Genomic DNA, 57671 nt, shown 5'->3' with positions numbered 1-57671 from the left:
GCTGGAATCCTCGATGTAACCGGCCGGCAGGGCCTTGCCGATACGCGAGGCAATGCGCAGGCCTTCGCCTTCGCCATGGCTGCCGACCAGCGCTTCGCGCAGATCGTCCTGCCAGTTGCGCAGCACGTGGGCCAGGCGCTTCTCCATGCCTTCCACGTCCAGCTCCAGGCTCTGCCCGGCCTTGGGGCGCACGATCAGGTGCACCTGCGCCAGCGGCGAGTCACCCAGCACCACGCTGGAATCGACGTATTCGCCCTGCAGGGCGTCCTTGAGCATGCTTTCCACGCGCAGGCGCACGTCGGTGTTGAAGCGCTCGCGCGGCAGGAACACCAGCGCCGAGATGAAGCGGCTGAACTTGTCGCGGCGCAGGAACAGGCGGCTGCGCACGCGCTCCTGCAGGCCGAGCACGCCCATGGCGGTGCGGAACAACTCGTCTTCACTGGACTGGAACAGCTCTTCGCGCGGCAGCGACTCCAGGATGTGGCGCAGTGCCTTGCCGCTGTGGCTGGACAGGCTCAGGCCCGAACGCGCCATCACGTTCTCATAGCGCTGGCGCACCAGCGGGATCTCCCACGGGCGGCGGTTGTAGGCGCTGGAGGTGAACAGGCCGAGGAAGCGCTGCTCGCCGATGATCTTGCCCTTGGCGTCGAATTCCAGCACGCCGATGTAGTCCATGTAGCCGCCGCGGTGGATATGCGAGCGGGCATTGGTCTTGGTCAGGATCAGCGCGTCATGCAGGCTGCTGGTGGCGTTGAGCCCTTCGGCTGCCAGGCCCTTGACCGGGCGTGCGACCATCGTGTCCTTGCCGCGCATCAGGCCCAGGCCGGTGCCGTTCTGGGCCACCAGCACTTCTTCCTTGCCCTTCTTTTCCACCTTGTATTCGCGGTAGCCAAAGAAGGTGAAATGGTTGTCGGCGGCCCAGCGCAGGAACTCCTGCGCCTCGGCGCGCGATGCCTTGCTCACCGGCAGGGTACGCTTGCCCAGGTCGTCGGCCAGCGCCAACGCCTTGTCGGTCATCGGCTGCCAGTCATTGACGATGGCACGCACGTCATCCAATGCGGCGGTCACGCGCTTGGCAACCGCGTCCAGCGCCTCGGCCGGCTGGCGATCGATTTCCAGCAGCATCACCGATTCCAGCTTGCCCTCGCCCACGCCGCTGAGCTTGCCGGCCTTGTCGCGCGCGATGCTGATCACCGGGTGGCCCAGCACGTGTACGCCGATGCCCTGCTCGGCCAAGGCCAGCGTCACCGTGTCTACCAGGAACGGCATGTCGTCGTTGACGATCTGCAGCACGGTATGGGCCGACTCCCAGCCGTCCGCCTTCAGCGTCGGGTTGAACACCCGCACATTGGCCTTGCCCGGCTTGCGGGTGCGGGCGAATTCGAGCATGCCGGCGGCCAGCACCGCCCAATCATCGGCCGAGTGCAGGGTGAACTCATCGGCTTCCATGCGCTTGTAGAACGCCGTAGCAAAAGCCACTGCCTGCGCCTGTGCGGCCGCAGCGGGATAACGCTTCCGCAAGGCTGCAAATACCGGTTCTAGCGAGAGGCCGGCTTCTGCGTTGTTCTGCTTCACAGCCGGTTTGGATTTCGTCTTTGCGGACTTGGCAGCACTGTTTTGCGATTTCATGGCAGAGCTTTGGGTGTTGCTCGGTTGGAGAAACCGCGATTGTATCGCTGGTAACAAAAAGAACCTTGCTGCAGGGCCGCATTATCTGCATCGCAATCACGAGTCGAACGCGGGCAACCGCCGCGATTTCACTGATGGCCGATCACACGACAATGTCCGCCACCTGAATCTCATTCGCTCACCGGGCACAGTGAAAGACGAATTACGTTGCGGGGTTTCTAAACTGGACGGTATAGTCCAATGCTTATGCAAACCCCCTCTGCCCCCCCCGCGCCAATCGACGCGCGCGACGAGCGCGTGTTCGAAGCCGTGCGTGAGCTGTTGGCGAAGCAGGGAATACGCCTGAGTATGGATGCGATTGCCGCCGCTGCAGGCTGCTCCAAGCAAACGCTGTACAGCCGCTACGGCTGCAAACGCGAATTGCTGCGGCAGGCAATGCGGCTGCATGTATCCCACGCGACTGCTGCCCTGTCGGTATGCGACGAGAAACCGCTGGACCAGACCGTGCTCGATTTCGCCATCGGCTACCTCGAACATCGCAACAAGCCCAACGTCCGTCGCACCGCGCAGTTGATCGGCGCCAGTGTCCACGAGTTCCGTGATGAAGCACGCTTCATGTACCAGGGAAGCACGGAGGCCCTCCGCAACCACGTGGCTGAATGGATGCAAACCGAGATGCAGCGCGGGCGGCTGAAGCATGACGACCCGCAGTTCATGGCCGAGCTGCTGATCAGCATGATTGCAGGCCAGGATTTTGAACGACAGCGCTTTCACACCCCCTACCGCGATGATCCACAGCAGCGTCGCCGCTGGGCCGAATTTGCCACCGACGGTTTTCTACGTGCCTTTGCCTGCACCTACCACGCCGCCGCAGCTCCAAATAAAAACAACACCCGGAGTTTCTCCTGATGACCGCCCCACTCCGCCTCCTCGCTCTCACCTGTGCAGCGACACTGAGCCTTGCCGCCTGTAAGAAACCGCAGGAGCAAGCCGCCCCTCCTCCGCAGGAAGTCGGTGTGGTAGATGCCAAACCGCAGACCCTGCCCCTGCAGCGCGAGCTGGTCGGCCGCCTGTCGCCGTACCGCTCCGCCGACGTCCGCGCCCGTGTCGCCGGTGTGCTGCAGAAGCGCGTCTATGAAGAAGGCAGCACGGTCAAGGAAGGCCAGGTACTGTTCCTGATCGACCCGGCACCGTTGCAGGCCGCGCTGGCCTCCGCCGAGGGTGCACTGGCCTCGGCCCGCGCCACTTACGCCAACGCCCGCGCAACCGCCAACCGCGCCCGCTCGCTGGCACCGCAGAGTTATGTGTCCAAGTCCGACCTGGACAGTGCCGAGGCCGCCGAGCGCTCCTCCGCCGCCGCCGTACAGCAGGCCGAAGCAGCGGTCACCACCGCCCGCATCAACCTTGGCTATGCCCGCGTCACCGCTCCCATCGCCGGCCAGGCCGGCAAGCAGCAGGTCACCGAAGGCGCGCTGGTCGGCCAGGGTGATGTGACCCTGCTGACCACCGTGGACCAGATCGACCCGCTGTACGTGAACTTCTCGATGACCGCCGACGAACTGAGCCTGCTGCGTGCGGCCCAGGACAAGGGCGCGGTGGCACTGGCCGGCGACGGCAAGACCACAGTGCAGGTCAACCTGCCCGATGGCAGCGCCTATGCGCACGAAGGCACCCTGGACTTCTCCTCGACCACGGTTGATCCGGCCACCGGCACCGTGTCGCTGCGTGCGCAGTTGCCCAACCCGGACCACATCCTGTTGCCGGGCTCGTTCGTCAGCTTCAAGGCCAACCTGGGCGAGCGCAACAATGCCTTCCTGGTGCCGCAGCAGGCCGTGCAGCGCGACACCCAGGGTGGCTATGTGCTGATCGTTGGCAAGGACGGCAAGGTCGCACGCAAGAACGTCACCCTGGACAACCAGCAGGGCGGCAACTGGCTGGTCTCTTCGGGACTGGCCGCCGGCGACCAGATCATTGTTTCGGGCATACAGAAGGTCAAGGAAGGCGCACCGGCCACGACCAAACCCTGGCAGCCCGACGCCGCCAAGCCTGCCGCGGCAGCGCCGGCGGCAGCACCGGCAAAGAAGGAATAACGGGAAGCCGTCATGCCTAAATTTTTCATCGAGCATCCCGTCTTCGCCTGGGTGGTGGCGATCCTGATCTCGCTTGGCGGCGTGATCTCGATCCTCAACCTGGGTATCGAGTCCTACCCCAGCGTGGCGCCACCGCAGGTGACCGTCACCGCCAACTACCCGGGCGCCAGTGCGTCCACCGCGGAAAAATCGGTCACCCAGGTAATCGAACAGCAGCTGACCGGCATCGACAACCTGATGTATTTCAGCTCGTCGTCGTCTTCCACCGGCCGCGTCACCATCACCCTGACCTTCGACAGCGGCACCGATGCCGATATCGCCCAGGTGCAGGTGCAGAACAAGGTGTCGCTGGCGACCCCGCGCCTGCCCTCGGAAGTGACCAAGCAGGGTGTGGTGGTGGCCAAGGCCAACGCCGGCTTCCTGATGGCCATCGGCGTGCGTTCGGATGACGGTACGGTTGACCGCGATGCGCTGAACGACATCGTCGGTGCACGCGTGCTGGAACAGGTTTCGCGTGTTCCCGGCGTCGGCAGCACCCAGCAGTTCGGCTCCGAATACGCCATGCGCGTATGGCTGAACCCTGAAAAGCTGCAGGGTTACCATCTGTCGGCAACCGACGTGTACAACGCCATCGGCACCCAGAACCTGCAGTTCGCTGCCGGCTCAGTGGGCGGCGACCCGGCCCCCAACGGCCAGGCCTTCACCGCCACCGTGGCAGCCGAAGGCCGCTACAGCTCGCCGGAAGAGTTTGAGAACACCATCCTGCGGGCCAACAATGACGGCAGCGTGGTCAAGCTCAAGGACGTGGCCAAGGTCTCCTTCGGTGCGTCCAACTACGGCTTCGACACCAAGTACAACGGCAAGCCGGTGGCGGTGTTCGCCATCCAGCTGCTGCCCGGTGCCAATGCACTGGATGTGTCCGAGGCCGTGCGCGCGAAGATGGACGAACTGGCCCCGAGCTTCCCGCCTGGCGTCAGCTGGTTCACTCCCTACGACAGCACCACCTTCGTCACCATCTCGATCGAGGAAGTGGTCCACACCCTGGTCGAAGCCATCATCCTGGTGTTCCTGGTGATGCTGGTGTTCCTGCAGAACTTCCGCGCCACCATCATCCCCACCCTGGTCATCCCGGTCGCCTTGCTCGGCACCTTCATGGGCATGCTGGCCATCGGCTTCACCATCAACCAGTTGACCCTGTTCGCGATGGTGCTGGCCATCGGCATCGTGGTCGATGACGCCATCGTCGTCATCGAGAACGTCGAACGCATCATGACCGAGGAAAAGCTCGACCCGAAGCCGGCGACGCAGAAAGCCATGGGCCAGATCACCGGCGCCGTGGTGGCGATCACCGTGGTGCTGGCGGCAGTGTTCATTCCGTCCGCCCTGCAGCCGGGTGCCTCGGGTGAGATCTACAAGCAGTTCGCCTTGACCATCGCCATGGCGATGGCGTTCTCGGCCCTGCTGGCATTGACCTTCACCCCGGCGCTGTGTGCCGCCTTCCTCAAGCCCACCCACAACGACAACCCGAACTGGGTCTACCGCACCTTCAACAAGTACTACGGCAAGCTGGAAAAGAGCTATGTCGGCACCGTCGGCGGCGTCATCAAGCACTCCCCGCGCTGGCTGATGGTGTTCGCCCTGCTGCTGGTGTTGTGTGGCTTCCTGTTCACCCGTCTGCCGGGCAGCTTCCTGCCGGAAGAAGACCAGGGCTATGCACTGGCCATCGTGCAGCTGCCACCGGGCGCTACCAAGACCCGTACCAGCGCCGTGTTCGACCAGCTGCTGGGCACCTTGCAGGACGAAGAAGCCTTTGAAGGGCTGATGCAGATCACCGGTTTCAGCTTCATCGGCGCCGGCGAGAACGTGGGTATGGCCTTCGTCCGCCTCAAGGACTGGGACGAGCGCAAGGAGACCGCGCCCGAGTTCATCCAGAAGATGAACAAGAAGGCCTACGGCATCAAGGATGCACAGATCTTCTTCGTCAACCTGCCGACCGTGCAGGGCCTGGGCCAGTTCGGCGGCTTCGACATGTGGCTGCAGGACCGTGCCGGCGCCGGCCAGGACGCCTTGATGGATGCGCGCAACACCCTGCTGGGCGCAGCCAGCCAGGACAAATCGCTGGTGGGCGTACGCCCGAACACGCTGGAAAATGCACCGCAGCTGCAGTTGAAGGTTGACCGCGTGCAGGCCCAGGCCATGGGCGTGTCGGTCAATGATGTCTACACCGCCATCCAGATGATGCTGGCGCCGGTGTACGTCAACGACTTCTTCTATGGCGGCCGCATCAAGCGCGTCAACATGCAGGCCGACGCCGCTTACCGCACCGGCCCGGAATCGCTGAACAGCTATTTCGTGCCCAGCTCGCTGAGCAAGGACTCCACCGGCCAGCCGGCGATGATCCCGCTCAGCGCGGTGGTCAAGTCGGAGTGGATCTACGCCCCACCGGCATTGAACCGCTACAACGGCTATTCGGCGGTCAACATCGTCGGCGCCCCGGCCCCGGGCGGCAGCTCCGGCCAGGCCATGAACACGATGGAACGGCTGGTGCATGACGACCTGCCGGTAGGCTTCGGCTTCGACTGGTCGGGCATGTCCTACCAGGAAATCCTCGCCGGCAACGCCGCCACCCTGCTGATGGTGCTGTCGATCGTGGTGGTGTTCCTGTGCCTGGCGGCACTGTACGAGAGCTGGTCGATCCCGGTGGCGGTGCTGCTGGTGGTGCCGGTCGGCATCCTTGGTGCGGTGGTGTTCTCGCTGCTGCGCGGCCTGCCGAACGATCTGTACTTCAAGATCGGCATGGTGACGGTGATTGGTCTGGCGGCGAAGAACGCGATTCTTATCGTCGAGTTCGCGGTGGAACAGCGTGCGGCCGGCAAGACCCTGCGTGAAGCGACCATCGAAGCGGCGCATCTGCGTTTCCGTCCGATCCTGATGACCTCGTTCGCCTTCATCCTCGGCGTGCTGCCGATGGCCATCTCCACCGGTGCCGGCGCTAACGCCCGTCACTCGCTGGGTACCGGCGTGATTGGCGGCATGTTGTTCGCCACGGTGATCGGCGTGCTGTTGATTCCGTTGTTCTTCGTCACCGTACGCCGCGTGCTGGGTGACAAATTGGACGAACAGTCCAAGGAATTCATCGAACAACACAAGGTGCATGCGATCCAGAAGGACCGCTGATACGAAAAGCCCCGGCATTGCCGGGGCTTTTTTTTATGGCTTTGTGTAGTGCCGAGCCATGCTCGGCAAGGGGCATTACCGGTAAAGCTCCTGCCGAGCATGGCTCGGCACTACATCAGGGCATTGCCCGGCATTACCGGGCGATCAGCGCACGCCCGTCTCGTTGCGTGCAATCACCAGACGCTGGATCTCCGAGGTGCCTTCATAGATCTCGGTGATCTTGGCATCGCGGAAATAGCGCTCCAGCGGCATCTCCTTGGAATAGCCCATGCCGCCGTGGATCTGCACCGCCTGGTGGGCGATCCACATCGCCGCTTCCGATGCGGTCAGCTTGGCCACCGCAGCCTCGGTGGAGAACCGCTTGCCCTGGGCCTTGGTCCAAGCCGCACGCAGGGTCAACAACAGGGCGGCGTCCAGCTTGCACTTCATGTCAGCGATCTTGGCCTGGATCATCTGGAAGCTACCGATCGGCGCACCAAACGACTTGCGCTCACGCACGTATGCCAGCGATGCCTCATAGGCCGCCCGGGCAATACCCACCGCCTGCGAGGCGATGCCGATGCGGCCCGAATCCAGCAGGCTCATCGCGATCTTGAAGCCCTCGCCCTCGTTGCCGATCACGTCCTCGGCCGCCGCCACATAGTCCTGGAACTCGATCTCGCAGGTAGCCGACGCGCGCACGCCCAGCTTGGGCTCGGTCTTGCCGCGGCCGAAGCCCGGCTTCTGCGTGTCGATCATGAAGGCGGTGATGCCGCGCGAGCCCTTTTCCGGCTCGGTCATCGCGAACAGCACGATGTAGCGCGCCACCGGGCCGGAGGTGATCCAGCTCTTCTGGCCGTTGATCAGGAACGAACCATCAGCCTGCTTGACCGCGCGACAGCGCATGGCGGTGGCATCGGAGCCGGACTGCGACTCGGTCAGCGCGAACGCACCGATCTCGCGGCCTTCGGCAATCGCGCGCACATAGGTCTGCTTCTGCGCCTCGGTGCCGTAACCGAGCACCGCATTGCAGAACAGCGAGTTGTTGACCGACATGATGGTGGCGTGCGCCGCGTCGGCCGCCGATACCTCGATGATGGCCAGCACGCTGGAGACCGGGTCCATGCCCGAGCCGCCGTATTCCACCGGCACTTCGATGCCCATCAGGCCGTTTTCGCCCAGCAGCCGGATGTTCTCCAAGGGGTACTCGCCGGTGGCATCGAAATGCTCGGCGCTGGGGGCAATCTTCTCTTTGGCGATGCGACGCGCGACGTCCTGCAGCATCAGCTGCTCGTCGGAATAACTGAAATCCACAACACCCCTCCCAGGGTCTGATCAAGTTGCGATTGTAACCATCGCAGCCGCATTCAGCCTATGCATCGCCTTGACCGAAACCGGCAACAAAGCGAAAATATCTCTATATCGCGATAGGTAGATATTTATGGATCTGGAAGACTGGTCAACCCGTCTGAAAGTGTTCGCCGATGCAACGCGCGTGCGCTTGCTGACCCTGCTGGAACAGGAAGAACTGACCGTGGCCGAGCTGTCGGCCATCACCACGCTGGCACAGCCGCGTGTCTCCACCCACCTGGCAAGGCTCAAGGAAGCCGGCCTGGTTCGCGATCGTCGCGCCGGCGTCTCGGCGTATTACCGTTTCGACGAGGCGGCATTGGACGCTGCGCAACGTGCATTGTGGCATGCGCTGAGCAGCGGCAGCGACGATCCGCTGCTGCGCCAGGACGCCGAGCGCGTGCCGGCAGTGCTGGCCATGCGCGCCGCTGACCAGAACTGGGCCGACAGCGTCGCCGGTGACATGGAGCGCCATTACTCGCCGGGCCGCACCTGGGAAGCGATGGCGCGCAGCGCGCTGCCGCTGCTGGAAACCGGCGACGTGCTGGACATCGCCTCCGGCGACGGCGTGCTGGCTGAGCTGCTGGCCCCGCATGCACAGCGCTATGTCTGCATCGACACCAGCGCCCGCGTGGTGGCCGCCGCCAGCGAACGCCTGCGCAAGCTGCCCAATGTGGAAGTGCTGGAAGGCGACATGCACAAGCTGCCGTTCGCCGATGCCAGCTTCGACCTGGTGGTGCTGATGCACGCCCTCACCTACGCCAGCCAGCCGGCCAAGGCCGTGGCCGAGTGTGCACGCGTGCTGCGCCCGCAGGGCCGGCTGATGCTGTGCAGCCTGGCCCGCCATGAACACAAGGTCGCGGTCGAGGCCTATGGCCACGTCAACCTGGGTTTCACCGGCAAGGAGCTGCGCAAGTTCGTGGAGAAGGCCGGCCTGGAGGTCTCCAGCCTGGAGACCGTCACCCGCGAAAAGCGCCCGCCGCACTTCGAAGTGATCTCCCTGATCGCCCACCAACCCTGATCCACCTTTTCGGCCCGCCCTATGCAAGCCCTCCCCTGGCTACACCCCGATCGCGTCGGCAAGCTGCTCGACGCCCTGGCCCAGCGCATCCTCATCATCGATGGCGCGATGGGCACCATGATCCAGCGCCATCGCCTGGAAGAAGGCGACTACCGGGGCGAGCGCTTCGTCGACGGGTTCGACAGCCAGCACGTGCATGGGCCGTCCTGCGGGCATGACCTGAAGGGCAACAACGATCTGTTGCTGCTGACCCGGCCCGACGTCATTGCCGGCATCCACACCGCCTACCTGCAGGCCGGTGCCGACCTGGTCGAAACCAATACCTTCAACGCCACCTCGGTCAGCCAGGCCGACTATCACCTGGAACACCTGGTCTACGAGTTGAACAAGGCCGGCGCCCAGGTCGCGCGCCAGTGCTGTGACGCGGTGGAGGCGACCACGCCGGACAAGCCGCGCTTCGTGATCGGCGTGCTGGGCCCGACCAGCCGCACCGCATCGATCAGCCCGGACGTGAACGATCCCGGCTTCCGCAACACCAGCTTCGACGCGCTGCGCGCGACCTACCGCGAGGCCATTGAAGGCCTGATCGATGGCGGTGCCGACACCTTGATGGTGGAAACCATCTTCGACACGCTCAATGCCAAGGCCGCGCTGTTCGCGATCGAGGAAGTCTTCGATGCACGCGGCGGGCGCCTGCCGATCATGATCTCCGGCACCATCACCGATGCCTCCGGCCGCACCCTGTCCGGGCAGACCGCCGAAGCCTTCTATGCCTCGGTCTCGCACAGCCAGCCGCTGTCGATCGGCTTCAACTGCGCGCTGGGCGCCACCGACATGCGGCCGCATGTAGAAACCCTGTCACAGGTCTCCACCGGCTACGTCAGCGCCCACCCCAATGCTGGCCTGCCCAACGCCTTCGGCGAGTACGACGAGACGCCCGAGGAAATGGCAGCCACGCTGAAGGAGTTCGCCCAATCGGGCCTGTTGAACCTGGTGGGCGGTTGCTGCGGCACTTCGCCCGATCACATCCGTGCCATTGCCGAAGCCGTTGCGGGCTTGCCGCCGCGTGCGTTGCCAATGGCTGCAGACAAGGCCGCATGAGGATTCAGCGATGAAGAAGATCCTGCTGGTCGGTGCCAGTGGCACCCTGGGCTCGGCGGTTGCACAGCATCTGCGGCAACAACATCAGGTCATCACCGCCTCGCGCTCGGACCCGCTGCACAGCGTCGATCTGGGCAGCGACGACAGCGTGATTGCGCTGCTGCAGGCAGTCGGCCCAATCGACGCCATCGTCGCCACCACCGGCAGCGTCCACTTCGGGCCATTGCCGGAAATGAGCACGGCACAGTTCGCACAAGGGCTGCACGACAAGCTGCTGGGCCAGGTGCGTCTGGCCTTGCTCGGCCAGCACCATCTGCGTGACGGCGGCAGCATCACCTTGACCACCGGCATCCTCACCGAACAACCGATCGCCCAGGGCGCCAACGCCACCAGCGTCAATGCCGCCATCGAAGGTTTCGTCCGCGCCGCCGCCCTCGAACTGCCGCGCGGCCTGCGCATCAACGCGGTAAGCCCCAGCGTGCTGAGCGAAGCGCTGGATGCCTACGGCGACTTCTTCCCCGGCTTTGAACCGGTTTCCGCCGCCCGCGCCGCACTGGCCTACCAGCGCAGCATCGATGGCATCGCCAATGGACAGGTTTTCAAGGTCTGGTAATGAGCAACGACACCGCAACCCACTACACCCGCCTGTCCGGCCTGGAGCCGCTGGTCATCACTCCTGACCTGTTGTTCATCAACGTCGGCGAGCGCACCAACGTCACCGGTAGCGCACAGTTCCGCAAGCTGATCAAGGAAGAGCGCTACGAAGAAGCCGTGGACGTTGCCCGCCAGCAGGTGGCCAGTGGCGCGCAGATCCTCGACGTCAACATGGATGAGGGCCTGATCGATTCGGAGAAAGCGATGACCCGCTTCCTCAACCTGATCATGTCCGAGCCCGACATCGCGCGTATCCCGGTGATGGTCGACTCGTCCAAGTGGAGCGTGATCGAAGCCGGCCTGAAGTGCCTGCAGGGCAAGAGCGTGGTCAACTCGATCTCGCTGAAGGAAGGCGAAGCGGCCTTCATCGAACACGCCCGGCTGGTGCGCCGCTACGGCGCCGCCGCGGTGGTGATGGCCTTCGACGAAGTGGGCCAGGCCGATACCTGCGAACGCAAGGTGGAAATCTGCACCCGCGCCTACCGCATCCTCACCGAAGACGTGGGTTTCCCGCCGGAAGACATCATCTTCGATCCCAATATCTTTGCCGTGGCCACCGGCATCGAGGAACACGACAACTACGCGGTGGACTTCATCGAGGCCACCCGCATCATCAAGCGCACGCTGCCGCACTGCCATGTGTCCGGCGGCGTGTCGAACGTGTCGTTCTCGTTCCGTGGCAACGAGACCGTGCGCCAGGCCATCCATTCGGTGTTCCTGTACCACGCCATCAAGGCCGGCATGGACATGGGCATCGTCAACGCTGGTGCGATGCCGATCTACGACCAGCTCGACCCGGAACTGCGCGAGCGCGTAGAGGACGTGATCCTCAACCGTCGCGCCGATGGCACCGAGCGCCTGCTGGAGATCGCCGAACGCTACAAGGGCAAGAAGGGCGAGAAGAAGGTCGAGGACCTGGCTTGGCGCGAACGCCCGGTGCGCGACCGTCTGGCCCATGCACTGGTGCAGGGCCTGGATGCCTGGGTAGAGGAAGACACCGAGGAAGCCCGGCAGCAGGCGGCGCGTCCGCTGGACGTGATCGAAGGCGCGCTGATGGACGGCATGAACGTGGTCGGCGACCTGTTTGGCGCGGGCAAGATGTTCCTGCCGCAGGTGGTGAAATCCGCGCGCGTGATGAAGAAGGCCGTGGCCTACCTGCTGCCCTTCATCGAGGAAGAGAAGGCACGCACCGGCGATGTCGGCAAGTCCAACGGCAAGATCATCATGGCCACGGTCAAGGGTGACGTGCATGACATCGGCAAGAACATCGTCGGCGTGGTACTTGCCTGCAATAATTTCGAAGTGGTCGACCTTGGCGTGATGGTGCCGGCGCAGAAGATCCTGGATGCCGCCCGCGCCGAGAACGCAGACATCATCGGCCTGTCTGGGCTGATCACGCCGTCACTGGAAGAAATGAGCCACGTCGCCAGGGAAATGCAGCGGCAGGGCTTCGAGATGCCGCTGATGATCGGCGGTGCCACCACTTCGCGCGCACACACCGCCCTGAAGATCGATCCGTTCTACAGCGCACCCACGGTGTGGGTGAAGGACGCCTCGCGTGCGGTAGGTGTTGCGCAGTCGCTGATCTCGCGCGAGTTGCGCGACAGCTTCGTCGCCGCCAACGACGCCGACTACGCCGATATCCGCCAGCGCCACCGCAACCGCGGCGACGCCAAGCGCCTGGTATCGCTGGAGCACGCACGCGGCCAGCGCTTCACCTGCGACTGGAACCAGTACACCCCGCCGACGCCGAACCAGCCGGGCGTGCATGTCTTTGACAACTATCCGCTGGAAGACCTGCTGCCGGTGATCGACTGGACGCCGTTCTTCCAGGCCTGGGAACTGGCAGGCAAGTACCCGGCCATCCTCACCGATGAGATCGTGGGCCCGCAGGCCAGTGATCTGTTCAAGGATGCGCAGGCCATGCTCAAGCGCATCGTGGATGAGAAGTGGCTGACCGCGCGGGCGGTGTTTGGCATCTGGCCGGCAAACAGCAACGGAGATGATGTCGTGCTCACCCTTCTCCCGCGCGGAGAAGGCATCGCTTCGTCCCTTCTCCCGCCTGCGGGAGAAGGTGCCCGAAGGGCGGATGAGGGCAAGCTCTTGGCTCCATCGCTTGACCAACGCACCCTGCACTTCCTGCGCCAGCAGGTCGACAAGCCGGCCGAGCGCCCGGACTTCTGCCTGGCCGACTTCGTCGCGCCCGCAGACAGCGGCAAGCAGGACTGGATCGGCGCCTTCGCGGTTACCGCCGGCATCGGCATCGATGAACACGTTGCCCGCTTCGAAGCCGACCACGACGACTACAACGCCATCCTGCTCAAGGCCCTGGCCGACCGCTTGGCCGAAGCCCTGGCCGAGCGCCTGCACCAGCGCGTACGCACGGAATTCTGGGGCTATGCCAAGGACGAGCAGCTCGACAATGAGGCCTTGATCGCCGAGAAATACAGCGGCATCCGCCCGGCCCCAGGCTACCCGGCCTGCCCCGAACACAGCGAGAAGCAGACCCTGTTCCAACTGCTCGACGCCGAGGGCATTGGCATGTCGCTGACCGAAAGCTTCGCCATGCTGCCCACCGCCGCGGTATCCGGTTATTACTTCAGCCACCCGCAGAGCCAGTACTTCGTGGTCGGCCGGGTATCGCGCGAACAGGTCACCGATTACGCCAGGCGCAAGGGCGTGGAGCGGGCACAGGTGGAGCGCTGGCTGGCCTCCAACCTGGATTACGATCCGGAATGATCCGCCGCTGCCGGCGCGCACAGGCGCGCTGGCAGCCTCTATCCTGCAGCCATCCTTCCAGACGCCCTGCCCCATGCAAAGCCGCAATGCCGAGCTGATCCGCAAGCACGCCGCGCCCGGCCGCATCGGCCTGTGCGGTACCGATGACTGGGTCGGCAAGGCCATCCGCAAGGCACAGGCACCGCTCACCCAGGATGGTCATCGCAGCCTGTGGTCGCACGCCTTCCTGTTCAGCGAGCAACGCCTGGACGGCCATTGGTGGGTACTGGAATCGGACCTGGACCTGCGCAATCGCCAGCTCCGCCTCGGCGCGCAGGAGAACCGCGCCGATCGTTACTTCGACGATGAGGCCTTCCCCAACCTGGCCATCCTCGATTTCGGCCTGGATGCGGCACAAACCCACAAGGTGCAGGTAGCCGCGCTGGACCTGCTGTCCGGCCTGTCCAGCTATTCGCTCAGCGAGCTGGTCGGCACCTTGTTCGCCATGCACAGCACCCGCCTGCGTCGGCGCAGCAACCTGCTGTCCAAGGAAGGCGCGCTGTACTGCTCGGCGATGGTGCAGCACTGCTATGCCGCTGCCGGCATCGACCTGATGCCTGGCGTGCACGGCAAGAACGTCGCACCGCAGGACATCTACGACTCGGCCCTGCCGCACGGCACCCATTCACTGATCCGCGATCTGGGAATTTCCAGCCTGCGCCGCTTCACCCACAGCGCCAAGGAACTGCTGGATACGCCGGTCGAAGATCTGTTTTGAGGCGACGCACTCAGCCCGGTGCGCCGTCCTGCGCCAGCATTTCAATCAGCAAGGCCGCCAATGCCTTGGCCTCCGGATCGGCGGAGGGCCGGTGCAACAACGCAAGCTCGATGCCGTCAATCGTCGGCAAGCCGCTGTCGGCGCCCAGCACCACATGGCCACTGCTGACCGCGCGCGCAGGCAGCAGACTGATGCCCAACCCATCACAGACCGCGGACTGGATACCGCCGAGGCTGGAGCTGGTGAAGCTGATCCGCCAGCGTCGGCCCAGGCCTTCGATCGCATCGATCATGTCTTCCCGATACATGCCTCGCGGCGGGAAAGCCACCAGCGGCACTGGCTCAAGCGCATAAGCAGGGCTCGAAGCGCTGTCCACCCAGCACATAGGCTCGGGCCAGCAGGCCACCGCCTCGCGACTGCCCCGCCGCTGCTTGACCAGGATCAGGTCGAGCTCGCCGCGCTCGTAGCCTTCGGCCAACGCCCGGCTCAGGCCGCTGCTGACCTCCAGCTTGACCCGCGGATGCAGCCGGCTGAACTCGGCCAGCACCCGCGTGGTGCGGCCTGCGGCGAAGTCCTCGGGCACGCCCAGCCGGATCACCGTGGCGGCACCGCTGCCGGACAGCACTTCGCCCAGCTGTTCGTTCAAGGACAGCATGCGGCGCGCATAGCCCAGCACGGTCTCGCCGATATCGGTCGGCCGCACATCGCGTACCCCGCGGTCCAGCAGGCGGTGTCCGGCCAGTTCTTCCAGCCGCCGCACCTTCTGGCTGATGGTGGACTGGGTGGAATGCAGGCGCGCTGCTGCGGCAGTGAAACTGCCGCAATCGGCCACCATCACCAGCGCCCGCAGCAGGTCCAGATCGAAATAGGCCCTATTTGTTTTTAGAATGGAATCGACCATTACATTTAATTTTACGATAGCTCTATCCACTTGTAGCATCGCCTGCAGGCTCGGGCAAACACCGCAGCCACGCCGCAGCACATGAACTGGAACAAAGGCAGGCAATGATCGTGAACAACTGGATGGCTGCTCCGGCCTTGGCCGCAACCCTGCTCACTTCCTGCGGCGCCAGCAGTGGCGCGGCCGCAGCGGAACAGCTGCAGCAGGCAGCGGAGAAAGGAGACAGCCGCCGCGTCGAGGCCCTGCTGGGCCAGGGTGCCGACATCGACAACCGCGATGCCGCTGGACGCACCCCCTTGCTGATCGCCGTTCGTGCGAAACAGATCGAAACCGCCCGGACGCTGATCGACGCAGGCGCCGACGTCAACGCCAAGGACCGGATGCAGGACAGCCCCTACCTCCATGCCGGTGCCAGCGGGCAGAACGACATCCTGCGCATGACCCTGGCCCACGGCGCCGACCTGCGCAGCACCAACCGCTACGGCGGCACCGCCTTGATACCGGCGGCCGAGCGCGGCCACGTCGCCACGGTGCAGTTGCTGATCGAGGCCGGTGTGGACGTCGACCACATCAACAACCTCGGTTGGACCGCCTTGCTGGAGACCGTCATCCTCGGTGATGGCAGTTCGCGCTATGTCGACATCACCCGTTTGCTGATCGCCGCCGGCGCCGACGTCAACCTCGCCGACGCAGAGGGCGTCACCCCGCTGGCGCACGCCCGGCAGCGGGGCCAACACGTGATCGAGGACCTGCTGCGCAAGGCCGGCGCCCACTGAACCCCGCCCTGTCATCGCCCCACACGGCAATCGCTTACCACTGGAACCTCCTGATGAAGAACACCCTCGGCCTGCTGCTGACGACACTGGCAGCCAGCATCTCCCCCGCCATCGCCGCGCCCTCCCAGGCCGATGTCGTGATCCGCCATGCCACCGTGATCGATGTCGAGCATGGCCGCACCGTGCCCGCGCAGACGGTGGCGATCCGCGACGGCAGCATCGTTGCAGTAACCGACGACGCCGCTGCAGGCGCGCAATGGCAGGCCAGCACCACCATCGACGGACGCGGCCGCTACCTGATTCCCGGGCTGTGGGACATGCACGTGCACTTCGGTGGCGGCCCTGCGCTGATCGAGGAGAACAAGGCCCTGCTGCCGCTGTACGTGGCCCATGGCATCACCACCGTACGCGATGCCTCCGGCGATCTCGCCGAACAGGTGCTGTCCTGGCGCGGGCAGATTGCCAGCGGCCAGCTGTTCGGGCCGCAGCTGTTCACCTCCGGCGCCAAGATCGAAGGCCTGGCACCGGTCTGGAAGGGCACGCTTGAAGCCGGTGACAAGGCCGGCGTGGACGCCGCCCTGGACCGCGAGCAACGCGACCAGGTCGACTTCGTGAAGATCACCGACAGCACCCTGAAGCCGGAGCTGTTCCTGTACGCGGTCAGCCAGGCCAAGGCACGCGGCCTGCGCAGCTCGGGCCATGTGCCGATGGCGCTGACCGTGGGCCAGGCCATCGAGGCCGGCATGAGCTCGATCGAGCACCTGGACTACGCCTTCAAGGCCGGGGTCAAGGACGAGGCTGCGATCGCCGCCGATTTCGCCGCCGGCCGCATCGACCGCGCCGAAGCCAACCGCAGGCTGCATGCCGGCTTCGACCGCGACACGGCGATGGCAGCCTACCGCCGCTTTGCCGAACTCGGCGTCGCCGTGACCCCGACGCTGGATGGCGGCCGCATCATCGACTTCCTCGATGTCGAGCCGCGCGACAACGATCCCTACCTGGCCTATATCGGCCCAGGCCTGCGTGATACCTATGCCTGGCGCGTGGAGCGCGCGGCCAAGGCCACGCCCGCGCAGATCGAGGCCCGTCACGCCCATTACGCGCAGGTTGCCGCCGTGTTGCCGATGCTGCAGGAAGCCGGCGTACGCATCATGGCCGGCACCGATGCGGGCTTTTTGAACTCCTACAACTTCCCCGGCATCGGTCTGCACAACGAGCTGGCACTGTATGTGCGCGAAGGGCTGACGCCGCTGCAGGTACTGCAATCGGCTACCCGCGCCGGCCCGGCCTGGTTCGGCAAGCTGGATCGCTACGGTGCGGTTGCCGCAGGCAAGGCCGCCGACCTGGTTTTGCTGGACCGCAACCCGCTGCAGGACATCACCGCCACCCGCGCGATCAATACCGTGGTGATGCGCGGCAAGGTCTATGACCGCGCCGCACTGGACGCGATGCTGGCCCGGACCAAGGCGCAGGTCGCCGAGTGGAACGCGCAGGCCAAGCCCTGAAGGATGCGCCCTGGCCGTTCATCGGCGTGGCAGCTAGCGTAGCCCGGGTAAGCGCAGCGCACCCGGGGCTGCTATTGCCGCGACGCCAACGCCCCTTGTCGAATCCGACTCCCCGAAGGCGTTGCGCCTGCCGGTGCGGGATCAACGATGCGCAGGCCTGCAGCCCGCGAACTGCCATCGGGTGCCGGCAAAAGGCACAATAGGCGGCAGCGGCACACACCGCTTCCCCTTTGTCTGCCCAGCGCGTCCCGCGCATCTCCATGACGTCCGTTGCCCTGCCATCGCAGGCCGTGCCTACCGCACGGCTGTCGAGCTTCTACTTCTTCTATTACGCCGCGCTGGGTGCCTTCACGCCGTACTGGAGCCTGTACCTGCAATCACGTGAGATGAGCATCACCGCCATCAGCGTGATGATGAGCCTGTGGTATGCCACGCGTGTGGTTGCCCCCAGCACCTGGACCTCGCTGGCGGCGGTATCGCCCCACCCGATCCGCTGGCTGCGGATCGGCTGTGTGCTCACCATTGCCTGCTTCGCCGGCTTCCTGGTGCCCGCACCGCCGTGGACGCTGTATGCGGTGATGATCGCGTTCTGCTTCTTCTACAACGCGGTGATGCCGCAGTTCGAGTCCATCACCCTCACCCATCTGGGCGCGGACAGCCATCGCTACGGCATGATCCGGGTCTGGGGTTCACTGGGCTTCATCGCCGTGGTCACCCTGTTCGGCTGGCTGATCGAAAAGCATGGCGCCAGCCGCTTGCCCTGGATGATGTTGCCGCTGTTCGTGCTGATGACCGGCTCGGCCTTCCTCAACCGCTATGCGCGCAACATCGGTACGCACAGCCATCACGACGGCGGCTTCTGGAGCATCGTGCGGCAGAAGCCGGTGCTGGCGTTCTTCATCGCCGCGTTCCTGGAACAACTCTCGTTCGGGCCGTATTACACGTTCTTCTCGCTGTACATGGACCAGCACGGCTACAGCACCTCGCTGCTGGGGCTGATGTGGACGGTGGGCGTGGTCTTCGAGGTGGCGGTGTTCTTCCTGATCGCCGGCTTCTTCCGCCGCTGGGATGCCAGCTGGCTGCTGATCATCTCCATGGCCAGCGCCGCGCTGCGCTGGTGGGCCACCGCGCTGTGGCCGGAGAACCTGCCGGTGATGCTGGTCGCGCAGACCACCCATTGCCTGGGCTTCGCCGCGTTCTTCGCCTCGGCCATGCAGTTGCTGGCCCGCTATTTCCCGGGCAACCTCAACGGCCACGGCCAGGGCCTGTTCTACGGCTTCTCTTCCGGGCTCGGCGGTGTGCTTGGCGCGCTGATCGCCGGCCAGCTGTGGCGCTTCGGTGATGGCAAGGTCGCCTTCATTGCGGGCGGCTGCTTCGCCCTGCTCGGCACCCTGATCGCCTGGTACTGGCTGCCGCCTTCGCGGCAGGCACGGAGCATGCGCAACTGAACACAGCCGCCCTCGCAGGGTCCTGCTATAACGGCGCAGCACTCACGACACAGGGGGAGTTGTCATGAATCTGCACTACCTGCGATCCATCCCGTTGGCCACCGCCTTGCTTGCCGCACCGGTCATGGCCCACGCCGAGGCAGACCAGACGATCCCCGGGTTCGTCGCCTCCTGCTTCCAGTACCTGGACAAACCCACGGAATTGACCGCCAGGCTGGACAGCGTCGCCCAGCGCCTGGAAGGCAGGTCTGCGGAGAACTTCCTCAAGGGCCGCAAAGGCCGGGCCTGGCTGTTGACGAACGAGGACAAGCTGTACGGCTTTGCTCTTTTCGACCAAGGCATCTGCACGATGACGGCCATCAGCGGCGACCCCGCGGCCATCGCCACCGATTTCATTGATTTCGGCAAGATGGCCGAAGAGAGGTACAAGGTGGAGTGGCAGCCAGTCACCGGGGAATCCGGCTGGGACGAACACGCCTATACCCTGTTCGACCCCGACAACCCCACCGACATCTACCTGCATATGGCGCTGAACAACGCAGCCCACGCACATATCCGTGCCATCGTCAGTGTCGGCCGGATTCCAGACAACAAACCCTGATCAGGCCCCAAAAACAAAAAGACAGGCCAGAAGCCTGTCTCTTCGTTCCCGCTGGATGATCCCAGGCCCTACCAGACCAGATCGTCCGGCACCTGGTACTGCGGATCGGCGTAGGGATCAGCATCTGCAGGAGCATTCGGGTCGACCTTCAGTGCCACGGCCTGGGCAAAAATCGCCTCGGCCTGCGCCAACAGCTCGGCCGTGACCAGCAGATAGCGACCGTTCTGCTGCAGCACGCCGAGCTCGCCGGCGTTGAGCGCCTTGAGCTGTTCGGCGTTGACGTAGATACGCTTGATCTTGCCGCCGTACGGGAAGTGACGTGCGATGTCGGCGTTCGGGTCGTTCAGGCCCTTGTCCTTGATCAGCTCCTCCAGCTTGGCACGGGCCTCGCGCCGTAGGCGCGCTTCTTCCTGCTTGGCCTGTTCGGCCTGGATGCGTTCGTCCTTTTCCTTCTGCGCACGGATCGCGTAAGCCTTGGCCAGGTCGATATCTTCCTGCGAGCGCGGCTTGCGCGGCCCCTGCTGCGGCCTGCCCTGCCCGGGCTTGCCCGGATGGGCAGGCTTGCCGTGCTGGCTCGGCTTGCCCGCATGCGCAGGCTTGTTGCCCGCCTGCGGCCTGCCCTGCGCCGGTTTGCCCTGCGAGCGGCCGTCACGGCGCGCTTCCGGCTTGCGTTCCGGCTTGGGAGCTGGCTTGAAACCCAGCCCGAGCAGCTGGTCGCGAATATTGTCACTCATAGGAAATATCAGTAGTGCGGGGGCGGTGGTTCGTCGGCAGCATCGGCGTACAACGCCGTGCGCACCTTGCCCAGGTCATCAAGTAGGTGGCGCAGCAGATCGGCGTTACGGGTGCCCTGCATACGGGCATCGGCCAACGCTTCACTCATCTCCGCCAGGGCGTGCTCCTGGAAGGAGACGCGCATCTCCAGCTCAACCAGGCGTGCTTCCAGCGCTTGCTCGCGCTGTTCGGAAGTTGATTCATGCATGTACGGAACGTCCTCGACCAATACCGTAATACGCCAGGCCGGCGGCTTCTATTTCAACCGGGTCGTAGAGGTTACGGCCATCAAATACCACCGCATCACCGAGTGCTTCGCGCATACGCGCGAAGTCGGGGCTGCGGAACTGCTTCCACTCGGTGACCACCACCAGCGCATCGGCATCATGCAATGCTGCAAAGGCTGAATCACAGAACACCAGGTCGTCCCGCTCGCCGAAGATGCGGCGCGCCTCGGCCATGGCTTCCGGATCGAACACCTGCACCCTGGCGCCGGCTTCCCACAACTGCGCCAACACGCGGCGGCTCGGGGCCTCGCGCATATCGTCGGTATTGGGTTTGAAGGCCAGCCCCCAGACAGCGAAGGTCTTGCCGCGCACCCCCTCGTCCTCGCCGCGGTCATAGTGGCGCTGGATCAGCTCGAAAAGATGGCCCTTCTGCGCCGCATTCACGGCTTCCACCGCGTTGAGCAGCTGTGGTTGATGACCGTGCTGGGCGGCGGTGCGCGCCAAGGCTTGAACGTCCTTCGGGAAACAGGAGCCGCCATAGCCGGCGCCTGGATAGATGAAGTGCCAGCCGATGCGTGGATCAGAGCCTATGCCCTGCCGTACCTGTTCGATGTCGGCGCCTACGCGCTCGGCGATATTGGCAATTTCATTCATGAAACTGATCTTGGTCGCCAGCATCGCATTGGCGGCGTACTTGGTCAGCTCGGCCGAACGCACGTCCATTTCCACGACGCGGTCGCGGTTGCGGTTGAACGGCGCATACAGGCGCCGCAGTACCGTCACCGCATGCGCGCTGCTGGCACCGATGACGATGCGATCCGGGCGCATGCAGTCCGCGACCGCATCGCCTTCCTTCAGGAATTCGGGATTGGAGACCACATCGAAAGCGATCTCCCGGCCACGTGCCGCCAGCTCTTCAGCGATGGCGGCACGAACCTTGTCCGCGGTGCCAACCGGCACCGTCGACTTGTTGACCACCACCGTCGGCCGCGCCAGATGGCGGCCGATGGTGCGGGCAACCGCCAACACGTACTGCAGGTCGGCGCTACCGTCTTCATCGGGCGGTGTACCTACCGCGATGAAAACCACTTCGCCATGATCGATGGCCTGCGCCGCGTCGGTGGTGAAAGCCAAACGCCCGGAAGCGTGGTTGGCTTTCACCATCGGCTCAAGGCCAGGCTCGTAGATCGGGATGATCCCGCGCCCCAAGCCTTCGACCTTGGCCTGGTCGATATCGACGCAGACCACATCGTGTCCTACTTCCGCCAGGCAGGTCCCGGTAACGAGACCCACATAGCCGGTGCCGAAAATAGCTACACGCATGGTTGCGCCTGCTCCGTGATCAGCCTTACGGCATGATGCCCAGCAATTCGACGTCGAAGCTCAGCGTCGCGTTCGGGCCGATCGGGCCACCCTGGGTGCCGGCTTCGCCGTAGGCCAGTTCGCCCGGAATCCAGAAGCGGTACTTGGAGCCGACCGGCATCAGTGCCACGCCTTCGGTCCAGCCCTTGATGACCTGGTCCAAGCCGAAATCGACCGGCTGGCCGCGCTGGTAGCTGCTGTCGAACACTTCGCCGTTGAGCAGCTTGCCTTCGTAGTTCACACGCACGCGGCTGCTGGCCATCGGGCGCTCGCCGCTGCCGGCGCGCAGCACCTGGTACTGCAGGCCCGAAGCGGTGGTCACCACGCCCGGCTGGGTCTTGTTCTTGGCGAGGAAGGCATTGCCCTCTTCACGGTTGGTCTGCGCTGCCTTGCCGGCCTCGGCCTTCATTTCAGCTTCCTTGGTGGCGCTGAATGCCTGCAGCACGCCCTGTGCCTGCTCGTGGGTCATCAACGGCGTGCCCTTGGCGAACACGGTGGTGACGGCCTGGAACACCGAATCCAGATCGATGTCCTTCTGGATGCGTGCCAGCGACGGACCCACGGCGAAGCTGCCCAGCATCAGGCCGACCTTTTCGCGGTCCACCGACGGCGGCTGGCTGCCCGGTGCCATGCCCGGAACCTGCTGACCCGAACGCACCATCATCAAGGTACGCAGTGCCTGATCGGTCTTCTGAGCTTCTTCCTGCGACAGCAGCGGCTGGCCGCCAGCAAACGCGTTCTCCACGCCACGGCGCAGGGCAGCCACATCCACTTCCGAGGCAATCGGCTCAAACGAGCTGGCCACGTCGATACCGATGGCATAGCCAATCTTTTCACGATCCGAGGTCAAAACAGACTTCTCCTTGGTCGCCGCCGCAGCGGCAGGTTGTTGCGAAAAAACGACCCCGGGGGCCGCCATCGCCAAAATCAGAAGCGACGCAACCGCGCCACGCTTTCCCATCTTCATTCGCTGCATTCCTGGAAGTGAACAAACGCCACCGGCGGCGCGAGGGGCGACATTGTCGCATGCACGCCGCAGATGTCGAGGCGCATCAGCGCTGTGGTGCTGGTGCGGCCAGCGCGCGGTCGATCGCCGCCCGCAGTTCGGGATCATCCGGCTTCACCCGGCTCGGAAACTGTGCCAGCACCTGACCATCGCGGGATATCAGATATTTATGAAAGTTCCATGCTGGCGCCACGCCGCTGATGCGGGTCAGGTCCTGGTAGAGCGGCGTCGTCTCCGGTCCGATTACATGGACCTTCTGGAACATCGGGAATTTCACCCCGTAAGTAAGCGTGCAGAACTCTTGGATCTGCGCCTCACTGCCTGGCTCCTGGCCTTTGAAATCGTTGGACGGAAAGCCCAATACGGCAAAACCACGTGGCGACAGTTCCTGCTGCAATGCCTCCAGCCCCTCGTACTGCGGGGTAAACCCGCACTTGGAAGCGGTGTTGACCACCAGCAATACCTTGCCGCCATACGCGCGATTCAGGTTGATCTCGTCTTTTCCAGCCAACGAACGGTAATTGCGATCCAGCAACGGCCCCGCCAGCGCTTCCAACGCAGCCCCGGAACCCGCAATAAAGGCAATTGAAATCAATAAATTACGAATCTTCATCGGAGTCTCCTCGACGCCACGAGCAGGGTTGGAATGGCATAGGCCATCAGTTGGGTCAGAACCAGTTGCATGTCGGCGTGTCGGTGTTATAGTTGCATACAACACCAGCCACCCTACACAGGGCCTCCATGAACACCAAGCACGGCAGACACGCTCTCCACGCACTGATGGTCACAGGCACCTTGCTGTTGCTGGGCTGCTCCAGTTCCCTCGGCAACGGCCTGGCCGATGCCAGGGATTATGCAGCCCAGGTGGGTGGTGATGGGCAGGATGCCGACGAAAGCCCCAAAACGAAACGACCGGCCCGGCGTATGCGGACCAGCCTTTCGATGCCTTATTTTTCTTTCGCACAGCTGAATTCGCGGAGCTGACCCATGAGCGATATCCAGTGGAGCGATGGCGCTCCCATTTACCGCCAGCTGAAGGATCGCGTCATCGCGATGATGCTGGACGGAATCCTGAAGCCGGGCGACGCCCTGCCATCGGTGCGCCAGGTGGCGGCCGAGTACCAATTGAACCCGATCACCGTCTCACGCGCCTACCAGGAGTTGGCCGACGAGAACCTGGTCGAGAAGCGCCGTGGCCTCGGCATGTTCATGACCGAAGAAGCCGCCCAGAAGCTGCGCGGCAACGAGCGCGACCGTTTTCTCAATGACGAATGGCCGGCCGTGCTGGAGCGCATCCAGCGCCTGGGCCTGACCATGAAAGATTTGCTGCCACCGGGGACCACTCTATGAACGCCGCCGTCGAAGCCGTCGTTTCCGCCAAGGGCCTGCGCAAGGCCTACAAGCAGAAGCCAGCGCTGGACAACACAAGTTTCACCATCGAACCGGGCCGCATCGTCGGCCTGATCGGCCCCAACGGTGCCGGCAAGACCACCGCGCTCAAGGCCCTGCTCGGCCTGACCTCGTTCGAAGGCGACCTGCAGGTACTGGGCATGGATCCGCGCAGCCAGCGCGACGAGTTGATGAATGATGTCTGCTTCATCGCCGACGTCGCGGTGCTGCCGCGCTGGCTGCGGGTCAGGGAAGCCATCGACTTCGTCGCCGGTGTGCACCCGCGCTTTGACCGCGCCCGCTGCGAGCGTTTCCTGGCCAATACCAAGCTCAATCCCAAGCAGCGCGTGCGCGAGATGTCCAAGGGCATGGTGGTGCAGCTGCACCTGGCCCTGGTGATGGCCATCGACGCCAGGATCCTGGTGCTGGACGAGCCCACCCTCGGCCTGGACATCATGTACCGCAAGGAGTTCTACCAGCGCCTGCTGGAGGATTACTTCGACGAACAGAAGACCATCATCATCACCACCCACCAGGTGGAAGAGATCGAGCACATCCTGACCGATGTGCTGTTCATCCGTGATGGCTCGATCGTGCTGTCCTCGGACATGGAAGCCCTGGCCGAGCGTTACACCGAGCTGCTGGCCTCGGCTGACACGCTGCAGGCAGCGCGCGCCCTGGCGCCGATCGAAGAACGTTCCCTGCCATTCGGCAAGACCGTGCTGCTGTTCGACGGCACCGATCGCAACCAACTGACCGCCCTGGGCGAGATCCGCACCCCCGGCCTGGCCGACCTGTTCGTGGCCACCATGAAGGGAACCTACGCATGAACGCCGTTCACAACATCACCCCGCTCGGCAAGTTCAAGTGGCTGCTCAAGCGTGAATACTGGGAAAACCGGGGCGGTTTCGTCTGGGCCCAGGTCATCACCGGCGGCATCGCCATCCTGTTCGCCAGCATCGGCGCGCTGATCGGTGTGTTCGCCGCCCGCAGTTCCGATGGCATCAACCACACCGGCGATGCCAGCGAATACCTCAAGGTCATGGGCGCCTTCGGCGATGGCCTGCTGTTGGCCGGCATCTTCCTGGCATCACTGATCCTGGCCTTCGTGGTGTTCTTCTACGCGCTGGGCAGCCTTTACGACGACCGCCGCGACCGCAGCGTGCTGTTCTGGAAATCGCTGCCGGTGTCCGACACCCAGACCGTCCTGTCCAAAGCGGCCTGGGCCCTGGTATTGGCACCGTTGATCGCGATGGCCATTGGCCTGGCGGTCGGGCTGGTGCTGTGGGTGGTGGCAATGCTGGGCGCTGCGGGCGCCGGCGCCACCAGTCCCTGGGCCATTGCCACCCACTCGCACCCGTTCCGGATCCTTGCGCTGGTCCTGGGCACCCTGCCGATCAGCCTGCTGTGGGCACTGCCAACCGTGGGCTGGCTGATGTTCTGCTCGGCACTGGTGCGTAGCAAGCCGTTCCTGTGGGCGGTGCTGCTGCCGCTGCTGGCCTGCACCATGCTCAGCATCCTCGGCGCCATGCCAGGCGTGAAGCTGCCACTGGGCTGGATCTGGTACACCGTTGCCTATCGTGGACTGCTGAGCGTATTCCCGTCTTCGTGGCTGCCGCGCGGCCTGACCGACACCAACCTCGGTGACAACGACATGCAGACGCCAGCCGATCTGGTGCAATGGCTGCTGCAGCACCACAGCCTTGGCAAGGTAGTCTCCAACCCGGATATCTGGATTGGTGCGATTGTTGGCATCGCTCTCATCGTCGCCGCCATCTATCTGCGCCGCCGTCGCGACGACATCTGACTTTCGATCGGGAGAATGTACATGCACAAGACGTTTGTACTGGCCGCACTGCTGGCGGCCCCGGGCGCCGCCTTCGCCAGCCAGCCCTGCGCTTTTACCGCACCGCAATCGCTGAACCTGGACCTGGGCGGCAGCAAGACCGTGGTGTTCGAAGTCAACAGCCATGACCTGCGCCTGCAGGCCAGCCCCGGCGCGAAAGCCGCCCTCGGCGGACGCGCCTGTGCCTCCAGCCAGGCGCTGCTGGAGCAGTTGTCGCTGAGCCAACGCAAGGTCGGCGACAAGCTGGTGGTGACGCTGGAGCGCAAGAGCCAAGGGCTGAACATCAACCTGGGCAACACCTATGCCTATCTGGACCTGACCGGCAGCCTGCCTGACGACATCCTGGTCCAGCTGAAGGTCGGCTCCGGCGATGCCTCGCTGGCCGGCGCGCAAAGCATGAGTGCCGACGTGGGTTCCGGCGATGTCAGTGCACGTGACATCCGGGGCCTGGCCACGGCCGCGGTCGGCTCGGGTGACGTCGAGTTCCACAACATCGGCGCGCTGTACCTGCTGTCGGTCGGATCGGGCGATGCAAAGATCAACGGCGTGCGCGGCGATGCCCGGGTTGGCAGCGTGGGCTCGGGCGACCTTGAACTGCAGGGCGTGCAGGGTGCGGTGCGCATTGAGAGCATTGGCTCCGGCGATGTCGACGTCCGTGACAGCCGTGGCGCGGTGAGCCTGGGTTCGCTGGGCTCTGGCGACCTGGATGTACGCGGCGCCGCCAGCCTCAAGGTGGACCGGCTCGGCAGCGGCTCGGTGAATCATTCCGGCATCAGCGGCGCCGTCGATCTGCCCAAGAAACGCTAATTCCTTCCAATCGCAACGGAACGCACACCATGAAGATCCTCAACGCATCCCTGCTCGCCCTGGCGCTGGCACTCCCGCTGGCCGCCTGCGGCGAGAAGCCGGCCGCCAATGCACCGGCGACCGACACCACCGTTGGCGCCAAGGTCCGCGAAGCCACCGACAAGGCCCGCAAGGAAATGGCCGAAGGCAATATCAGCATCGGCTCCGATGGTGCCAGGGTCGAGCTCACCCCAGCCGGCGACCTGCTGATCAACGGCGCATCCATCCCGCTCAATGACAGCCAACGCGCCATCACCCTGCGCTATCGCACACAGATGATCGGCATCGCCGAAGCCGGCATCGACATCGGCGTGCAAGGTGCCAACCTGGGTGCGAAGGCCGCGGGCGAGGCGATCAAGGGCATCTTCTCAGGCAACTCCGAGCAGATCGAAGCACGCATCAATGCCGAAGCGGACAAGATCAAGGCCAGTGCCGCCAAGCTGTGCGACCAGTTGCCGGCGCTGATGGCCACCCAGCAGCAACTGGCTGCGGCGGTGCCCGAGTTCAAGCCGTACGCGAAGATGGACCAGGGCGATATCGACGACTGCCGCGATGGCAATGTCCAGATCCCCTGATCTGCGTTCCTGACCGGTGTCTGGTGGGGGCGGTAGAATGGCCTCCCCCGCCGTTGTTGTGCCGACGCCATGAAAAATCTGTTGTTGCTGATCCTCGTTGCCTTCGCCACCCTGGCGACGGGCTGTGATCGCGAGAAGTACGCCGAGCACCGCAGCGAGCGCAGCAAACCCAAGACCGAGGTAACGCTGGAGCGCATCGCGATCCGTCGCGCACCCTACCCGAACCTGGACATCCTGCCCGACGGCCGCCTGCGCGTGGATGACATCGTCATCCCCTTGAATGCCGAGCAGCAGGCCATGCTGCAGACCAGCTTCGTCAAGCTGCAGATCATGCGCCAGAACACCCTGGTGGACGCCGATCCGTCGCTGGCACAGCAGCGCACGCTACCGCTGCAGATCCCCGAAGGCCAATCGCCATTCCCACCAGACCTGGCCAAGCACATTCCCGAGTTCGAGAAGTACGACGAAGCGCTGGCCAACCTGCGCGCCATACGCTGAGCCCCAGCCGCCCCCCAGGCAGCTCGACTAACGCCATGTAGTGCCGAGCCATGCTCGGCAGAGCCTTTACCAACAAAGCCTGCAGAAGCGGCATGCGCCGCGAAACTGCCACCACCCGAAAGGCTCAAAAGCCAAGCCCTCCCCAGCCCTCCCCTTCGCTGCGCGAAAGGGAGGGGGGTAAAGCTGGGCAATGCCGACCATGTGCCGGCACTGCGTTCCTTAATGATCGTGGATACCGCCCAGCGTCAACGCCGCCGGGTCCAGCAGCCGCTTCAGCTCGGCCTCGGACAAGCCGCTGTCTTCCAGCGCCACGTCCAGCACCGGCCGCTGCTCCTTGTAGGCACGCTTGGCAATCGCCGCCGCCTTCTCGTAACCAATGATCGGGTTCAAGGCCGTCACCAGGATGGGGTTGCGCGCCAGCGCCTCCCGCACCCGCTCCTGCTTGACCACCAGGCCGGCGAACACCTTGTCGGCCAGCAGGTTCATCACATTGGACAGCAACTGGATCGAATCCAGCAGGTTGGCGGCAATCAGCGGCAGCGCCACGTTCAACTGGAAGTTGCCGGTCTGCCCGGCCACGGTGATCGCCGTGTGGTGGCCGATGACCTGCGCGGCCACCATCACGGTGGCTTCCGGAATCACCGGATTGACCTTGCCCGGCATGATCGAGCTGCCCGGCTGCAGCGCCGGCAGCTCCAGCTCGCCCAGACCGGCCAGCGGCCCTGAATTCATCCAGCGCAGGTCATTGGCGATCTTGATCAGAGCCACCGCCAGCGCATTGAGCTGACCTGACAGCTCCACCGCATCGTCCTGCGCGGCCAGGCCTTCGAACTTGTTGGCTGCACTTTCAAACTTGACCCCGGTACTGGCCGACAGCGCCCGCGCGACCTTGCCGCCAAAGCGTGGGTCGGCATTGATGCCGGTGCCGATAGCGGTGCCACCCAGCGGCAGCCGGCGCAGGCGCTTCAAGGCGTCCTCGATGCGCCCTTCGGCCGAGGCCAGCTGGGCCGACCAGGCGCCGAACTCCTGGGCAAAGGTCAGCGGCATGGCATCCATCAGGTGGGTGCGGCCGGTCTTGACGATCTTGCCCAGGCCGCGCGCCCGCTTGTCGATGGTCTTGCGCAGGTGCTTGAGCGCCGGCAGCAGCGATTCCATCGTTTCCAGCTGGGCCGAGACGCGGATGGCAGTCGGGATCACGTCATTGGAGCTCTGCCCCAGATTGACGTGGTCGTTGGGGTGCACCGCCGTCTTGCCAGCCTTGCCACTGTGGTTGGCCAGGGTGGCGATGACCTCGTTGGCATTCATGTTGGATGAGGTGCCCGAACCGGTCTGGTACACGTCGATCGGGAAATGCTGGTCGTGGGCGCCAATGGCCACCTCGGTGGCCGCGGACTGGATCGCCTTGCCCACGCCCTTGGGCAGCAGGCCCAGGCCGGTGTTGACCTCGGCAGCGGCGCCCTTGATCAAGCCAAGCGCGCGGATGAAGGCGCGCGGCATGCGCTGCCCGGATACCGGGAAGTTCTGCACCGCGCGCTGGGTCTGCGCGCCCCACAGGGCCTCGGCGGGCACCTGCAGTTCGCCCATGCTGTCGTGTTCGGTCCGGAAACCTGCTTTGGAAACCTTGCTCATCATCAACTCCGCACAATCTCATTGTTGGGGAAGGGAAAGCTGCGGCTGGCGGTGGGCAGATTTCCCGGGCTGGCGGCTACGCCCACCATACCCGCCTGCCCGGGCAAACACATCCGCAGCCGATGGGACAGAACGGCCCGGCAACGGCGATGGCCCGGGCAGCGTAGAATATGCGCCCCCGCCACTGCCCAACTGCACGCCGCCATGACGGATACGTCCCGCCAAGAAGCCGCCCTGCTCGCCCTGTCCCCGCTTGATGGCCGTTATGCCGGCAAGGTCGACGCACTGCGCCCGATCTTTTCCGAGTACGGCCTGATCAAGGCCCGCGTCAAGGTCGAGATCGAATGGCTGCTGGCGTTGGGCGCCGAGCCGGGCATCGCCGAACTGGCTGACTTCTCGGCCAGTGGCAAGGCCAAGCTGCGTGCACTGGCCGACGGTTTCTCGGTCGACAACGCCGCCCGTGTGAAGGAAATCGAGCGCACCACCAACCACGACGTCAAGGCCGTGGAGTACTTCATCAAGGAACAGCTCAAGGACGATGCCGAGCTGGCCCCGGCGCTGGAGTTCGTGCATTTCGCCTGCACCAGCGAGGACATCAACAACCTGTCCTATGGCCTGATGCTGGCCGAAGCCCGCGAAAAGGTGGTCCTGCCGGCCTATGGCGGCATCGCCGCCGCGCTGCGTCAGCTGGCCCATGCCCAGGCCGCGCAGCCGATGCTGTCGCGCACCCACGGCCAGACCGCCTCGCCGACCACCCTTGGCAAGGAAATCGCCAACGTCGTGGCCCGTCTGGAGCGCCAGATCCGCCAGATCGGCGCGGTCGAGCTCACCGGCAAGATCAACGGCGCCGTTGGCAACTACAACGCCCACGTCGTGTCCTACCCGGACGTGGACTGGCCGGCCTTCGCCGAGCGTTTCGTCACCTCGCTGGGCCTGGTGTTCAACCCCTACACCACCCAGATCGAGCCGCACGACAACGTTGCCGAGATCGGCGACGCCGCGCGCCGCGCCAACACCATCCTGATCGACCTGGCCCGCGACATCTGGGGCTACATCTCGCTGGGCTACTTCAAGCAGAAGCTCAAGGAAGGCGAAGTCGGCTCCTCGACCATGCCGCACAAGGTCAACCCGATCGATTTCGAGAACGCCGAGGGCAATTTCGGCATCGCCAATGCGCTGTTCGAGCATTTCAGCGCCAAGCTGCCGATCAGCCGCTGGCAGCGTGACCTGACCGACTCCACCGTGCTGCGCGCCGTGGGCACCGCCTTCGGCCACACCCAGGTGGGCCTGGAGTCGCTGGCCAAGGGCCTGGGCAAGCTGACCGTCAACCCGGAGCGCCTGGACGCCGACCTGGATGCCGCCTGGGAAGTACTGGCCGAAGCCGTACAGACGGTGATGCGCCGCCACGGCCTGCCCAACCCCTATGAGCAGCTCAAGGCCCTGACCCGCGGCCACGGCATCACCGCCGATTCGATGCGCGAGTTCATCGAAACCCTGGAACTGCCGGCCGATGCCAAGCAGCGCCTGCGCGAGCTGACCCCGGGTGGCTATGCCGGCCTGGCTGCGGATCTGGCCAAGGCGATCTAATCCACCGGTAATGTTGGATTGAGCTGCGCCCCTCTTTGACCTTTGAGGCGAGAGGGGCCATCCGCGAAACCGGGCGGGGGCAAAAGCTGCCCTCATCCGCCCTTCGGGCATCCCCGCCTTCGCGGGGACAGGCTCTTCTCCCGTGACCGGGAGAAGGGAAAGAGTCGGCACCACGGCAACGCCCCTGGTCACCGCGCGCCCGCAACTCCCACCTTGGCTGGGCCTGCTCGCCACAGCGCCACACCCACCTAATGAAACCTTCGCAGCCGCTCTGACAGCATCGGACTGACCCCTCAGTCCGGAAATCGCTGATGAAGCAGCCCGTGTTCTACATCGTTCTTGCCAGCGCCCTCAGCCTGACCGCCTGCAACAAACCGTCGCCCGCAACGGCAACAGTCGCGCCGGCGACCACCAACGGCCCGGCAGTCAGCACCCTCACTGACCCTGGCGCGGGCGCACTGTGCGACGGCAAGAACCTGCGCATCAGCCACGACAACAGCAGCCAGGTCATCGACGGCGAATGTGGCGATGTCACTGTGACCGCCTCCAATGGCTCGCTCAATGTCAGCAAAGCCCGCTCCATCACCGTGGAAGGCCGCCAGTTCACCGTGCTCAACGAACAGGTCGACACCATCCGCGTGGTCGGCAGCGACAACGTCCTCAACCTGACCAATGCCCGCCGCATCGACATCAGCGGCAACAACAACATGATCCTGGTCAACGAGACCGCCGAGGTCAGCTTCAGCGGCACCGGCAATACCGTCAACGCCAGCAGCGAGCCCAGGATCGAGGACAGCGGCACCGGCAACCGGGTCATCTGACCATCCTACGGGTAGTGCCGAGCCATGCTCGGCAAGGGCTTTCCCAGCAACAACACCGGTGCTACTAAGGCATGCCCGACAGCGCCACGGCGGCGGGGGCCACCGGGCAGGCCAGTGCCGAGCATGGCTCGGCACTACCTGATTGCCCCGCCGATTTGATCCAGATCAGTCGCCTACGGTGCGTATTGGCGCGAACAAGGGGACAATGGAGGTCTGCGCAACATCCGCGCCCCTGTTCGACCTCCGCTGCAAAGGATTTCCCCCATGGCTGCACGCAAGCAAAAGACCTATCCGATCGAAGTCCAGGCCAAGCCCGGGCTGCCGCTGGGCATGAACCCGGCCACCTTCCTGCGCGACTACTGGCAGAAGCGCCCGCTGCTGATCCGCGCCGCCTTCCCGGATTTCGAAACCCCGGTGATGCCCGAAGACCTGGCCGGCCTGGCCTGCGAGGAAGGCGCACTGGCCCGTATCGTCAGCCACGACCGCGCCACCGACGGCTGGACCCTGCGCACCGGCCCGTTCCAGGAAGAAGATTTCCCCGGCATGCCCGACCACGACTGGACCCTGCTGGTGCAGGACGTGGACAAGTGGGACCCGGAAGTCCGTGCCCTGACCTCCTATTTCAACTTCCTGCCGCGCTGGCGCATGGACGATGTGATGATCAGCTTTGCCGCCACCGGCGGTTCGGTTGGCGCCCATGTCGACCAGTACGACGTGTTCCTGCTGCAGGCCCATGGCCAGCGCCGCTGGCAGATCGACGCCAGCGAGTCGACCAAGGGCAAGCGCCCGTCGCTGGAGTTCCGACCCGACGTCGAGCTGAAGCTGCTGAAGAAGTTCAAGGCCACCCACGACTGGGTGCTGGGCCCGGGCGACATGCTGTACCTGCCGCCGAACGTGCCGCACAACGGCGTTGCCGTGAACCCCTGCCTGACCTTCTCCTTCGGCATGCGTGCACCGTCCTCGGCTGAGCTGATCAGCGATTACCTGGACGATCTGGTTGCCGACGCCGACGAATCGATCCGCTTCCAGGACCCGGACCTGAAGCTGCCGGAAGATCCGAACGAAATCGACGCCGCCGCCATGAAGCGCGTGGTCGCCGCACTCAATGCGCTGCGCATGAACGACCCGGACCGCCTCGGCAACTGGTTCGGCCGCTTCATCACCACCTACCGTGCCGCCGGCGACATCCTGCCCTCGCAGGCACCGCCGTCGCCGGAAGAGGTCCAGGCCGAGCTGGAAAACGGCGGCGTGCTCGAGCGCCACCCCTGGGCCCGCCTGGCCTGGCGCCGCGCCACCCGCGGCGCCTCGCTGTACTGCTCGGGCCTGGCCTTCCAGCTGTCGATCAAGGACGCGCAGGCCCTGGCCGGCGCCGAGCAGATCGACATCGGCCTGTTCAACAAGCTCAGCAACAAGGGCCGTGACGCCTTGATGGAGCTGATCATCGGCGGCCATTACCAGTTGCTGGACGTGGACACCATCGCCGCCATGCTGGCCGAGCAGGACGCACTTGAAGTGCTGGAAGATGCCGAAGAAACAGACTTCGACGAGGACTTCGACGACGAAGACGACGCTCCTGAAGTCGAGATCGAGGTCATCGAGTACAGCGAAGCCGGTGACGGCGAGCCGTCCAGCGCCAGCATCGAGACCGTCATGGTCAACGAGGAAGGTGTCGAAGTCGTGGTGATCTGCGACGACGGCGAAGAAGAGGACGAAGACGACGCGGAAACCCCGTCGGCATGAGTCCAGCTGCGATCTTCCATGTAGAGATCGCCGACTACGCCGTGCAGCAGGCCCTGCTGCACGGCGTGCGTCATACCGTATTTGTCAGCGAGCAGAACGTCCCGGCTGAGCTGGAAATCGACGAACTGGACCCGCTCAGCGACCACGCCCTGGCATTGGACCAACACGGCCAGGCCATCGGCGCTGCTCGCCTGACCCCGGATCAGCGCATCGGCCGCATGGCGGTACTGGCCGCCTGGCGTGGCAAAGGCGTAGGCCAGTCCTTGCTGAATGCGCTACTGGGCGCCGCCCGCAAGCGCGGCTGGGGCGAAATAAGCCTGCACGCTCAACTGCACGCCCGCGACTTCTATGCCTGTAACGGGTTTCTGCCGGAAGGTGCTGAATTTGAAGAGGCCGGCATCGGCCACCAGACCATGCGCCGGCGTCTGGACGGAGCAATGCGGGTGCAGGACCCGGATCAGGCCCGGGCGGCGGCAGCAGCGGTGATCCACGCTGCACGCCGTCATCTGTACCTGCAGCTGCGTGGCAATGACGCCCTGCTCGCCCAGCCCCTGGTACTGGACGCCCTGCGCCGGTTTGCCACCGCCCGTCACGACAAGCAGGTACACGTGCTGCTGCACGAAGCCGACCTGCCCGCCCTGTCTGCGGCCTTCATCGCACTGGTGCAGCGCCTGCCCAGTGTGTTCCATCTGCGTGAACCGGTAGACCCGGCGGATTGTCAGGTGGCCTCGGCGGCGATCAGCAACGATCAGGGCGACTGCTACTTTCGTCCAATAGGTGCCCGCGTCGAAGGCGAACTGGCGCTGGACAGCCCCGCCCGCGCCCAGCAGCAGGAGCTGCTGTTCAAGCGCATCTGGGAGCGTTCACGTGATTGCAACGGGCTTCGCGTACTAGGTGTCTGAGCATTGACCGGGGCAGGACAAGCCCCAGTCAGGTATTAATGCGCGGGACAGTGTAGGTGCCCCTTCCTGTCCAGTGAGGGGTATAATTTCGTGGTTAGAACACGCCCGCGCGGGACGCTAGAACAGGTCCGCCGGTTCCCAGAACTACCCCACAAGTGAATCCGACTCTCCATCGTGGACAATCTACTGAAGCAGTTTGCGCAATCATCGCAGCTCGCCGGCGGCAACGCCTCCTATGTCGAGGACCTGTACGAACAGTACCTCGTCTCCCCGGACAGTGTGGACCCCAAGTGGAAGTCCTACTTTGACGGCTTCAAAGGCCGCGAAGCTGGCGATGTGCCGCACTCTGCCGCCATCGCACACATCACCGAAGCCGCAAAGAATGCTGGCAAGGTCGGCGGCAACGCCGGTTCCGGCGACGAGCGCGAGCGCAATGTCGGCCGCCTGATCACCGCTTACCGCTCGCGCGGCCACCTCGGCGCAAATCTTGACCCGCTGGGCCTGACCCCGCCGGTCAATCCGCCGGACCTGGGCCTGCCCTTCCACCACCTCAGCGATGCCGACCTCAACGACGAGTTCAGCACCGGCGGTGTTGGCGGCCAGCCGCGGATGAAGCTGCGCGATCTGGTTGCACGCCTGAAGGCGACGTATACCGGCTCGATCGGCGCCGAATTCATGTATATCGCCGAAGTCGAGCAGCGCCAGTGGCTCTACCAGCGCCTCGAGGCTGCCGGTGGCAACTACAACCTGGATGCCGACACCAAGCGTCGCACGCTGGAGCGCCTGACCGCCGCCGAAGGCCTGGAGCGCTACCTGCACACCAAGTACGTCGGCCAGAAGCGCTTCTCGCTGGAAGGCGGCGACTCGCTGATCCCGATGATGGACACCATCATCCGTGACGCCGGCAAGGAAGGCGTCAAGGACGTGGTGATCGGCATGGCCCACCGCGGCCGCCTGAACGTGCTGGTCAACACCCTGGGCAAGAACCCGCGCAAGCTGTTCGACGAGTTCGAAGGCAAGTTCGAGCACGACGACCGCGCCGTTGCCGGTGACGTGAAGTACCACATGGGCTTCTCGGCCGACGTGGTCAGCGACGGCGGCCCGGTGCACCTGGCGCTGGCCTTCAACCCGTCGCACCTGGAAATCGCCGACCCGGTGGTTGCCGGCTCGGTGCGCTCGCGCCAGGAACGCCGCAACGACACCGCACGCAAGCAGGTGATGCCGATCCTGATCCACGGCGACGCGGCATTTGCCGGCCAGGGCGTGGTGATGGAGCTGTTCCAGATGTCGCAGGCCCGCGGTTTCACCGTTGGCGGCACCGTGCACATCGTCATCAACAACCAGGTGGGCTTCACCACCTCCAACCGCGACGACTCGCGCTCGACCCTGTACTGCACCGACATCGCCAAGATGGTCGCCGCACCGGTCCTGCACGTGAACGGCGACGACCCGGAAGCGGTGGTGTTCGCGGCCAAGCTGGCCTATGACTTCCGCCAGCAGTTCCACAAGGACGTCGTGATCGACCTGGTCTGCTACCGCCGCTGGGGCCACAACGAGGCCGACGAGCCGGCGATCACCCAGCCGCTGATGTACCAGGTGATCCGCAAGCACAAGACCACCCGCGAGCTCTACGCAGAGCAGCTGGAAGCCGCAGGCGTGATCGCCGCCGGCGCCGGCAAGGAAATGGTCGACACCTACCGCAACAAGCTGGACTCCGGTGAAGTCACCACCGAGCTGGCCACGGTCGAAAAGACCCCGGCCACCAGCAAGATGTTCGTCAACTGGCCGAAGTACCTGTCCGGCAAGCTGTCCGACCCGGTCAGCACCAAGGTCGAGATGGGCAAGCTGACCCAGCTGGCCACCATGATCAACACCATTCCGGAAGGCGTGGAAGTGCATTCGCGCGTTGCCAAGGTGTACGACGACCGTCGCAAGATGGCCGCCGGCGAAATCCTCGGCGACTGGGGCTTTGCCGAAAACCTGGCCTACGCAACGCTGCTGGACGAAGGCAATGGCCTGCGTCTGGTCGGCCAGGACGTGGGCCGCGGCACCTTCACCCACCGTCACGCGATCCTGCACGACCAGAAGACCGACAACTACTACCTGCCGCTGCGTCAGCTGGTCGAGTCGCCGGAACAGGCCACCATCATCGATTCGCTGCTCAGCGAAGAAGCCGTGATGGCGTTCGAGTACGGTTTCTCCACCACCGATCCCAACACCCTGTGCATCTGGGAAGGCCAGTTCGGCGACTTCGCCAACGGTGCCCAGGTGGTGATCGACCAGTTCATCGCCTCCGGCGAAGCCAAGTGGGGCCGCATCTCCGGCCTGACCCTGCTGCTGCCGCACGGCTATGAAGGCCAGGGCCCGGAACACAGCTCGGCGCGCCTTGAGCGCTTCCTGCAGCTGTGCGCACTGGAGAACATGCTGGTCTGCGTGCCGTCCACCCCGGCCCAGGCGTTCCACATGCTGCGTCGCCAGATGCGCATGGACACCCGCAAGCCGCTGATCGTCATGTCGCCCAAGTCGCTGCTGCGCCACAAGCTGGCCGTGTCCAGCCTGGATGAAATGGCCAATGGCGAGTTCCAGCACCTGATCGGCGACGCCACCGCGGACGCCAAGAAGGTCAAGCGCGTGGTGGTCTGCTCGGGCAAGGTCTACTACGACCTGCTGGAAGACATGACCAAGCGTGGCCAGGACGACGTGGCACTGGTGCGCGTGGAGCAGCTCTACCCGTTCCCGCGCCCGGCGCTGGCCGCCGAGCTGAAGAAGTACGGCAAGGCCACCGACGTCGTGTGGTGTCAGGAAGAGCCGATGAACCAGGGTGCGTGGTACCAGATCAAGCACCACCTGCAGGCATGCGTGGCCGATGGCCAGTCCCTGCACTATGCCGGTCGCCCGCGTTCTCCGTCGCCTGCCGTTGGCCACATGTCCGATCACCTGCGCGAACTCGCACAGCTGCTCGCCGACGCGCTGGTCAACAAGATCGACGACAACTACGCCGAATAAGCCCCCTTTTCCACAAGAAAACGAAACCAGGAAATCAGCCAAATGGCCACCGAAGTCAAAGTACCGGTACTGCCCGAATCCGTCTCCGACGCCACCATCGCCAGCTGGCACAAGAAGGCTGGCGAGGCCGTCAAGCGTGATGAGAACCTGCTCGACCTGGAAACCGACAAGGTCGTTCTGGAAGTGCCGGCACCGGTTGATGGCGTGCTGAAGGAAATCAAGTTCAAGGAAGGCGACACCGTCACCTCGAACCAGATCCTGGCCATCATCGAGGAAGGCGCCGTCGCCGCTGCTGCCCCGGCTGCTGCTGCCGAAGCACCGAAGGCTGCTGCCCCGGCCGCCGCCGCTCCGGCTGCTGCCGCTGCTCCGGCCCCGGCTGCCAAGTCGGCTGCCGATGCCCTGCCCCCGGGCGCCCGTTTCTCGGCCATCACCGAAGGCGTGAACCCGGCTGACGTGGCCGGCACCGGCCGCCACGGCGCGGTCACCAAGGAAGACATCGTCAACTTCGCCCGCAACGGCGGCGTCGGCAAGGCCGGCGGTGCACGTCCGGAAGAACGCGTGCCGATGACCCGCATGCGCAAGCGCATTGCCGAGCGCCTGATGCAGTCGAAGAACTCGACCGCCATGCTGACCACCTTCAACGAAGTCAACCTGTCCAAGGTCTCGGCTGCGCGCAAGGAGCTGCAGGAAGAGTTCGTCAAGGCCCACGGCATCAAGCTGGGCTTCATGAGCTTCTTCGTGAAGGCCGCTGCCAACGCACTGCAGCGCTTCCCGCTGGTCAATGCCTCGATCGATGGTGACGACATCATCTATCACGGCTATTCGGACATCTCGATCGCCGTGTCCACCGACAAGGGTCTGGTGACCCCGGTGCTGCGCAACGTCGAGCGCATGTCGTTCGCCGACATCGAAAAGGCCATCGCCGACTACGCCAAGAAGGCCCGTGACGGCAAGCTGTCGCTGGAAGAACTGCAGGGCGGCACCTTCACCGTGACCAACGGCGGCACCTTCGGCTCGCTGATGTCGACCCCGATCGTCAACCCGCCGCAGAGCGCCATCCTGGGCATGCACGCCATCAAGGACCGTCCGATCGCCGAGAACGGCCAGGTCGTGATCGCGCCGATGATGTACCTGGCCATGTCCTATGACCACCGCATCATCGACGGCAAGGATTCGGTGCAGTTCCTGGTGGACATCAAGAACCAGCTGGAAAACCCGGGCCGCATGCTGTTCGGTCTGTAACAGCTCTGAGCCCCTCTCCCGCCTGCGGGAGAGGGGTTGGGGTGAGGGCAAGCCTCACCCGCACCCTCATCCGGCGCTATGCGCCACCTTCTCCCGGCGGGAGAAGGGACAGGCAACAAGGAATCTCAAATGGCTGAACAATTCGACGTCGTCGTCATCGGTGCCGGTCCGGCCGGCTACCACGCCGCCATCCGCGCCGCACAGCTGGGCCTGAAGACCGCCTGCATCGACGCAGCGCTGGGCAAGGACGGCAAGCCGGCCCTGGGCGGCACCTGCCTGCGCGTGGGCTGCATCCCGTCCAAGGCGCTGCTGGACTCCTCGCGCCAGTACTGGAACATGGGCCACATCTTCGATCAGCACGGCATCAGCTTCAACGACGCCAAGATCGACGTGAGCAAGATGGTCGGCCGCAAGGACGCCATCGTGAAGCAGTTCACCGGCGGCATCGCCCAGTTGTTCAAGGCCAACAAGGTTGCCACCTACTACGGCTTCGGCCAGCTGCAGGCCGGCAACGTGGTCAAGGTCAAGCAGCACGACGGTTCGGAAGTCGAGCTCAAGGGCACCAACGTCATCATCGCCGCCGGTTCGGATTCGATCGAACTGCCGTTCGCCAAGTTTGATGGCAAGCACATCGTCGACAACGTCGGCGCGCTGGACTTCACCGAAGTGCCGAAGCGCCTGGCCGTGATCGGCGCCGGCGTGATCGGCCTGGAACTGGGCAGCGTGTGGAAGCGCCTGGGTTCGGAAGTGGTCATCCTGGAAGCACTGCCGGAGTTCCTGGCTGCCGCCGATGCCGAAGTGGCCAAGGTTGCCGCCAAGGAATTCAAGAAGCAGGGCCTGGACATCCGCCTCAACGCCAAGGTCTCCAAGACCGAGATCAAGGGCGAGGAAGTCATTGTCAGCTACACCGACGCCGATGGCGAAAAGACCCTGACCGTCGACAAGCTGCTGGTGGCCGTTGGCCGCCGCGCCGCCAGCAAGGGCCTGTTGGCCGAAGGCACCGGCGTGCAGCTCAACGAGCGTGGCCAGATCGTGGTCGACGACCATTGCCACACCGGCGTTGACGGCGTGTGGGCGGTGGGCGACTGCGTGCGCGGCCCGATGCTGGCCCACAAGGGCTTCGAGGAAGGCGTTGCCGTGGCCGAGCTGATCGCTGGCCTGCCGGGCCACGTCAACTTCGACACCATCCCGTGGGTGATCTACACCGAGCCGGAACTGGCATGGGTCGGCAAGACCGAAGCCCAGCTCAAGGCCGAAGGCATCCCGTACAAGGCCGGTAGCTTCCCGTTCGCCGCCAACGGCCGTGCCGTTGCCATGGTGGAGCCGGCTGGCTTCGTCAAGGTGCTGGCACACGCCGAAACCGACCGCGTGCTGGGCATGCACCTGGTGGGCGCCAATGTCTCCGAGCTGGTGCACGAAGGTGTGCTGACCATGGAGTTCAGCGGCTCGTCCGATGACCTGGCCCGCATCTGCCACGCCCACCCGTCGCTGTCCGAGGCAGTGCACGACGCGGCGATGGCAGTGACCAAGCGCGCCATCCACAAGGCCAACTAAGCTCCACGGCCTGTGACCTGAAGGCTCCGCCCCGGCGGAGCCTTCTTGCTTTTGTATTCCCCGGTCTGCCTGCGCATTCATCGGCAGCAGAACGACCACCTCTTCCCATTCATCAGGAACAACCCATGAAATCCATCTGCGTCTATTGCGGCTCCAACCCCGGTGCCAAGCCCGTCTATGTCGAACGCGCCACCGAACTGGGCAAGCGCATCGCCAACGAAGGCCTGCGCCTGGTCTATGGCGGCGGCCGCACCGGCCTGATGGGCGCGGTGGCCGATGGCGTGCTGGCGGCCGGCGGCGAGGTCACCGGCGTGATCCCGCAGCACCTGGTGGACATGGAAGTGGCGCACAAGGGCGTTACCTCACTGGAAATCGTCGGCTCCATGCATGAGCGCAAGTCGCGCATGTTCGACCTGTCCGATGCCTTCGTCGCCCTGCCCGGCGGCTTTGGCACCGCCGAGGAGATCTTCGAGATGCTGACCTGGCGCCAGCTCGGCATCGGCCACAAGCCCTGCGCCTTCCTCGACATCGACGGCTTCTACCAGCCGCTGATCGGCATGATCGATACCATGGTCAGCGAGCGCTTCCTGCACCCGGAACAGCGCGAGGACCTGTGGTACGGCGAAGACCCGACGCAGATGCTGGAATGGATGCGCAACTACTCGCCGGCGCAGGCGGACAAGTGGTTCGACGAGAAGAAGCGAAACGCGCTGCGTTGATGAACCGCCGAGCTTTTGTGGGAGCGGCGTAAGCCGCGAAGCTCGTAGACCATGCAGGTCGCATACATTCCGCGCTCAAGAGCAAACGCGCATCGTGCAATTGCAACTGATACGCACCGGATGGATTGGTGGCTTCGCGGCTTACGCCGCTCCTACAACCCTGCGGCCTTCCTGCGCTGCAGGCTCTGCTCGCACGGCGCCGGATAGCCCAACAAGTAGCCCTGGCCGAAGTTGCAACCGAGCTCCTTGAGCGTCTGCAACTGGCGTTCGTCCTCTATGCCCTCGCCTATCGTCTCGATGCCCAGCGTGCGTGCCAGCGACAGCACGCCCTGCACCAGGGCCAGCGTGCTGCTGCTTCCCTCATCGTGCAGGCCAGCGACAAAGCTACGGTCCACTTTCAATGCACTGATCGGGAACCGATGCAGATAGGACAGCGCCGAATAGCCGGTGCCGAAGTCATCCAGCTGCACCACAACACCGCGTTCGCGCAGCTGGTGCAGGGCACGCAAGGTACGTGGCTCGTCGTCCAGCAAGGCCATCTCGGTTATCTCCACGCGCAGCCGCGCAGGGTCCGCACCCGCCGCATCCAGCATTCCCAGCAGGCGTGGCGCGAACTCAACCGAACGGAAGTGACGAGGCGAGACATTCACCGAGATATAGCCGACCGACGACGCCGCCATGTCCTCCATCACCTGCTCATAGATCTGCCAGTCCACCTGTTCGATCAGGCCACTTTCCTCACCCAGTGACAGGAACTGGCCAGGCAGCAACACGCCGCGACGCTCATGCTGCCAACGCAGAAGCGCCTCATGGCCAACCACCCGTCCATCGAGCAGGCAGACGATGGGCTGGTAATAAGGCAGGAAATCACGCTTCTTGATCGCCCGGCGCAAGTCCGCTTCCAGTTCCAGGCTGCGCATGGCTTCGTCGTGCATCGCGCCGTCGAACATCACGCAGCGGTCCTGGCCCTTGAGCTTGGCGCGGTACATGGCCGCATCCGCATCACGCAGCAGATCCGCGCCAGAGGTGTAGCGCGCATCCCACACCGCGATGCCGATGCTTCCCGACGGGAACAACTCGCGCCCGTCCACCCACATCGGCGCTTCCAGCGCCTTGAGCAGGCGTCGGCCCAGATCCATCGCCGCCGTCGAACCGCGGTCGGAGTGCACCAGCAACGCAAACTCATCGCCGCCCAGTCGCGCCACCACATCCTCGCCGCGGACCAGGCCAACCAGGCGCCGTGCCACTTCGACCAGCATCTGGTCGCCGGCTGCATGGCCGATACTGTCATTGACCCATTTGAAGCGATCCAGATCGAGGAACAGCAACGCGAAGTGCGGGGCAATACCGAGTTCCGCATTCTCGATGGCGCGCTCCAGGCGATCCTGCAGATGCAGCCGGTTTGGCAGGCCGGTCAGCACGTCGTGCATGGCCAGATGGGTCAGGCGCTGCTCGGCGCGCATGCGTTCGCCAATCTGCCCCAGCAATTTCTGGTTCACCTCGCCAAGCTCGCGGGTACGCTCGGTCACCCGCAGCTCAAGGTCGGCATGGGCCTGCAGCAAGCGCTGTTGGTCACGCTGGCGGGCCAGGCTGTTGCCGATGGTACGGGCGACAAACACCAACAGGCGCTGGTCATCCGCACTGAACACCACCTGCGGGTTGTAGCTCTGTACGGCGATGACCCCGACCACTTCCTCGTCACTGAACAGCGGTACGCCCAACCAGCATTGCGACTTGGCACCAAACTCCTTCAAGGTCCCCGCGGCAATCAACGTGTCGATATCCGCCCGCGTCAACAACACCGGCTCGCGGCGCTGCAGCGCATACTCGGTCAAGCCGTCACTGAAGACGCGCGAAGCGCGCTCGCGGTTGAAGCGGTCAACCGAATAGACGAACTCGATGCCCGCAGCGTCCTCGGTCACCATTGCCACGTAGAAATTGCTGGCATCCAGCAGGCGGCCGATGATCTCGTGCACCTGCGTATAGAACTCGCCGGTAGTCTTGCCGCTCAGTGCCAGTTCGGAAATATTGAACAGCGCCGCCTGCAGCAGCTCCGCGCGCCGCCGCTCGATGATCTCGCCTTGCAGGTGGTTGTTGATGCGTTCCAGATCCTGGGTACGCTGCCAGACGCGTTGTTCCAGCTGTGCATGCGCCTGATGGCGATCCATGGCGGTAAGGATGTGCTTGGCAACGAAGTTCAACAATGCGAGCTCTTCCTCGCCGTAGCACGCATTGGCGACGTAGCTTTGCACCACGATCGCCCCGCAAACGCGGTTGTCGCGCCACATCGGCACGCCCAGCCAGTCGGTGCTCTCCACACCCTCCGACACCTCGCAGGGGTGTTCCAGGTATTTGGCCAGTTCACGCGAGGGCCCACTCAGCGCCCGCCCATTGCGCAGTACTGCGAAGGTCAGGCTGGCCGGCATTTCCTCATAGCGATAGCGGCGACCCGGCTCAGGCAGATAGCTGTCATGGGTGTCGACGAAGTACAGAAACTCCAGGCTCTGCTGCTCCTCATCGCACTCGACGATGTAGCAGTTTTCGGCGTACATCAGCGAACCGAGGATGCGATGGAAATGCGCCATCATCTCCGTCATGGCCAGGTCCGCACCTGCCAGGTCGGCAATCTCGAACAAGGCCTTCTGCAGCTGTTTGGAGCGCTGCAGTTCGTCTATCTGCCGGCGTTGGCGCATCAGCTCCATGGCGGATCCGATCATCATCCGCACCGCGCCCTGCCAGGCTCTGCGGTCCATCGCAGGCAGCGCCGGTCCGGCGTCGATCAGCAATACGTACTCGGCCCCATCGTCACCACGCCATTCCAGCGTTTGGCAGCCGGGAGGCAGGCCTGCAGCCTTTCCCATCAGCCGCCCACGGGCCAGCTGGCATAGGTCGACGGCAGATTCCGGGACACTGCACCCACCCTCGCCCAGCACCCCGTCGCGCCACGCCAGCGCAACGGGGCTGGCGTGGTGCAACAAACCCTGCAATGTCGCCACCGCTTGGGTGACCGGCGAAAATGAATCGGCGCGCGGCGCTTCAATCCGCGCGTCAAGCTCGCTATACGACATGTATCCGTTCTCTCTGGGTCCCGGTGTGCCGGAACTCCCCCCTGATCCCGCAGCATACCTTTCACAGCGGTCAAGGGCAGTGCGTTCCAGAAAAAAGATTGGTTTTCACATAAATGAATATGCCTTGGCAGGGACTGCTGCGGAGCTAGGCAGAAACCCACCCAGCCACTACGCTTGCCGGGTGGATACCGCTGTCCAGACCCCTACCGATGAAGTGCTGATGTTGGCCTATGCCGACGGTGACAGCGATGCGTTCTCCGAGCTCTATGCCCGGCACCGCGCGCGGCTGTTCCACTATCTGCTCGGCCAGCTGCGTGACCGGCCGTTGGCCGAGGAGCTGTTCCAGGACGTCTGGCAGAAGATGATCAACGCCCGCGCCGGCTGGAAGCCCGATGCGGCCTTCGCCACCTGGCTGTTCCGGATCGCCCACAACCGCCTGAACGACCACTGGCGCGCCGCCCGTCATCGCCCTGCAGCACCCGAAGATGCGGACGAGCGCACCGCACGCCTGGCCGACAATTGCACTCCCGAGTTGCTGGCCGACGAACACGCCCAGCGCCTGCAGCTGCGCCAGGCCTTGGCCGAGCTGCCACCCGAACAACAGGAAGTCGTGATCCTGCGACTGGAACAGGAACTCAGCCTGGAGGAGATCGGGCAGATCACCGGCGTTGGCCGGGAAACCGTCAAATCGCGGCTGCGCTATGCGATGGACAAGCTGCGCGCGAGGTTGAGCGAATGAACATCCCCGACATGCTGACCCCCGAAGAGCGCGAGCTGGCCCGCCTGCTCGGCCGTCCCGGCGCCGGCGCGGCCACCCCCAGCGCGCAGCTCGATGCGCGGATCATGGACTTGGCCCGCGCCAAGCCGCAGACGCAGCCTCAGTCAGAGCAACTCCAAGCGGACACCCAGACTCGCGGCACTGCTTCCGCCAGCCAGCCATCCGCATCGCAGGGTCGCGGCTGGGGTCGTCGGCGCGGGCTGGTCTCTTCACTGGCCGTGGCCGCGTCACTGGTATTGGTGGTAGGCCTGGCCTGGCAGCTGCGCCCGCTGACACCGCCACAACCGGCGATGCAACACGCCGATATGTCCGCGCCCGCGACGGAACCAATGGCCGCTGACATTGCCGCTGCCGAGATCGCTGCGGCACCTGCAAGCCCAGCCCCGGCCCAAGCTGCCGAGGATGCCGCCGCGGCGGCGGCTGTGCCGCAGGATCGATCCGGCGTCAACGCGAAGGCGTCCAGCGCTGGCGCCGCGCAGCCACATGCTGCGCACAAGGACAAGGCCATCGCCATCGAGCAGCCCGCCACCGGCAATACAGGGCAATCGCCCCGCGCCTTCTCCGCTGCACCGGTCATCGTCCCGCCCGCCCCGCCTGCCCCTCCAGCGCCCGTGATGGCTCCGGCACCGATGGCAGCACCTGTTCAAGCCGAACAGGCCAGCTCCGCCGACGCCTCACAGGACAACGTCTATCTGAGCGAAACGGCACCCGCTCCCGCACGTGCTGCATCCCGCCGGCCGGCACCTACTGGCGCCGCTCCGATTCCGCATGCTGGCGCCAAGACTGTCAGCAAGGCGGCGGAGGCACGCCGCCAACGCGCAGCGACCATCGCTGCCGACAGCACCCCGGACGTCGAGGCCGATGCCATGCTGTCGCGCCATCAGTGGATCAAGCGTATCCGCGAGCGTGAACAGGCCGGCGACCTGGAGGGTGCAAAGGCAAGCCTGCGTCGTTTCGCCCACGACTACCCGGAAGCGCGCATTCCGCGCGACCTGCGGCCGCTGCTCAGGGATTGAGCCGCATCCGCTACAGCTTTGCGGCGCTGCCACTAGAATGACCGCAATGCTCGACACTCTCGCCGCACCCACCAGCCACCAGCTGGACATCAAACACAGTCGCTTCCTTGCCCAGGCAGCGCCGATCAGCGATGCCGCCGCAGCGCTGGCATTCATCCAATCGGTATCGGATGCCGACGCCACGCACAACTGCTGGGCCTACCGACACGGCAATGACTATCGCTCCAGTGACGACGGCGAGCCGGCAGGTACCGCTGGACGCCCGATTCTCGCAGCGATAGACGGTCAGGGTTATGACCGCATCGCTGTAGTGGTGACACGCTGGTATGGCGGCATCAAACTCGGCGCCGGCGGCCTGGTTCGTGCCTATGGCGGCACTGCCGCCGAATGCCTGCGACTGGCCCAGCGCCTCCCGCTGGTGCCCATGACCGAACGCATCCTGCAATGCGGCTTCGAGGACATGGGCATCGTGCATACCCTGCTCGGCAGCGCCGGCGCCGAGAAACTTGAAGAACACTTCCTGCCCGAGGGCCTGCGCCTGCACGTGCGCCTGCCGGCAGACCAGATCGATGCGCTGGCCCTGCGCCTGCGCGACGCCACCCGCGACCGTCTACGCCTGAGCGAACCTGTCGACCATGACTGATACATCTTCCGCACAGCCTCGCAAGTTGCAGAAACTCGGCAGTCTGAAAACCCTGTGGCCGTTCGTTCGCCGTCACAGCGGCCTGTTCACGGCCTGGTTGATCGCATTGGCGGTGTCATCGACGGCGACACTCAGCCTGCCGATGGCGGTCAAACAGATGATCGACCATGGCTTCTCCGGCGGCGGCGAGATCAACCGCGCCTTCATGCTGCTGTTCATTGTCGCGGTGGTGCTGGCACTGGCCACTGCCGCACGCTTTTTCTTTGTCTCCTTGCTGGGCGAGAAGGTCGTGGCCGACCTGCGCGGCAGGCTCTATGCCCACCTGATCGGCCTGGACGCCGGCTTCCACGACCGTACCCGCAGCGGCGAGCTGGTCTCACGCCTGACCGCCGACAGCGAGCTGCTGCGCAGCGTGATCGGCTCGACCATGTCGGTGGCACTGCGCAGCAGCGTTACCGTGGTTGGCGCGATGGTCATGCTGTTCGTTACCAGTCCGCGCCTGGCGGTGTACTCGTTGATCGGCATCCCATTGGCGGTGCTGCCGATCGTGCTCGGTGCACGCCAGCTGCAGAAGATCTCCCGCGCCAGCCAGGACCGCGTCGCCGATGCCAATGCGCTGGCGGCAGAAACGCTGGGCGCGGTGCGCACCGTGCAGGCGCATGCGCGCGAGCCCTATGAACGCGGGCGCTTCGAGGCCGCACTGGATGTCTCCGTGGCCACCGCCAAACGTCGCATCCGCACCCAGTCCTTTGTTACCGCCATCGCCATCGTGCTGGTGTTCGGTGCCATCGTTGCGGTGCTGTGGTCGGGGGCGCACGACGTCGTCGACGGCCGCATGACGGCAGGTACGCTGGGCCAGTTCGTGCTGTACGCCTTGATCGGTGGCGGCTCGGTTGGCGCCCTGGCCGAAGTCTGGAACGAACTGCAGCGCGCCTCCGGCGGCATGGGCCGTATTGGTGAGCTGCTGGCGGAGAGTCCGCAGATCACCGCACCCGCAAAGCCGCAATCGCTGCCCTCGCCGGTTCGCGGCGAAATCCGCTTCGAGCATGTGTCGTTCCATTACCCGCAGCGCCCGGATCATCCGGCGCTGGATGACTTCAGCCTGACCGTGGCGCCGGGCGAAACCGTGGCCCTGGTCGGCCCATCGGGCGCCGGCAAAAGCACCGTGCTGTCGCTGCTGCTGCGCTTCCATGATCCGGACAGCGGTCATCTGCGTCTGGACGGCGTCGACCTGCGCGAGCTGGATCCGGCACAGCTGCGCCAGAGCATTGCGCTGGTGCCACAACAGCCGGCCCTGTTTGCCGCCAGCGCCGCCGACAACATCCGCTACGGCCGTCTCGAAGCCAGCGACGAGGAAGTTCGCGCCGCCGCGCGCTCGGCCGAGGCCGACGATTTCCTGATGCAGTTGCCGGAAGGCTATGCCAGCGACCTGGGCGAACGTGGCGCACGCCTGTCGGGCGGCCAGCAGCAGCGTGTAGCCATTGCCCGCGCCCTGCTCAAGGACGCACCGGTGCTGCTGCTGGACGAAGCGACCAGCGCGCTGGATGCGCAGAGTGAGCGCGCCGTGCAGCAGGCACTGGAGCGGTTGATGGCAGGCCGCACCACGCTGGTGATCGCCCATCGGCTCGCAACGGTATTGAAGGCCGACCGCATCGTGGTGATGGACCACGGCCGCATCGTCGCGCAGGGCACGCATGCTGAACTGTTGGCACAGGACGGCCTGTATGCCGAGCTGGCGCGCCTGCAGTTCATAGATTGAGAACGCTGCGGTAACGCAAGGCTAACAAGCACGGCGGCAAGCTCAGGGCGTGGCAGCCCTGCCACTGGCACCGCCCTGGAGGCAAGCAATGGCGTTCAGACAGTTTCCAGCAACCACGCGCGATGGCGAGAGCTGCATCGTCATCGAGTTTCTTGATGAACCCAGCAGCCCCGAGACAGGCAAGACGAACCGGCCGCCCCGCTATGAGCTTGCCGACGGTCGACCGCTGCTGCGTCGTGGCAGCAACCTGTTCAGTGCAGATGGCGAAGTCAGCCTGTCGATGAACCAGCCCTATCGGGCCTGATTCCCTGCTTCTACAGCGCGCCGTGATCATTGCCGGCGCGCACCAGGAAGGCCCCGCTGGCGGCTGGCCGGGTAATTCTGAATACGCTTTGCCGATCCGGCCTGCGGCTGATCAATTTTTCACCAACCATCTTGACAGCCTTGTGCCCCAAGGGATGTCAGTGATTATCCACATGCTTGCACACACGTCGCTGTGGATTAAGTCGCAGCCAATGAGACGCCAATAGGTTGCGCCCCCTCCCTTTTGCGCAGCAAAGGGGAGGGTTGGAGAGGGGTGCTTTTGGGCTGTTGCAGATGCAGTAGCTCTTGCTGCTGTTGGCTCATGAGCTTCGCGGCTTACGCCGCTCCCACAGCTTCCATACTGCTGCAGGCTTAGCGCTCCAGTACGCGACCTATGCCGCTGCTGTTGATCTCGTCGCTGGCCGCTGAAATCACATCGGCCGCGTAGGCCTGCACAAAGCCCATGCGGAAGTGGACCTCACCGCCAGGCGTGCGCGAGGAATGAATCGAGGCCAGGCTGATGCCATGCCGCTCAAACACATGCAGCAGCTCACGCAAGGAGCCGGCGCGATCCTCCGGCAGATGCACACTCATCGCGCTCTGGTCAGTCAGATCCGCCAGCAGGTAACCCACCCGCTCGAAGCTGTAGTTGCCATCGCGCAAGGTCTGCTCATCCACCGCCGCCTTGTTGTCAGCCAGATACCGGCTACGGAACAGCGCTCGCGCGGCATCATCGCCCTGCCCCACCAGGCCACGCAGCTGCTGCAGCTGCAGCAGCAGCTGATCCAGTACTTCGCCGGCATGCGGATTGCCGAACTGGATGTCTTCATAGATCGCCGGGTTCAACGACAGGATGCGCGAGATCACCGCCGCATCCAGTTCAAATGCAGCCGAGCGATACGGCATCAATTCGCTCAGCGTGCCCAGCATCGGTGCGTATTCGCGCAGTACGCCGGCCTGGGCCAGATGGGTGGCATGCACCATCGCCTGCACCAGCGCCATCACCCGGTCGTGGTGCTCGGCAGTGCCGCGCACGCATTCGGCCTGCAAGGCGATGCACAGTTCATCCAGCCACGCCTGCCACTGCGCATCCAGCCGCGCTTCACAGACCACCATCACCCTGCCCTTCAAGGTCGGCGCCTTGGGTGGTGCGGTCATCGGGTGCAGGCCAGCGACCGACGCCTGCGACTCCAGCATCGCCGCCACCGGCTCGGCCTTGATCGAGGTGACGTCCAGCCACAGTTTGCCGCGCTCACGCCCGGCCGATTGGCGGATGTAGTCGCGGATCAATGCGGGCGTGTGCCGGATCGGCGCCGAGAACAGCAGCACATCGGCCTGTTCCAGCAACTGCTCCGGGGTCTGCGAGTCCACATCGACAGGATCGTGGCCGATGACCTGCAAACCCATGCGCGATTCGAAGAAGCCACGCAGCCAGCGTCCAAAGGCACCGCCGCTACCGACGATGCCGATGACTGGACGCAGACTCACGCCAGACGCTCGGCGCGGAAGCGGTACGGCGTGCCCAGCGCGGCCGGCGCTGCGGCCAGCACGTCGAATTCCTCCACGCCGGTGGCCAGGGTCGCTTCCAGCGCCGCATGCACGCCGGCAATGGCGCGCCCCACGCTGTCCTCAAAACTGTGGCCCTTGAGCAGGAACGCCACCAGCAGCGACATCAGCACATCACCGGTGCCGGCCACGTCCACCGGCAGGTGCGGCGAGGTCCAGCGCCAGATCTGTTCACGGCCGATCGCCAGCGTAACCAGCTCACCGGGGTCACCCGACACCGAATGCGCGATCACCCATTCCGGGCCGCGCTCCAGCAGCTTGCGCGAGGCAGCGATGGCGTCGTCCTGCTCCAGCGCCGGCATGCCGGTCAGGCGGCCCAGTTCGAAGGCGTTGGGCGTGACCAACCAGGCGTGCGGCAACAGCCGTTCGCTGAAGATCGTCTCCAGCCCCGGCTCAACGTAAGGGCCGGTATGGGTGTCACCGATGACTGGATCCAGGCAGTAACGCAGGTTCGGCGATTGCGGCAGCACCTCATCCAGCCAGTCGGCAAACGCGGCGCCGTTGGCGACGCTGCCGAAGTAGCCGGATACCAACGCACCGGCGCGTTGCGGCAGGCCCCGTTCGGTCGCACCCTGCAACAGTTCCGCGAACCAGTCTGCAGGCAGCACGCGGCCGCGCAGCGTCGCGTAGAACGGCGCGTTGCTGAGCAGCGTCGTGGGAATTTCGGCGACGCGCAGGCCCAGTGCACGCAGCGGCGGCACGGCCGCACTGTTGCCGGCATGGCCGTAGACCAGCTGGGATTGCACGGAGATCACGTCCACCGGCGACGGCCCATCCGGGCGTTGCCGACGACCGTGCACGAGATGGCTATGGTCGACTTCGTTCATCGCCCTATTCTACGTCCGCAGGACGAGGCGCGAGTGCACACGCTTGCGCGCGCAACCAATAGCAGATGGCATAACGAGGTAGTGCCGAGCCATGCTCGGCAGGGGCATTACCGGGAACGCCGCTGCCGAGCATGGCTCGGCACTACAGGTGGAGCTGATGCCGAGCATGGCTCGGCATTACAGGTGACGCATCAGGACTTCATGCGTTCCCAGAAGCCCTTTACGCCATCGATGAAGGTCGCCGACTTCGGCGAGTGCTTGCGTGCTTCCTCGCCTACGAAGGTGGCTTCAAACTGCTCCAGCAACTTGCGCTGCTCGGCAGTCAGGTTGACCGGGGTTTCCACCACGACACGGCAGTACAGGTCGCCTTCGGTGCGGCTGCGCACCGACTTGACGCCCTTGCCACGCAGGCGGAACAGCTTGCCGGTCTGGGTCTCGGCCGGGATGCGGATTTCCGCTTCGCCGCCCAGGGTTGCGACGCGGATTGCATCACCCAACGCAGCCTGCGAGATACGCACCGGCACTTCGCAGTGCAGGTCGTCACCATCGCGGGTGAAGATGGCATGCTCGCGCACGCGCACTTCCACATACAGGTCACCCGCCGGCGCACCGGCCGGGCCGGCTTCGCCCTCGCCCTGCAGGCGGATGCGGTCGCCGGTATCCACGCCTGCCGGCACCTTGACCGACAACACCTTGTCTTCCTCGACACGGCCATTGCCGTGGCAGGTCTTGCAGGGCTTGCTGATGATCTGACCGCGACCATCGCAGTTATGGCAGGCCTGCTGCATGGCGAAGATGCCACGCTGCACACGCACCTGGCCGCGGCCACCGCAAACATTACAGGTCTCGACCTTGCGGTCTTCCGAGCCACTGCCGTCGCAATCACCGCACTCGGCCAGGGTCGGAATCTCGATGCGGCGCTCAACGCCGGCCACCGCTTCTTCCAGGTCCAGCTCCATCACGTAGCCGATGTCGGCACCGCGACGCGGCTGGCGCGGACCACCGCCACCTCCGCCAAAGATATTGCCGAAGATGTCGCCGAAAATATCGTTCATGTCCGGACCACCCGGACCACCGCCACCGCCCATGCCGTGCTCGAACGCCGCATGGCCGTGGGCGTCATACATGCGCCGCTTATTGCCGTCGGACAGGGTTTCGTACGCCTCCTTGCACTCCTTGAAGGCAGCTTCGGCGGCGGCATCGCCCGGATTGCGGTCCGGGTGGTGCTTCATCGCGCAACGGCGATAGGCCTTCTTCAGCTCTTCATCGGTGGCGGTGCGGGCTACGCCCAGTACTTCGTAATAATCGCGTTTCATTGGCACATGGTTTCGGAATCGGGTTGTCGGGGGTCAAGGACAGCAGCTGGATTACAGATGCCGGAAGGGGATCCGGAACCCGGAACCGCAGTTCCGTATCCCGAATCCCCAATCACCATTCCCGGCCTTACTTCTTGTCGTCCTTGACCTCGGTGAACTCGGCGTCCACCACGTCGTCATTGGACTGGGCGCCAGCATCGGCACCCGGCGCCGGGCCCTGTTCACCGGCAGAAGCGGCAGCGAACAGCGCCTGACCGGCTTCTTCCAGCGACTTCGACTTGGCTTCGATCTGCGCCTTGTCGTCGCCCTTCATCGCGGTTTCCAGATCGGCCAGTGCCGCTTCAACCTTGCCGATCACGCCGCCGCCAACCTTGCTGCCATGCTCGGTGATGGCGCTGCGGGTGGCGTGGATCAGACCGTCGGCCTGGTTGCGGGCCTGGACCAGTTCCTGGAACTTCTTGTCTTCTTCGCGGTTGGCTTCCGCGTCGGCGACCATGCGTGCGATCTCTTCCTCGGACAGACCCGAACCGGCCTTGATCTCGACCTTCTGTTCCTTGTTGGTCTTCTTGTCCTTGGCCGACACGTGCAGGATGCCGTTGGCGTCGATGTCGAAGGACACCTCGACCTGCGGCATGCCGCGCGGTGCCGGCTCGATGCCGGACAGGTCGAACTTGGCCAGCGACTTGTTGTAACGGGCCTGCTCGCGCTCACCCTGCAGCACGTGCACGGTCACGGCCGACTGGTTGTCCTCGGCGGTCGAGAAGGTCTGCGAGGCCTTGGTCGGGATGGTGGTGTTCTTCTCGATGATCTTGGTGAACACGCCACCCATGGTCTCGATACCCAGCGACAGCGGGGTCACGTCCAGCAGCAGCACGTCCTTGACGTCGCCGCCCAGCACGCCGCCCTGGATCGCGGCACCCAGTGCCACGGCTTCGTCCGGGTTGACGTCCTTGCGCGGTTCCTTGCCGAAGAACTCGGTGACAGCCTGCTGCACCTTCGGCATGCGGGTCTGGCCGCCGACCAGGATCACTTCGCTGATGTCGCTCGAACGCAGGCCGGCGTCATTCAACGCAACGCGGCATGGCTCGATCGACTTCTTGATCAGCTCTTCGACCAGGCTTTCCAGCTTGGCGCGGGTCAGCTTGATGTTCAGGTGCTTCGGACCGGAAGCGTCTGCAGTGACGTACGGCAGGTTCACTTCGGTCTGCTGCGCGGACGACAGCTCGATCTTGGCGCGCTCGGCGGCGTCCTTCAGGCGCTGCAGGGCCAACGGATCCTTGCGCAGGTCGATGCCCTGGTCCTTCTGGAACTCTTCAACCAGGTACTCGATGACGCGGTTGTCGAAATCTTCGCCGCCGAGGAAGGTGTCACCGTTGGTGGCCAGCACTTCGAACTGCTTCTCGCCGTCGACGTTGGCGATCTCGATGATCGACACGTCGAAGGTGCCGCCGCCCAGATCGTAGACAACGATCTTGCGATCCTTGTTGTCACCCTTGTCCAGGCCATAGGCCAGGGCAGCCGCGGTCGGCTCGTTGATGATGCGCTTGACGTCCAGACCGGCGATGCGGCCTGCGTCCTTGGTGGCCTGGCGCTGGCTGTCGTTGAAGTAGGCCGGCACGGTGATGACCGCTTCGGTGACCTTTTCACCGAGGAAGTCTTCAGCGGTCTTCTTCATCTTCTCCAGCACGCGGGCAGAGATTTCCTGCGGCGCCATCTTCTTGCCGTCGCTGGTTTCTACCCATGCGTCGCCGTTGTCATGCGCCAGGATGCCGTACGGCACGTGGGCGATGTCCTTCTGCACTTCGGCGTCGGTGAACTTGCGGCCGATCAGGCGCTTCACCGCGTAGAAGGTGTTCTTCGGGTTGGTGACGGCCTGACGCTTGGCCGAGGCACCCACCAGTACTTCGCCGTCCTTGGTGTAGGCGACGATGGAGGGCGTGGTGCGGTCGCCTTCCGAGTTTTCGATGACGCGGGCCTTGCCGCCGTCCATGATCGCCACGCACGAGTTGGTGGTGCCGAGGTCGATACCAATGATCTTGCCCATGGGGGACTCCTGAGGATTCGTTTGCCGGCAGCCGCCGGGGATGAATGGGATGTGGGGGACGACCTGATGACATTCAAGTCATCCCCGGAACACTGTTTGCCGACGGCCGCGCCTGGTTTAGGCAGCGGCCAGCCAGCGCGGCCGATCAGTCGGCCTGGGCCACCACAACCAGCGCCGGCCGCAGCAGGCGCTCATTGAGCAGATAGCCCTTCTGGAACACCGTCACCACCGCGCCCGGGGCCACGCCTGCCGGCGCCGGCACCTGGCTGATGGCCTGGTGATGTTCCGGATTGAAGGCCAGGCCGGCCGGGTCCAGCAGGGCCAGACCATTGTCAGCCGCCACCTTGAGCAGCTGCTTGTAGGTCAGTTCCATACCTTCGCGCAGCGGATTGGGCTCGCTGCCAGCGGCAGCCAAGCCTGCATCAAGGCTGTCGAACACCGGCAGCAGGTCGCCAAGCAGCTTCTCGTTGGCGAACTTGCGGGCCTGCTCGACGTCGCGGGCCACGCGCTTGCGCTGGTTCTCCAGATCGGCGCGCTCGCGCAGCGATTCGGCCTTGACCTGCTCCAGCTCAGCGCGCAGCGCCTCGATCTGGTCGTGCTGCGCGTCATCACCGCCCATGGCGGCGTTCTCGGGGTCGAATTCAGTGTGCTCTTGGTTCATTTCCGGTTCCCTGACGGATGATCTGCCGTCTACCCCGCCCCGTATGTGGGCTGTACCGAAAGTTTCAAGGCTCCGGCTCACGCCATGAGACGCATTGTTCCTAATCTGGGCCTGCCATCGCCTGTCCTACATTGACCTGCCCGGTACGCGTGCTAGTTTTGCGCGGCCCCTAGACCTGCCCGCCATGCTCAGACATCTCTCGATCAAGGATTTTGCCGTTGTCCGCGCCACCGAACTGGAGTTCGGCCCTGGCATGACTGTTGTTTCCGGTGAAACCGGTGCCGGCAAGTCATTGATGGTGGACGCCTTAGGCTTCCTGTCCGGCCTGCGCGCCGACTCCGGCGTGGTCCGCCATGGCGCGGCCCGTGCGGAGCTGTCGGCCGAATTCAGCCTGGACGACGATGCCCCGGCGCGCGCCTGGCTGCGCGACAACGAGCTTGACGACGAGGAACAATGCCAACTGCGCCGGGTGATCCGTGCCGATGGCGGCTCGCGCGCCTTCATCAATGGCCGCCCGGTGCCGGTGTCGCAGCTGGCCGAGCTGGCCGCTTTCCTGGTCGAGATCCACGGCCAGCATGACCAGCAGGCCCTGCTGTCGCGCCCCAGTCAGTTGGCGCTGCTGGACGCTTTCGCCCGCAATGAAGCAGAGCGCGGCGCCGTACGCAGTGCCAGCACCCAATGGCAGGCACTGCTGGATGAGCGCGATGCGCTATCCCAGCAAGGCGATGTCTCCGACCGCATCGGCTTCCTCGAACACCAACTAGGCGAGTTGCAACGGGAGGATCTGGAGCCGGCCGCGATCGCCGCACTGGGCGCCAGCCACCGCCGCCAGGCCCATTCCACCGCCCTGATCGAAGCCTGCCAACGCGCTGGCGGCCTGCTCAACGGCGATGAAGACGGCCCCTCGCTGCTGTCTTTACTGCAGCAGGTGCGCCACGAACTGGGCCGGGTCAGCCAGCACGACGCCCGCCTGGGTGAAGTCGACGCCATGCTCGACGCCGCTGGTATCCAATTGCACGAGGCGCTGGCCCAGCTGGATCGGGTCCAGGACGACCTGGACAGCGACCCGGACGCCTTCGAAGAGATCGAGCGGCGACTGAGCCGCCTGCACGACCTGGCCCGCAAGCACCGCGTGCCAATGGAAGAGCTCGCCGCCACCCGTGACCGCATGGAAAGCGAGCTGGAGCAGCTGCGCGGTGCCGACGAGCGCCTGGCCAAGCTGGCTGGCGAGATCGACAAGGCTGCCGCGCGCTGGCAAGCCGTAGCCGCAACCCTTTCCAGCAGCCGCCAGGCGGCCGCCAGCTCCCTGTCCGACACCACCACCGCACTGATCGGCGAGCTGGGCATGGGCGGCGGGCAATTCCTGATCGAACTGGAACCGCAGGCGCAGCTGCGCCCGGATCCGAACGGTGCCGAGCGGGTCGAGTTCCTGGTCGCCGCCAACGCCGGCCAGCCGGCGCGGGCCCTGCGCAAGGTGGCCTCGGGCGGCGAGTTGTCGCGCATTTCGCTGGCCATTGAAGTGGCCGCGCTGGGTCTGGATGCCGTTCCGACGATGGTCTTCGACGAGGTAGATTCGGGCATTGGCGGCGCGATTGCCGACATTGTCGGCAAGAAGCTGCGCGCTCTGGGCGAACGCCGCCAGGTGCTATGCGTGACCCATCTGCCGCAGGTAGCTTCCAAGGGGCACAGCCACTACCGGGTAAGCAAGGCACCGGTGGAAGGCATGACCCAGAGCGCGGTTGAACTGCTGGATGCCAAGGGCCGCGAGGAAGAGCTTGCGCGCATGCTGGGCGGGGCCGAGGTCAGCAAGGAGGCGCGGGCCGCGGCGCGGAAGCTGCTGACGGAGGCCTGATAGCGGGAAGCCTGGGCTTTGGGCTTTGGGCTTTGGGCTTTGGGCTTTGGGCTTTGGGCTTTGGGTTTTGGGCTTTGGGCTTTGGGTTTTTTGGCTCTGGCTCTGGCTTCAAAGCCCCTCTCCCGCCTGCGGGAGAGGGGTTGGGGTGAGGGCAGCTCTTGGCTCTTGAGGCTCTGCTCCAAAAGCCCCCCCTCCCCAACCCTTCCCTTCGCTGCGCGAAAGGGAGGCGGCATATCCCAAAGCGGAAGCACCGCCCGCTGACGCCTTATCGGTGCGACCCCTGCCGAGCATGGCTCGGCACTACAACGGACCTGACAGTGCCCTGGGAAAGCCCCTGCCGAGCATGGCTCGCCACTACAACAGACCTGACAGTGCCTTGGGAAAGCC

Annotated in this window: 48 protein-coding genes (1 of these 48 cut by a window edge); 33 read left to right on the top strand and 15 right to left on the bottom strand. The window is 64.7% G+C overall.

Annotation, left to right across the window (positions count from 1 at the left end):
• A protein-coding gene (locus tag RT131_RS02545; RefSeq protein ID WP_313169951.1) for an NAD-glutamate dehydrogenase domain-containing protein crosses the window boundary here: on the bottom strand, window positions 1–1629 show its 5' portion. Its footprint begins 3354 nt before the window's first position; 1629 of the gene's 4983 nt are visible here — the first part of the coding sequence; it begins with the start codon at window positions 1627–1629; the stop codon falls past the left edge of the window.
• Window positions 1630–1875: 246 nt separating this feature from the next.
• Between RT131_RS02545 and RT131_RS02540 the strand changes: the two genes are divergently transcribed.
• The 3 genes from RT131_RS02540 to RT131_RS02530 are packed head-to-tail and all read left to right on the top strand — an operon-like array spanning window position 1876 to window position 6896.
• A complete protein-coding gene (locus RT131_RS02540; RefSeq protein ID WP_313169949.1) occupies window positions 1876–2538 on the top strand; it encodes a TetR/AcrR family transcriptional regulator in 663 nt (220 codons plus the stop codon).
• A complete protein-coding gene (locus RT131_RS02535; RefSeq protein ID WP_313169947.1) occupies window positions 2538–3719 on the top strand; it encodes an efflux RND transporter periplasmic adaptor subunit in 1182 nt (393 codons plus the stop codon). Before RT131_RS02540 ends, RT131_RS02535 begins: the two co-directional genes overlap by 1 nt.
• Window positions 3720–3731: 12 nt before the next feature.
• Window positions 3732–6896 carry a multidrug efflux RND transporter permease subunit gene (locus tag RT131_RS02530; RefSeq protein ID WP_313169946.1) on the top strand — a complete coding sequence of 1055 codons (3165 nt, stop codon included), beginning with the start codon at window positions 3732–3734 and terminating at the stop codon, window positions 6894–6896.
• 144 nt (window positions 6897–7040) lie between these two features.
• On the opposite strand, the gene RT131_RS02525 is transcribed toward RT131_RS02530, so the two are convergent.
• Entirely contained in the window at window positions 7041–8189 is a 1149-nt protein-coding gene (locus RT131_RS02525) for an acyl-CoA dehydrogenase family protein (RefSeq protein WP_313169944.1), read from the bottom strand.
• 127 nt (window positions 8190–8316) lie between these two features.
• On the opposite strand from RT131_RS02525, the gene RT131_RS02520 reads away from it, so the two are divergent.
• The 5 genes from RT131_RS02520 (at window position 8317) to RT131_RS02500 (ending at window position 14497) form a co-directional block, all read left to right on the top strand.
• Window positions 8317–9246, top strand: coding sequence for a metalloregulator ArsR/SmtB family transcription factor (locus RT131_RS02520; RefSeq protein ID WP_313169942.1), 930 nt, complete (start codon window positions 8317–8319; stop codon window positions 9244–9246).
• A 21-nt stretch (window positions 9247–9267) separates the two neighbouring features.
• Window positions 9268–10347 (top strand): homocysteine S-methyltransferase family protein, encoded by a 1080-nt coding sequence (locus RT131_RS02515; RefSeq protein ID WP_313169940.1) that lies wholly within the window; start codon window positions 9268–9270, stop codon window positions 10345–10347.
• A 10-nt stretch (window positions 10348–10357) separates the two neighbouring features.
• Window positions 10358–10960 carry a short chain dehydrogenase gene (locus RT131_RS02510; protein ID WP_313169938.1) on the top strand — a complete coding sequence of 201 codons (603 nt, stop codon included), beginning with the start codon at window positions 10358–10360 and terminating at the stop codon, window positions 10958–10960.
• A complete protein-coding gene (gene metH, locus RT131_RS02505) occupies window positions 10960–13740 on the top strand; it encodes a methionine synthase (protein WP_313169936.1) in 2781 nt (926 codons plus the stop codon). Before RT131_RS02510 ends, metH begins: the two co-directional genes overlap by 1 nt.
• A 73-nt stretch (window positions 13741–13813) precedes the next feature.
• On the top strand, window positions 13814–14497 hold the full coding sequence (locus RT131_RS02500; RefSeq protein ID WP_312916724.1) for a hypothetical protein: 684 nt from the start codon (window positions 13814–13816) through the stop codon (window positions 14495–14497).
• A 10-nt stretch (window positions 14498–14507) separates the two neighbouring features.
• Here the strand turns inward: RT131_RS02500 and RT131_RS02495 are convergent, their stop codons facing one another.
• Window positions 14508–15398, bottom strand: coding sequence for a LysR substrate-binding domain-containing protein (locus RT131_RS02495; RefSeq protein WP_313169934.1), 891 nt, complete (start codon window positions 15396–15398; stop codon window positions 14508–14510).
• Between the two features lie 104 nt (window positions 15399–15502).
• On the opposite strand from RT131_RS02495, the gene RT131_RS02490 reads away from it, so the two are divergent.
• From RT131_RS02490 to RT131_RS02475, 4 genes are all read left to right on the top strand, one after another.
• Window positions 15503–16174: an ankyrin repeat domain-containing protein gene (locus RT131_RS02490; protein ID WP_313169932.1), complete on the top strand. Its 672-nt coding sequence runs from the start codon at window positions 15503–15505 to the stop codon at window positions 16172–16174.
• A gap of 53 nt (window positions 16175–16227) precedes the next feature.
• Complete coding sequence (locus RT131_RS02485; RefSeq protein ID WP_313169930.1) at window positions 16228–17679, top strand: amidohydrolase family protein; 1452 nt, start codon at window positions 16228–16230, stop codon at window positions 17677–17679.
• A 260-nt stretch (window positions 17680–17939) separates the two neighbouring features.
• Window positions 17940–19127, top strand: coding sequence for an MFS transporter (locus RT131_RS02480; RefSeq protein WP_313169929.1), 1188 nt, complete (start codon window positions 17940–17942; stop codon window positions 19125–19127).
• A gap of 64 nt (window positions 19128–19191) precedes the next feature.
• Complete coding sequence (locus RT131_RS02475; RefSeq protein WP_313169927.1) at window positions 19192–19728, top strand: hypothetical protein; 537 nt, start codon at window positions 19192–19194, stop codon at window positions 19726–19728.
• A gap of 68 nt (window positions 19729–19796) precedes the next feature.
• Here RT131_RS02475 and RT131_RS02470 read toward each other — a convergent pair whose 3' ends face one another.
• From RT131_RS02470 to RT131_RS02450, 5 genes are all read right to left on the bottom strand, one after another.
• Window positions 19797–20462, bottom strand: coding sequence for a DUF2058 family protein (locus RT131_RS02470; RefSeq protein ID WP_313169925.1), 666 nt, complete (start codon window positions 20460–20462; stop codon window positions 19797–19799).
• Between the two features lie 8 nt (window positions 20463–20470).
• Window positions 20471–20710, bottom strand: a complete 240-nt coding sequence (locus RT131_RS02465; RefSeq protein ID WP_313169923.1) for a SlyX family protein — start codon at window positions 20708–20710, stop codon at window positions 20471–20473.
• Complete coding sequence (locus tag RT131_RS02460) at window positions 20703–22052, bottom strand: UDP-glucose/GDP-mannose dehydrogenase family protein (RefSeq protein ID WP_313169921.1); 1350 nt, start codon at window positions 22050–22052, stop codon at window positions 20703–20705. Before RT131_RS02460 ends, RT131_RS02465 begins: the two co-directional genes overlap by 8 nt.
• Window positions 22053–22077: 25 nt before the next feature.
• On the bottom strand, window positions 22078–23058 hold the full coding sequence (locus RT131_RS02455) for an FKBP-type peptidyl-prolyl cis-trans isomerase (RefSeq protein WP_313169919.1): 981 nt from the start codon (window positions 23056–23058) through the stop codon (window positions 22078–22080).
• 85 nt (window positions 23059–23143) lie between these two features.
• The gene (locus RT131_RS02450; RefSeq protein WP_313169918.1) at window positions 23144–23710 is read right to left on the bottom strand and encodes a glutathione peroxidase; all 567 of its coding nucleotides are present in this window, start codon (window positions 23708–23710) and stop codon (window positions 23144–23146) included.
• A gap of 128 nt (window positions 23711–23838) precedes the next feature.
• Here RT131_RS02450 and RT131_RS02445 point away from each other — a divergent pair, with 128 nt between their 5' ends.
• From RT131_RS02445 to RT131_RS02415, 7 genes are all read left to right on the top strand, one after another.
• Window positions 23839–24081 (top strand): hypothetical protein, encoded by a 243-nt coding sequence (locus tag RT131_RS02445; RefSeq protein ID WP_313169916.1) that lies wholly within the window; start codon window positions 23839–23841, stop codon window positions 24079–24081.
• Between the two features lie 3 nt (window positions 24082–24084).
• Window positions 24085–24447, top strand: coding sequence for a GntR family transcriptional regulator (locus RT131_RS02440; protein ID WP_062166162.1), 363 nt, complete (start codon window positions 24085–24087; stop codon window positions 24445–24447).
• Window positions 24444–25316 carry an ABC transporter ATP-binding protein gene (locus RT131_RS02435; RefSeq protein WP_313169913.1) on the top strand — a complete coding sequence of 291 codons (873 nt, stop codon included), beginning with the start codon at window positions 24444–24446 and terminating at the stop codon, window positions 25314–25316. Before RT131_RS02440 ends, RT131_RS02435 begins: the two co-directional genes overlap by 4 nt.
• The gene (locus RT131_RS02430; protein ID WP_313169912.1) at window positions 25313–26293 is read left to right on the top strand and encodes an ABC transporter permease; all 981 of its coding nucleotides are present in this window, start codon (window positions 25313–25315) and stop codon (window positions 26291–26293) included. The genes RT131_RS02435 and RT131_RS02430 overlap by 4 nt, the downstream gene beginning before the upstream one ends.
• A gap of 21 nt (window positions 26294–26314) precedes the next feature.
• Complete coding sequence (locus RT131_RS02425) at window positions 26315–27139, top strand: DUF4097 family beta strand repeat-containing protein (RefSeq protein ID WP_313169910.1); 825 nt, start codon at window positions 26315–26317, stop codon at window positions 27137–27139.
• Window positions 27140–27168: 29 nt separating this feature from the next.
• Complete coding sequence (locus tag RT131_RS02420) at window positions 27169–27753, top strand: DUF2884 family protein (protein WP_313169908.1); 585 nt, start codon at window positions 27169–27171, stop codon at window positions 27751–27753.
• Between the two features lie 69 nt (window positions 27754–27822).
• Window positions 27823–28251 (top strand): hypothetical protein, encoded by a 429-nt coding sequence (locus RT131_RS02415; RefSeq protein ID WP_313169907.1) that lies wholly within the window; start codon window positions 27823–27825, stop codon window positions 28249–28251.
• A gap of 219 nt (window positions 28252–28470) precedes the next feature.
• Here the strand turns inward: RT131_RS02415 and RT131_RS02410 are convergent, their stop codons facing one another.
• A complete protein-coding gene (locus tag RT131_RS02410) occupies window positions 28471–29880 on the bottom strand; it encodes a class II fumarate hydratase (RefSeq protein ID WP_313169905.1) in 1410 nt (469 codons plus the stop codon).
• A 204-nt stretch (window positions 29881–30084) separates the two neighbouring features.
• Between RT131_RS02410 and purB the strand changes: the two genes are divergently transcribed.
• From purB to RT131_RS02370, 8 genes are all read left to right on the top strand, one after another.
• Complete coding sequence (gene purB, locus RT131_RS02405; protein WP_313169903.1) at window positions 30085–31467, top strand: adenylosuccinate lyase; 1383 nt, start codon at window positions 30085–30087, stop codon at window positions 31465–31467.
• Window positions 31468–31778: 311 nt separating this feature from the next.
• Window positions 31779–32288, top strand: a complete 510-nt coding sequence (locus tag RT131_RS02400) for a DUF3060 domain-containing protein (protein ID WP_313169901.1) — start codon at window positions 31779–31781, stop codon at window positions 32286–32288.
• Window positions 32289–32552: 264 nt separating this feature from the next.
• Complete coding sequence (locus RT131_RS02395; protein WP_313169899.1) at window positions 32553–34028, top strand: cupin domain-containing protein; 1476 nt, start codon at window positions 32553–32555, stop codon at window positions 34026–34028.
• Window positions 34025–34930, top strand: a complete 906-nt coding sequence (locus tag RT131_RS02390) for a GNAT family N-acetyltransferase (RefSeq protein WP_313169897.1) — start codon at window positions 34025–34027, stop codon at window positions 34928–34930. The genes RT131_RS02395 and RT131_RS02390 overlap by 4 nt, the downstream gene beginning before the upstream one ends.
• Before the next feature lie 174 nt (window positions 34931–35104).
• Window positions 35105–37936, top strand: coding sequence for a 2-oxoglutarate dehydrogenase E1 component (locus RT131_RS02385; protein ID WP_313169895.1), 2832 nt, complete (start codon window positions 35105–35107; stop codon window positions 37934–37936).
• 42 nt (window positions 37937–37978) lie between these two features.
• Window positions 37979–39178 carry a dihydrolipoyllysine-residue succinyltransferase gene (sucB, locus tag RT131_RS02380; RefSeq protein ID WP_313169894.1) on the top strand — a complete coding sequence of 400 codons (1200 nt, stop codon included), beginning with the start codon at window positions 37979–37981 and terminating at the stop codon, window positions 39176–39178.
• A 129-nt stretch (window positions 39179–39307) separates the two neighbouring features.
• Window positions 39308–40732, top strand: a complete 1425-nt coding sequence (gene lpdA, locus RT131_RS02375) for a dihydrolipoyl dehydrogenase (protein WP_313169892.1) — start codon at window positions 39308–39310, stop codon at window positions 40730–40732.
• Window positions 40733–40857: 125 nt separating this feature from the next.
• Window positions 40858–41451, top strand: a complete 594-nt coding sequence (locus tag RT131_RS02370; protein WP_313169891.1) for a TIGR00730 family Rossman fold protein — start codon at window positions 40858–40860, stop codon at window positions 41449–41451.
• A gap of 152 nt (window positions 41452–41603) precedes the next feature.
• On the opposite strand, the gene RT131_RS02365 is transcribed toward RT131_RS02370, so the two are convergent.
• Window positions 41604–44519 carry an EAL domain-containing protein gene (locus RT131_RS02365; RefSeq protein WP_313169889.1) on the bottom strand — a complete coding sequence of 972 codons (2916 nt, stop codon included), beginning with the start codon at window positions 44517–44519 and terminating at the stop codon, window positions 41604–41606.
• A 181-nt stretch (window positions 44520–44700) separates the two neighbouring features.
• Between RT131_RS02365 and RT131_RS02360 the strand changes: the two genes are divergently transcribed.
• The 5 genes from RT131_RS02360 to RT131_RS02340 all read left to right on the top strand — a co-directional run bounded on the left by RT131_RS02360 (window position 44701) and on the right by RT131_RS02340 (window position 49019).
• Window positions 44701–45258, top strand: a complete 558-nt coding sequence (locus tag RT131_RS02360) for an RNA polymerase sigma factor (RefSeq protein WP_313169887.1) — start codon at window positions 44701–44703, stop codon at window positions 45256–45258.
• Window positions 45255–46313 (top strand): hypothetical protein, encoded by a 1059-nt coding sequence (locus RT131_RS02355; RefSeq protein ID WP_313169885.1) that lies wholly within the window; start codon window positions 45255–45257, stop codon window positions 46311–46313. The genes RT131_RS02360 and RT131_RS02355 overlap by 4 nt, the downstream gene beginning before the upstream one ends.
• 46 nt (window positions 46314–46359) lie before the next feature.
• Window positions 46360–46956: a YigZ family protein gene (locus tag RT131_RS02350; RefSeq protein WP_313169883.1), complete on the top strand. Its 597-nt coding sequence runs from the start codon at window positions 46360–46362 to the stop codon at window positions 46954–46956.
• Window positions 46949–48715, top strand: coding sequence for an ABC transporter transmembrane domain-containing protein (locus RT131_RS02345; protein ID WP_313169882.1), 1767 nt, complete (start codon window positions 46949–46951; stop codon window positions 48713–48715). The genes RT131_RS02350 and RT131_RS02345 overlap by 8 nt, the downstream gene beginning before the upstream one ends.
• An 88-nt stretch (window positions 48716–48803) precedes the next feature.
• A complete protein-coding gene (locus RT131_RS02340; protein WP_313169880.1) occupies window positions 48804–49019 on the top strand; it encodes a hypothetical protein in 216 nt (71 codons plus the stop codon).
• Between the two features lie 371 nt (window positions 49020–49390).
• Here RT131_RS02340 and RT131_RS02335 read toward each other — a convergent pair whose 3' ends face one another.
• The 5 genes from RT131_RS02335 to grpE all read right to left on the bottom strand — a co-directional run bounded on the left by RT131_RS02335 (window position 49391) and on the right by grpE (window position 55432).
• Complete coding sequence (locus tag RT131_RS02335; RefSeq protein ID WP_313169878.1) at window positions 49391–50506, bottom strand: prephenate dehydrogenase; 1116 nt, start codon at window positions 50504–50506, stop codon at window positions 49391–49393.
• Window positions 50503–51411, bottom strand: coding sequence for a pyridoxal kinase (gene pdxY / locus RT131_RS02330; protein ID WP_313169876.1), 909 nt, complete (start codon window positions 51409–51411; stop codon window positions 50503–50505). Before pdxY ends, RT131_RS02335 begins: the two co-directional genes overlap by 4 nt.
• A 191-nt stretch (window positions 51412–51602) precedes the next feature.
• On the bottom strand, window positions 51603–52727 hold the full coding sequence (dnaJ, locus tag RT131_RS02325; protein WP_303746657.1) for a molecular chaperone DnaJ: 1125 nt from the start codon (window positions 52725–52727) through the stop codon (window positions 51603–51605).
• Window positions 52728–52854: 127 nt separating this feature from the next.
• On the bottom strand, window positions 52855–54771 hold the full coding sequence (dnaK, locus tag RT131_RS02320) for a molecular chaperone DnaK (protein ID WP_313169874.1): 1917 nt from the start codon (window positions 54769–54771) through the stop codon (window positions 52855–52857).
• Window positions 54772–54916: 145 nt separating this feature from the next.
• Window positions 54917–55432 carry a nucleotide exchange factor GrpE gene (gene grpE / locus RT131_RS02315; protein WP_313169872.1) on the bottom strand — a complete coding sequence of 172 codons (516 nt, stop codon included), beginning with the start codon at window positions 55430–55432 and terminating at the stop codon, window positions 54917–54919.
• Window positions 55433–55616: 184 nt separating this feature from the next.
• Between grpE and recN the strand changes: the two genes are divergently transcribed.
• Window positions 55617–57284, top strand: a complete 1668-nt coding sequence (gene recN / locus RT131_RS02310; RefSeq protein ID WP_313169870.1) for a DNA repair protein RecN — start codon at window positions 55617–55619, stop codon at window positions 57282–57284.
• Window positions 57285–57671 lie beyond the last annotated feature (387 nt).

This window comes from Stenotrophomonas sp. (assembly GCF_032066555.1).
Classification (GTDB): domain Bacteria; phylum Pseudomonadota; class Gammaproteobacteria; order Xanthomonadales; family Xanthomonadaceae; genus Stenotrophomonas.
This window is presented reverse-complemented; position numbering and strand designations above follow the sequence as displayed.

Bases quoted from the DNA above. Each gene is read 5' to 3' on its own strand.
- pdxY (WP_313169876.1), bottom strand. From the start codon at position 51,411: ATGAACGAAGTCGACCATAGCCATCTCGTGCACGGTCGTCGGCAACGC.
- RT131_RS02480 (WP_313169929.1), top strand. From the start codon at position 17,940: ATGACGTCCGTTGCCCTGCCATCGCAGGCCGTGCCTACCGCACGGCTG.
- RT131_RS02365 (WP_313169889.1), bottom strand. From the start codon at position 44,519: ATGTCGTATAGCGAGCTTGACGCGCGGATTGAAGCGCCGCGCGCCGAT.
- RT131_RS02535 (WP_313169947.1), top strand. From the start codon at position 2,538: ATGACCGCCCCACTCCGCCTCCTCGCTCTCACCTGTGCAGCGACACTG.
- RT131_RS02440 (WP_062166162.1), top strand. From the start codon at position 24,085: ATGAGCGATATCCAGTGGAGCGATGGCGCTCCCATTTACCGCCAGCTG.
- RT131_RS02345 (WP_313169882.1), top strand. From the start codon at position 46,949: ATGACTGATACATCTTCCGCACAGCCTCGCAAGTTGCAGAAACTCGGC.
- RT131_RS02410 (WP_313169905.1), bottom strand. From the start codon at position 29,880: ATGAGCAAGGTTTCCAAAGCAGGTTTCCGGACCGAACACGACAGCATG.
- RT131_RS02435 (WP_313169913.1), top strand. From the start codon at position 24,444: ATGAACGCCGCCGTCGAAGCCGTCGTTTCCGCCAAGGGCCTGCGCAAG.
- RT131_RS02355 (WP_313169885.1), top strand. From the start codon at position 45,255: ATGAACATCCCCGACATGCTGACCCCCGAAGAGCGCGAGCTGGCCCGC.
- dnaJ (WP_303746657.1), bottom strand. From the start codon at position 52,727: ATGAAACGCGATTATTACGAAGTACTGGGCGTAGCCCGCACCGCCACC.
- RT131_RS02485 (WP_313169930.1), top strand. From the start codon at position 16,228: ATGAAGAACACCCTCGGCCTGCTGCTGACGACACTGGCAGCCAGCATC.
- grpE (WP_313169872.1), bottom strand. From the start codon at position 55,432: ATGAACCAAGAGCACACTGAATTCGACCCCGAGAACGCCGCCATGGGC.
- RT131_RS02425 (WP_313169910.1), top strand. From the start codon at position 26,315: ATGCACAAGACGTTTGTACTGGCCGCACTGCTGGCGGCCCCGGGCGCC.
- RT131_RS02340 (WP_313169880.1), top strand. From the start codon at position 48,804: ATGGCGTTCAGACAGTTTCCAGCAACCACGCGCGATGGCGAGAGCTGC.
- RT131_RS02400 (WP_313169901.1), top strand. From the start codon at position 31,779: ATGAAGCAGCCCGTGTTCTACATCGTTCTTGCCAGCGCCCTCAGCCTG.
- metH (WP_313169936.1), top strand. From the start codon at position 10,960: ATGAGCAACGACACCGCAACCCACTACACCCGCCTGTCCGGCCTGGAG.
- purB (WP_313169903.1), top strand. From the start codon at position 30,085: ATGACGGATACGTCCCGCCAAGAAGCCGCCCTGCTCGCCCTGTCCCCG.
- RT131_RS02350 (WP_313169883.1), top strand. From the start codon at position 46,360: ATGCTCGACACTCTCGCCGCACCCACCAGCCACCAGCTGGACATCAAA.
- dnaK (WP_313169874.1), bottom strand. From the start codon at position 54,771: ATGGGCAAGATCATTGGTATCGACCTCGGCACCACCAACTCGTGCGTG.
- sucB (WP_313169894.1), top strand. From the start codon at position 37,979: ATGGCCACCGAAGTCAAAGTACCGGTACTGCCCGAATCCGTCTCCGAC.
- RT131_RS02420 (WP_313169908.1), top strand. From the start codon at position 27,169: ATGAAGATCCTCAACGCATCCCTGCTCGCCCTGGCGCTGGCACTCCCG.
- RT131_RS02475 (WP_313169927.1), top strand. From the start codon at position 19,192: ATGAATCTGCACTACCTGCGATCCATCCCGTTGGCCACCGCCTTGCTT.
- RT131_RS02515 (WP_313169940.1), top strand. From the start codon at position 9,268: ATGCAAGCCCTCCCCTGGCTACACCCCGATCGCGTCGGCAAGCTGCTC.
- recN (WP_313169870.1), top strand. From the start codon at position 55,617: ATGCTCAGACATCTCTCGATCAAGGATTTTGCCGTTGTCCGCGCCACC.
- RT131_RS02540 (WP_313169949.1), top strand. From the start codon at position 1,876: ATGCAAACCCCCTCTGCCCCCCCCGCGCCAATCGACGCGCGCGACGAG.
- RT131_RS02390 (WP_313169897.1), top strand. From the start codon at position 34,025: ATGAGTCCAGCTGCGATCTTCCATGTAGAGATCGCCGACTACGCCGTG.
- lpdA (WP_313169892.1), top strand. From the start codon at position 39,308: ATGGCTGAACAATTCGACGTCGTCGTCATCGGTGCCGGTCCGGCCGGC.
- RT131_RS02495 (WP_313169934.1), bottom strand. From the start codon at position 15,398: ATGGTCGATTCCATTCTAAAAACAAATAGGGCCTATTTCGATCTGGAC.
- RT131_RS02510 (WP_313169938.1), top strand. From the start codon at position 10,358: ATGAAGAAGATCCTGCTGGTCGGTGCCAGTGGCACCCTGGGCTCGGCG.
- RT131_RS02450 (WP_313169918.1), bottom strand. From the start codon at position 23,710: ATGAAGATTCGTAATTTATTGATTTCAATTGCCTTTATTGCGGGTTCC.
- RT131_RS02500 (WP_312916724.1), top strand. From the start codon at position 13,814: ATGCAAAGCCGCAATGCCGAGCTGATCCGCAAGCACGCCGCGCCCGGC.
- RT131_RS02530 (WP_313169946.1), top strand. From the start codon at position 3,732: ATGCCTAAATTTTTCATCGAGCATCCCGTCTTCGCCTGGGTGGTGGCG.
- RT131_RS02455 (WP_313169919.1), bottom strand. From the start codon at position 23,058: ATGAAGATGGGAAAGCGTGGCGCGGTTGCGTCGCTTCTGATTTTGGCG.
- RT131_RS02520 (WP_313169942.1), top strand. From the start codon at position 8,317: ATGGATCTGGAAGACTGGTCAACCCGTCTGAAAGTGTTCGCCGATGCA.
- RT131_RS02470 (WP_313169925.1), bottom strand. From the start codon at position 20,462: ATGAGTGACAATATTCGCGACCAGCTGCTCGGGCTGGGTTTCAAGCCA.
- RT131_RS02445 (WP_313169916.1), top strand. From the start codon at position 23,839: ATGAACACCAAGCACGGCAGACACGCTCTCCACGCACTGATGGTCACA.
- RT131_RS02395 (WP_313169899.1), top strand. From the start codon at position 32,553: ATGGCTGCACGCAAGCAAAAGACCTATCCGATCGAAGTCCAGGCCAAG.
- RT131_RS02460 (WP_313169921.1), bottom strand. From the start codon at position 22,052: ATGCGTGTAGCTATTTTCGGCACCGGCTATGTGGGTCTCGTTACCGGG.
- RT131_RS02415 (WP_313169907.1), top strand. From the start codon at position 27,823: ATGAAAAATCTGTTGTTGCTGATCCTCGTTGCCTTCGCCACCCTGGCG.
- RT131_RS02430 (WP_313169912.1), top strand. From the start codon at position 25,313: ATGAACGCCGTTCACAACATCACCCCGCTCGGCAAGTTCAAGTGGCTG.
- RT131_RS02370 (WP_313169891.1), top strand. From the start codon at position 40,858: ATGAAATCCATCTGCGTCTATTGCGGCTCCAACCCCGGTGCCAAGCCC.
- RT131_RS02465 (WP_313169923.1), bottom strand. From the start codon at position 20,710: ATGCATGAATCAACTTCCGAACAGCGCGAGCAAGCGCTGGAAGCACGC.
- RT131_RS02490 (WP_313169932.1), top strand. From the start codon at position 15,503: ATGATCGTGAACAACTGGATGGCTGCTCCGGCCTTGGCCGCAACCCTG.